52 protein-coding genes (2 of these 52 running past the window's edge) are annotated in these 56,477 nt (G+C 64.6%); 30 read left to right on the top strand and 22 right to left on the bottom strand.

All coding sequences use genetic code 11. From position 1 onward, the window contains the following. Both AC07PQ_RS15065 and aptA read right to left on the bottom strand, forming a co-directional pair. Positions 1-63 carry the start of a CoA-acylating methylmalonate-semialdehyde dehydrogenase gene (locus AC07PQ_RS15065; RefSeq protein ID WP_493185797.1) on the bottom strand. It extends 1,431 nt beyond the left edge of the window, so the window shows 63 of its 1,494 coding nt (coding positions 1-63); its start codon is at positions 61-63; the stop codon falls past the left edge of the window. A gap of 140 nt (positions 64-203) precedes the next feature. Beyond that, positions 204-1,553 (bottom strand): omega-aminotransferase AptA, encoded by a 1,350-nt coding sequence (gene aptA, locus AC07PQ_RS15060; protein WP_053259531.1) that lies wholly within the window; start codon positions 1,551-1,553, stop codon positions 204-206. 126 nt (positions 1,554-1,679) lie between these two features. On the opposite strand from aptA, the gene AC07PQ_RS15055 reads away from it, so the two are divergent. The 7 genes from AC07PQ_RS15055 to AC07PQ_RS15025 all read left to right on the top strand — a co-directional run bounded on the left by AC07PQ_RS15055 (position 1,680) and on the right by AC07PQ_RS15025 (position 9,637). Then, the gene (locus AC07PQ_RS15055) at positions 1,680-2,600 is read left to right on the top strand and encodes a LysR family transcriptional regulator (RefSeq protein WP_007930700.1); all 921 of its coding nucleotides are present in this window, start codon (positions 1,680-1,682) and stop codon (positions 2,598-2,600) included. 132 nt (positions 2,601-2,732) lie between these two features. After that, a complete protein-coding gene (locus tag AC07PQ_RS15050; protein WP_102680508.1) occupies positions 2,733-4,127 on the top strand; it encodes a uracil-xanthine permease family protein in 1,395 nt (464 codons plus the stop codon). An 88-nt stretch (positions 4,128-4,215) separates the two neighbouring features. After that, the gene (locus AC07PQ_RS15045) at positions 4,216-4,878 is read left to right on the top strand and encodes a TetR/AcrR family transcriptional regulator (protein ID WP_007930696.1); all 663 of its coding nucleotides are present in this window, start codon (positions 4,216-4,218) and stop codon (positions 4,876-4,878) included. A gap of 12 nt (positions 4,879-4,890) precedes the next feature. After that, complete coding sequence (locus AC07PQ_RS15040; RefSeq protein ID WP_493185796.1) at positions 4,891-5,472, top strand: IMPACT family protein; 582 nt, start codon at positions 4,891-4,893, stop codon at positions 5,470-5,472. A 551-nt stretch (positions 5,473-6,023) separates the two neighbouring features. Continuing rightward, positions 6,024-7,589, top strand: coding sequence for an ABC transporter ATP-binding protein (locus tag AC07PQ_RS15035; protein WP_493185795.1), 1,566 nt, complete (start codon positions 6,024-6,026; stop codon positions 7,587-7,589). A 15-nt stretch (positions 7,590-7,604) separates the two neighbouring features. Next, positions 7,605-8,711, top strand: a complete 1,107-nt coding sequence (locus AC07PQ_RS15030; RefSeq protein WP_493185794.1) for an ABC transporter permease — start codon at positions 7,605-7,607, stop codon at positions 8,709-8,711. Then, on the top strand, positions 8,711-9,637 hold the full coding sequence (locus AC07PQ_RS15025) for an ABC transporter permease (RefSeq protein ID WP_007930689.1): 927 nt from the start codon (positions 8,711-8,713) through the stop codon (positions 9,635-9,637). The genes AC07PQ_RS15030 and AC07PQ_RS15025 overlap by 1 nt, the downstream gene beginning before the upstream one ends. A gap of 40 nt (positions 9,638-9,677) precedes the next feature. Here AC07PQ_RS15025 and AC07PQ_RS15020 read toward each other — a convergent pair whose 3' ends face one another. Beyond that, positions 9,678-10,109 carry a hypothetical protein gene (locus tag AC07PQ_RS15020; RefSeq protein WP_493185793.1) on the bottom strand — a complete coding sequence of 144 codons (432 nt, stop codon included), beginning with the start codon at positions 10,107-10,109 and terminating at the stop codon, positions 9,678-9,680. An 83-nt stretch (positions 10,110-10,192) separates the two neighbouring features. On the opposite strand from AC07PQ_RS15020, the gene AC07PQ_RS15015 reads away from it, so the two are divergent. The 3 genes from AC07PQ_RS15015 (at position 10,193) to AC07PQ_RS15005 (ending at position 12,854) form a co-directional block, all read left to right on the top strand. Then, complete coding sequence (locus AC07PQ_RS15015; RefSeq protein ID WP_493185792.1) at positions 10,193-10,543, top strand: MerR family transcriptional regulator; 351 nt, start codon at positions 10,193-10,195, stop codon at positions 10,541-10,543. Positions 10,544-10,568: 25 nt separating this feature from the next. After that, positions 10,569-11,252: an SDR family oxidoreductase gene (locus tag AC07PQ_RS15010; RefSeq protein WP_053259522.1), complete on the top strand. Its 684-nt coding sequence runs from the start codon at positions 10,569-10,571 to the stop codon at positions 11,250-11,252. 243 nt (positions 11,253-11,495) lie between these two features. Next, positions 11,496-12,854, top strand: coding sequence for an 8-oxoguanine deaminase (locus AC07PQ_RS15005; protein ID WP_493185791.1), 1,359 nt, complete (start codon positions 11,496-11,498; stop codon positions 12,852-12,854). 103 nt (positions 12,855-12,957) lie between these two features. On the opposite strand, the gene AC07PQ_RS15000 is transcribed toward AC07PQ_RS15005, so the two are convergent. Then, a complete protein-coding gene (locus tag AC07PQ_RS15000; protein WP_007930681.1) occupies positions 12,958-14,049 on the bottom strand; it encodes a calcium:cation antiporter in 1,092 nt (363 codons plus the stop codon). Positions 14,050-14,398: 349 nt separating this feature from the next. Here AC07PQ_RS15000 and AC07PQ_RS14995 point away from each other — a divergent pair, with 349 nt between their 5' ends. The 3 genes from AC07PQ_RS14995 (at position 14,399) to AC07PQ_RS14985 (ending at position 17,764) form a co-directional block, all read left to right on the top strand. Beyond that, complete coding sequence (locus AC07PQ_RS14995) at positions 14,399-15,481, top strand: BMP family ABC transporter substrate-binding protein (RefSeq protein ID WP_493185790.1); 1,083 nt, start codon at positions 14,399-14,401, stop codon at positions 15,479-15,481. Between the two features lie 150 nt (positions 15,482-15,631). Next, positions 15,632-16,597, top strand: a complete 966-nt coding sequence (locus AC07PQ_RS14990) for a 2-oxoglutarate and iron-dependent oxygenase domain-containing protein (RefSeq protein ID WP_493185789.1) — start codon at positions 15,632-15,634, stop codon at positions 16,595-16,597. 213 nt (positions 16,598-16,810) lie between these two features. Beyond that, positions 16,811-17,764: an adenosine deaminase gene (locus AC07PQ_RS14985; RefSeq protein ID WP_007923280.1), complete on the top strand. Its 954-nt coding sequence runs from the start codon at positions 16,811-16,813 to the stop codon at positions 17,762-17,764. A gap of 182 nt (positions 17,765-17,946) precedes the next feature. On the opposite strand, the gene AC07PQ_RS14980 is transcribed toward AC07PQ_RS14985, so the two are convergent. Together AC07PQ_RS14980 and vimR are read right to left on the bottom strand one after the other, a co-directional pair. Then, entirely contained in the window at positions 17,947-19,323 is a 1,377-nt protein-coding gene (locus AC07PQ_RS14980; protein WP_007923281.1) for an MFS transporter, read from the bottom strand. 109 nt (positions 19,324-19,432) lie between these two features. Then, a complete protein-coding gene (gene vimR, locus AC07PQ_RS14975) occupies positions 19,433-20,362 on the bottom strand; it encodes a transcription regulator VimR (RefSeq protein ID WP_087092583.1) in 930 nt (309 codons plus the stop codon). Between the two features lie 134 nt (positions 20,363-20,496). On the opposite strand from vimR, the gene AC07PQ_RS14970 reads away from it, so the two are divergent. The 3 genes from AC07PQ_RS14970 (at position 20,497) to AC07PQ_RS14960 (ending at position 22,157) form a co-directional block, all read left to right on the top strand. After that, the gene (locus AC07PQ_RS14970) at positions 20,497-20,787 is read left to right on the top strand and encodes a putative quinol monooxygenase (protein WP_007923283.1); all 291 of its coding nucleotides are present in this window, start codon (positions 20,497-20,499) and stop codon (positions 20,785-20,787) included. Between the two features lie 32 nt (positions 20,788-20,819). Further along, a complete protein-coding gene (locus AC07PQ_RS14965) occupies positions 20,820-21,833 on the top strand; it encodes a zinc-binding alcohol dehydrogenase family protein (RefSeq protein ID WP_493185788.1) in 1,014 nt (337 codons plus the stop codon). Positions 21,834-21,977: 144 nt separating this feature from the next. Next, complete coding sequence (locus tag AC07PQ_RS14960) at positions 21,978-22,157, top strand: hypothetical protein (RefSeq protein ID WP_007923286.1); 180 nt, start codon at positions 21,978-21,980, stop codon at positions 22,155-22,157. Here AC07PQ_RS14960 and AC07PQ_RS14955 read toward each other — a convergent pair whose 3' ends face one another. Together AC07PQ_RS14955 and AC07PQ_RS14950 are read right to left on the bottom strand one after the other, a co-directional pair. Then, the gene (locus tag AC07PQ_RS14955; RefSeq protein WP_007923287.1) at positions 22,158-23,354 is read right to left on the bottom strand and encodes a multidrug effflux MFS transporter; all 1,197 of its coding nucleotides are present in this window, start codon (positions 23,352-23,354) and stop codon (positions 22,158-22,160) included. Positions 23,355-23,461: 107 nt separating this feature from the next. Beyond that, positions 23,462-23,659 (bottom strand): heavy-metal-associated domain-containing protein, encoded by a 198-nt coding sequence (locus AC07PQ_RS14950; RefSeq protein ID WP_007923288.1) that lies wholly within the window; start codon positions 23,657-23,659, stop codon positions 23,462-23,464. 148 nt (positions 23,660-23,807) lie between these two features. Between AC07PQ_RS14950 and AC07PQ_RS14945 the strand changes: the two genes are divergently transcribed. The 3 genes from AC07PQ_RS14945 to cueR all read left to right on the top strand — a co-directional run bounded on the left by AC07PQ_RS14945 (position 23,808) and on the right by cueR (position 27,157). Further along, positions 23,808-24,191: a hypothetical protein gene (locus AC07PQ_RS14945; RefSeq protein WP_007923289.1), complete on the top strand. Its 384-nt coding sequence runs from the start codon at positions 23,808-23,810 to the stop codon at positions 24,189-24,191. A gap of 165 nt (positions 24,192-24,356) precedes the next feature. Further along, positions 24,357-26,753, top strand: a complete 2,397-nt coding sequence (locus tag AC07PQ_RS14940; protein ID WP_493185787.1) for a heavy metal translocating P-type ATPase — start codon at positions 24,357-24,359, stop codon at positions 26,751-26,753. After that, positions 26,750-27,157, top strand: coding sequence for a Cu(I)-responsive transcriptional regulator (gene cueR / locus AC07PQ_RS14935; protein WP_053259511.1), 408 nt, complete (start codon positions 26,750-26,752; stop codon positions 27,155-27,157). The genes AC07PQ_RS14940 and cueR overlap by 4 nt, the downstream gene beginning before the upstream one ends. Positions 27,158-27,316: 159 nt before the next feature. Here the strand turns inward: cueR and AC07PQ_RS14930 are convergent, their stop codons facing one another. Both AC07PQ_RS14930 and AC07PQ_RS14925 read right to left on the bottom strand, forming a co-directional pair. Continuing rightward, the gene (locus AC07PQ_RS14930; RefSeq protein WP_053259510.1) at positions 27,317-28,213 is read right to left on the bottom strand and encodes a PA4780 family RIO1-like protein kinase; all 897 of its coding nucleotides are present in this window, start codon (positions 28,211-28,213) and stop codon (positions 27,317-27,319) included. Positions 28,214-28,506: 293 nt separating this feature from the next. Continuing rightward, positions 28,507-29,784, bottom strand: coding sequence for an acetyl-CoA C-acetyltransferase (locus AC07PQ_RS14925; protein WP_007928733.1), 1,278 nt, complete (start codon positions 29,782-29,784; stop codon positions 28,507-28,509). Between the two features lie 174 nt (positions 29,785-29,958). Between AC07PQ_RS14925 and AC07PQ_RS14920 the strand changes: the two genes are divergently transcribed. Further along, positions 29,959-31,311 carry a 3-oxoacyl-ACP reductase gene (locus AC07PQ_RS14920; RefSeq protein WP_493185786.1) on the top strand — a complete coding sequence of 451 codons (1,353 nt, stop codon included), beginning with the start codon at positions 29,959-29,961 and terminating at the stop codon, positions 31,309-31,311. Between the two features lie 2 nt (positions 31,312-31,313). Further along, complete coding sequence (locus tag AC07PQ_RS14915; protein ID WP_085533735.1) at positions 31,314-32,168, top strand: MaoC family dehydratase; 855 nt, start codon at positions 31,314-31,316, stop codon at positions 32,166-32,168. Between the two features lie 7 nt (positions 32,169-32,175). On the opposite strand, the gene AC07PQ_RS14910 is transcribed toward AC07PQ_RS14915, so the two are convergent. Continuing rightward, a complete protein-coding gene (locus AC07PQ_RS14910; RefSeq protein WP_007928728.1) occupies positions 32,176-32,625 on the bottom strand; it encodes a DMT family transporter in 450 nt (149 codons plus the stop codon). A gap of 374 nt (positions 32,626-32,999) precedes the next feature. Between AC07PQ_RS14910 and AC07PQ_RS14905 the strand changes: the two genes are divergently transcribed. Continuing rightward, the gene (locus tag AC07PQ_RS14905; RefSeq protein WP_007928719.1) at positions 33,000-34,610 is read left to right on the top strand and encodes a collagen-like triple helix repeat-containing protein; all 1,611 of its coding nucleotides are present in this window, start codon (positions 33,000-33,002) and stop codon (positions 34,608-34,610) included. Positions 34,611-34,808: 198 nt separating this feature from the next. Beyond that, positions 34,809-36,479: a ShlB/FhaC/HecB family hemolysin secretion/activation protein gene (locus AC07PQ_RS14900; protein WP_493185785.1), complete on the top strand. Its 1,671-nt coding sequence runs from the start codon at positions 34,809-34,811 to the stop codon at positions 36,477-36,479. 63 nt (positions 36,480-36,542) lie between these two features. On the opposite strand, the gene AC07PQ_RS14895 is transcribed toward AC07PQ_RS14900, so the two are convergent. The 3 genes from AC07PQ_RS14895 to AC07PQ_RS14885 all read right to left on the bottom strand — a co-directional run bounded on the left by AC07PQ_RS14895 (position 36,543) and on the right by AC07PQ_RS14885 (position 39,855). Then, positions 36,543-38,948 carry an autotransporter family protein gene (locus AC07PQ_RS14895; RefSeq protein ID WP_493185784.1) on the bottom strand — a complete coding sequence of 802 codons (2,406 nt, stop codon included), beginning with the start codon at positions 38,946-38,948 and terminating at the stop codon, positions 36,543-36,545. 191 nt (positions 38,949-39,139) lie between these two features. Then, a complete protein-coding gene (locus AC07PQ_RS14890) occupies positions 39,140-39,553 on the bottom strand; it encodes a response regulator (protein WP_007928714.1) in 414 nt (137 codons plus the stop codon). Positions 39,554-39,621: 68 nt separating this feature from the next. Further along, positions 39,622-39,855 (bottom strand): Flp family type IVb pilin, encoded by a 234-nt coding sequence (locus AC07PQ_RS14885; RefSeq protein WP_101336736.1) that lies wholly within the window; start codon positions 39,853-39,855, stop codon positions 39,622-39,624. Positions 39,856-40,177: 322 nt separating this feature from the next. On the opposite strand from AC07PQ_RS14885, the gene cpaB reads away from it, so the two are divergent. From cpaB to AC07PQ_RS14860, 5 genes are all read left to right on the top strand, one after another. Continuing rightward, entirely contained in the window at positions 40,178-41,116 is a 939-nt protein-coding gene (gene cpaB / locus AC07PQ_RS14880) for a Flp pilus assembly protein CpaB (RefSeq protein WP_493185783.1), read from the top strand. A 175-nt stretch (positions 41,117-41,291) separates the two neighbouring features. After that, positions 41,292-42,482: a CpaE/TadZ family protein gene (locus tag AC07PQ_RS14875; protein ID WP_087092537.1), complete on the top strand. Its 1,191-nt coding sequence runs from the start codon at positions 41,292-41,294 to the stop codon at positions 42,480-42,482. Beyond that, on the top strand, positions 42,479-43,753 hold the full coding sequence (locus AC07PQ_RS14870) for a TadA family conjugal transfer-associated ATPase (protein WP_101336733.1): 1,275 nt from the start codon (positions 42,479-42,481) through the stop codon (positions 43,751-43,753). The genes AC07PQ_RS14875 and AC07PQ_RS14870 overlap by 4 nt, the downstream gene beginning before the upstream one ends. A gap of 18 nt (positions 43,754-43,771) precedes the next feature. Beyond that, complete coding sequence (locus tag AC07PQ_RS14865; protein ID WP_007928699.1) at positions 43,772-44,656, top strand: type II secretion system F family protein; 885 nt, start codon at positions 43,772-43,774, stop codon at positions 44,654-44,656. 1 nt (position 44,657) lies between these two features. Next, positions 44,658-45,548 carry a type II secretion system F family protein gene (locus AC07PQ_RS14860; protein ID WP_007928696.1) on the top strand — a complete coding sequence of 297 codons (891 nt, stop codon included), beginning with the start codon at positions 44,658-44,660 and terminating at the stop codon, positions 45,546-45,548. A gap of 69 nt (positions 45,549-45,617) precedes the next feature. On the opposite strand, the gene AC07PQ_RS14855 is transcribed toward AC07PQ_RS14860, so the two are convergent. Both AC07PQ_RS14855 and AC07PQ_RS14850 read right to left on the bottom strand, forming a co-directional pair. Beyond that, positions 45,618-46,406 (bottom strand): response regulator transcription factor, encoded by a 789-nt coding sequence (locus AC07PQ_RS14855; RefSeq protein ID WP_493185782.1) that lies wholly within the window; start codon positions 46,404-46,406, stop codon positions 45,618-45,620. 121 nt (positions 46,407-46,527) lie between these two features. Then, complete coding sequence (locus AC07PQ_RS14850; protein WP_007928692.1) at positions 46,528-46,998, bottom strand: prepilin peptidase; 471 nt, start codon at positions 46,996-46,998, stop codon at positions 46,528-46,530. A 75-nt stretch (positions 46,999-47,073) separates the two neighbouring features. Between AC07PQ_RS14850 and AC07PQ_RS14845 the strand changes: the two genes are divergently transcribed. Next, on the top strand, positions 47,074-47,520 hold the full coding sequence (locus tag AC07PQ_RS14845; RefSeq protein WP_493185781.1) for a TadE/TadG family type IV pilus assembly protein: 447 nt from the start codon (positions 47,074-47,076) through the stop codon (positions 47,518-47,520). Further along, positions 47,517-50,285 (top strand): ATP-binding protein, encoded by a 2,769-nt coding sequence (locus AC07PQ_RS14840; RefSeq protein WP_493185780.1) that lies wholly within the window; start codon positions 47,517-47,519, stop codon positions 50,283-50,285. Before AC07PQ_RS14845 ends, AC07PQ_RS14840 begins: the two co-directional genes overlap by 4 nt. Here the strand turns inward: AC07PQ_RS14840 and AC07PQ_RS14835 are convergent. The 6 genes from AC07PQ_RS14835 to pbpC form a co-directional block, all read right to left on the bottom strand. Then, positions 50,270-52,195, bottom strand: a complete 1,926-nt coding sequence (locus AC07PQ_RS14835; protein WP_493185779.1) for a TadG family pilus assembly protein — start codon at positions 52,193-52,195, stop codon at positions 50,270-50,272. The two genes, AC07PQ_RS14840 and AC07PQ_RS14835, sit on opposite strands and share 16 nt — an antisense overlap. Before the next feature lie 157 nt (positions 52,196-52,352). Next, positions 52,353-52,910, bottom strand: a complete 558-nt coding sequence (locus AC07PQ_RS14830) for a DUF4136 domain-containing protein (protein ID WP_007928685.1) — start codon at positions 52,908-52,910, stop codon at positions 52,353-52,355. Positions 52,911-53,032: 122 nt separating this feature from the next. Beyond that, complete coding sequence (locus AC07PQ_RS14825; RefSeq protein WP_492571439.1) at positions 53,033-53,644, bottom strand: DUF4136 domain-containing protein; 612 nt, start codon at positions 53,642-53,644, stop codon at positions 53,033-53,035. Positions 53,645-53,656: 12 nt separating this feature from the next. Beyond that, positions 53,657-54,406 (bottom strand): methyltransferase, encoded by a 750-nt coding sequence (locus AC07PQ_RS14820; protein ID WP_493185778.1) that lies wholly within the window; start codon positions 54,404-54,406, stop codon positions 53,657-53,659. Then, on the bottom strand, positions 54,406-54,708 hold the full coding sequence (locus AC07PQ_RS14815) for a MazG-like family protein (RefSeq protein WP_016703781.1): 303 nt from the start codon (positions 54,706-54,708) through the stop codon (positions 54,406-54,408). Before AC07PQ_RS14815 ends, AC07PQ_RS14820 begins: the two co-directional genes overlap by 1 nt. A 66-nt stretch (positions 54,709-54,774) precedes the next feature. Continuing rightward, positions 54,775-56,477: the 3' portion of a peptidoglycan glycosyltransferase PbpC gene (pbpC, locus tag AC07PQ_RS14810; RefSeq protein ID WP_493185803.1), read on the bottom strand. 610 nt of this gene lie beyond the right edge of the window; only the last 1,703 of its 2,313 coding nucleotides appear in the window; the start codon falls outside the window, past its right edge; it ends in the stop codon at positions 54,775-54,777.

Here is a 56,477-nt window from a genome sequence, read left to right as displayed (position 1 = left end):
ATCGACCGCGCGACCGCTCTCGGTCACCAGTTCACCATTGATCAAATGCGGGATAACGCTCATCGGGGAACTCCTGAAGTTGTCCACAGGCGCCCGCCAAGGGGCGCCTGCTTTATAAAGATGACTTTGAATATGAACCGAACCACGATGGCGCCCATGAGTACGCCATCGCGAGCAAGCTCGGCTCCTACAGTTTTTGGAAATCAGTCGAGCTTGTTCAGCACTTCGCCGACGGCATCGAACAGACGGTCCAGATCCTGCGGCTTGCTGTTGAAGGTCGGCCCGAACTGCAGGGTGTCGCCGCCGAAGCGTACGTAGAAACCGGCTTTCCACAGGGCCATGCCCGCTTCGAACGGACGCACGATGGCATCGCCATCGCGCGGGGCAATCTGGATGGCACCGGCCAGGCCGTAGTTACGGATGTCGATGACATTCTTCGTACCCTTGATGCCGTGCAGTGCCTTCTCGAAATGCGGTGCCACGTCAGCGACGCTCTGCACCAGGTTTTCTTTCTGCAACAGATCCAGTGCCGCCAGACCGGCCGCGCAAGCCACTGGGTGCGCCGAGTAGGTATAGCCGTGGGGGAATTCCACCGCATACTCGGGGGTCGGCTGGTTCATGAAGGTCTGGTAGATCTCGGAGCTGGCAATCACCGCGCCCATCGGAATCGCGCCGTTGGTGACTTGCTTGGCGATGCACATCAGGTCCGGAGTCACGCCAAAGCTGTCGGCACCAAACATCTTGCCGGTACGGCCGAAACCGGTGATCACTTCGTCGAACACCAGCAGGATATTGTGCTGGTCGCAGATTTCCCGCAGGCGCTTGAGGTAACCCTGTGGCGGCACCAGCACGCCAGCGGAACCGGCCAGAGGCTCGACGAACACCGCGGCGATGTTGGAGGCGTCATGCAGTTCGATCAGCTTGAGCAGTTCGTCGGCCAGCGCGATACCGCCCTGCTCCGGAATGCCACGGGAGAACGCGTTGCTTGCCAGCAGGGTGTGCGGCAGGTGGTCGACATCCATCATCGCCTGGCCGAACAGTTTACGGTTGCCGTTGACCCCGCCGAGGCTGGTACCGGCAATGTTCACGCCGTGATAGCCACGGGCACGGCCGATCATCTTGGTCTTGGTCGACTGGCCTTTCAGGCGCCAGTAGGCGCGCACCATTTTCACCGCGGTATCGGCGCATTCGGAACCGGAGTCGGTGAAGAACACATGGTTCAGATTGCCCGGGGTCAGCGCGGTGATTTTCTCGGCCAGCTGGAACGACAGCGGGTGACCGTACTGGAAGCCTGGCGAGTAATCGAGGGTGCCCAGTTGCTTGGCCACCGCTTCCTGGATTTCCTTGCGGGTGTGGCCGGCGCCACAGGTCCACAGGCCGGACAGCGAGTCATAGACCTTGCGCCCCTTGTCGTCGACCAGCCAGCTGCCTTCGGCGGCGACGATCAGGCGCGGATCGCGCTGGAAGTTGCGGTTGGCGGTGTAGGGCATCCAGTGAGCATCGAGCTTGAGCTGGCTGGCCAGGGAAGCTGGAGCGTTTTCATGCATGTTCATGGGGCAAAACCTCGCAGGGCAATAAGCGGCGCAGGGATCGGAAAGCGTTGTTGCAGCTAAGTTGCCACGGCTATAAAGTCGGTGAAATCCAACTTTTATAACCTTCAGTCAGTGGCCCACTAAACTATGAGCAGCCGTCGCGCCGACCCGCTGGCGCAAGTCAGCGACTTTGATATCCGCCTGCTGCGGATCTTTCGCAGCGTGGTCGAGTGCGGTGGCTTCTCCGCCGCGGAAACTGTGCTCGGCATCGGTCGCTCAGCCATCAGCCAGCAGATGAGCGACCTCGAGCAGCGTCTCGGCCTGCGCCTGTGCCAACGCGGACGCGCCGGTTTCTCGCTGACCGAAGAGGGTCGCGAGGTATATCAATCGGCCCTGCAACTGTTGAGCGCCCTGGAAAGCTTTCGTACCGAGGTCAACGGCCTGCACCGGCACCTGCGTGGCGAACTGATCATCGGCCTGACCGACAACCTGGTCACCCTGCCCCACATGCGCATCACCCATGCACTGGCGCAACTGAAGGAGCGCGGGCCGGACGTGCAGATCCAGATCCGCATGATCGCCCCCAACGAAGTCGAACAAGGCGTGCTCGACGGGCGCCTGCATGTCGGCGTAGTGCCCCAGGCCAGTGCCTTGTCCGGGCTGGAATACCAACCGCTGTACAGCGAACGCTCGCTGCTTTATTGCGCCGTCGGCCACCCGCTGTTTTATGTCGACGACAAGCAACTGGACGATAGGCGCCTCAACGAGCAGGACGCCATCGCCCCGACCTTCCGCCTGCCCGCCGAGATCCAGGCTCATTACCAGGCGCTCAATTGCACCGCCAGCGCTTCGGACCGCGAAGGCATGGCGTTCCTGATTCTCACCGGACGCTACATTGGCTACCTGCCGGACCACTACGCCAGCCTCTGGGTCCAGCAGGGACGACTGCGCGCGCTCAAACCCGGTTCACGTTTTTATGACCTGAGCCTGGCATCGGTCACACGCAAGGGCCGTCGCCCCCATTTGGTGCTGGAAAGCTTCCTGGACAGCCTGGCGGCCACCCGTTGAAAAAACCTACGACACTATAAATGCCCCGCCCCCATTGCCCCATAACGGCAAACACAGGCAATAACCTGAGCACTTGGACAGCTTTTTGCAGGACACGATGACCTTGAACCATCAGCCCTGAGTTCCCCGTCCATGCAGCCAGACACCTTGCGCCAAAGCGACCTGATCTACGGTCTCGACGATCGCCCGAAACCACTCGCCGCGATCCTCGCCGCCCTGCAGCATGTGCTGGCGAGTTTCGTCGGCATCATCACCCCGCCGCTGGTGATCGGCTCGACCCTGGGCCTGGGCGCCCACCTGCCCTACCTGATCAGCATGGCGCTGATGGTTTCCGGCGTCGGCACCTTCATTCAGGCGCGTCGGCCGTTCGGAATCGGCGCGGGGATGATCTGCCTGCAAGGCACCAGCTTTGCCTTCCTCGGCGCGGTGCTGTCCGCGGGTTTTCTGGTCAAGCAACGGGGCGGCAGCCCGGAAGACATCCTGGCGATGATTTTTGGCGTGTGCTTTTTTGGCGCGGCGGTGCAGATCGTCCTGAGCCGCTTCATCGGCCAATTGCGCCGGGTCATCACGCCGCTGGTCACCGGCATCGTGATTACCCTGATCGGTGTCAGCCTGATCAAGGTCGGCATCACCGACCTGGGCGGCGGCTTCAATGCCGCGGATTTCGGCGCGCCGGGCAACCTGGCGCTGGGCCTGTTGGTGCTATTGACCATCATCCTGCTGAACCGCTCGAACACGCCCTGGGTACGACTGTCGGCGATCATCATCGGCCTGGCCCTGGGCAGCCTCGCCGCCTGGTTCAGCGGCAAGCTGGTGCCCCAGGCGTTGCCCGACCTGCCGCTGATCAGCCTGCCGACACCCTTCCGCTTCGGTTTCAGCTTCGACTGGACGGCGTTCCTGCCCGTGGCGCTGATCTACCTGATCAGCACCCTCGAAACCGTCGGCGACCTGACCGCCAACTGCATGCTCGCCCGCCAGCCCATCAGCGGCCCTTCTTATATAAGCCGGCTCAAGGGCGGCATTCTCGGCGACGGCGTCAGCTGCATGATCGCCGCGACCTTCAGCGCCTTCCCCAACACCACCTTCGCCCAGAACAACGGGGTGATTCAGCTGACCGGCGTGGCCAGCCGCCATGTCGGGCTGTACATCGGCCTGTTGCTGTTTTGCCTGGGCCTGTTTCCACTGATCGGCGCGGTGCTGCAGCAAATCCCCAAGCCAGTGCTCGGCGGCGCCACCCTGGTGATGTTCGGCAGCGTCGCTGCGGCCGGTGTGCGCATCCTCGCCCAGGCACCGCTGGACCGGCGCAGCATGCTGATCATCGCCACCTCCTTCGGCGTCGGCCTGGGGATCGCGGCGCAACCGAACCTGCTGCACCTGTTGCCCAAGGTGGTGCAGAACCTGTTCGATTCGGCGATCACCAGCGGCGGCCTGACCGCAATCCTCATGTGCCTGTTGCTGCCGGAAGACCGGGCCGCGCTGCGTGACGCAAATCCGGCCGGTGAAAGCGACACCCTGGAACCGCTTTAAGGGTTTTCTGCCCATTAAGGCTTGTCTGAGGCCTGTGGGTGCGCTATCAACGCACTGGTTGCACCCACAGAACAGCTCGGAAACGCCTATGACCCTTGAAGTCCCAGCCCACGCCGGCCCTCAAACCGCCAAGCCCGCCAGCCGTATTCGTCAGAAAAACGAAGAAGCGATCATCAAGGCCGCCGAAGACGAGTTCGCCCGTCACGGTTTCAAAGGCACCAGCATGAACACCATCGCGCAGAATGCCGGCCTGCCCAAGGCCAACCTGCATTACTACTTCACCAACAAGCTTGGTTTGTATGTCGCGGTGCTGAGCAACATCCTCGAGCTGTGGGACAGCACCTTCAACACCCTGACCGCCGAGGACGACCCGGCCGAAGCGCTGACCCGCTACATCCGCGCCAAGATGGAGTTCTCCCGGCGCCAGCCGCAGGCCTCGCGAATCTTCGCCATGGAGATCATCAGCGGCGGCGAATGCCTCAGCGAATATTTCAGCCAGGACTACCGCGCCTGGTTCCAGGGGCGCGCCGCGGTATTCCAGGCCTGGATCGACGCCGGCAAGATGGACCCCGTGGACCCGGTGCACCTGATCTTCCTGCTGTGGGGCAGCACCCAGCATTACGCCGACTTCGCCACTCAGATCTGCCGCGTCACCGGTCGCAGCAAGCTGACCAAGCAGGACATGGAAGACGCCGGCAACAACCTGATCCGCATCATCCTCAAGGGGTGCGGCCTCAAGCCTGCCTTATAAAGAACACAACGCATGCCCTTTACCCTCGCCGGCCTTTGCGAATACCGCGAAGAGATTCGCAAAAGCCGCTTTATCGCCCTTGCCGCGCCAATCACCAGCGCGACCGAGGCCCAAGCCTTTATCGAACGGCACAGCGATCCCGACGCCTCCCATAACTGCTGGGCCTGGAAACTCGCCGAGCAATACCGCAGCAGCGACGACGGCGAGCCCGGCGGCACAGCCGGCCGCCCGATCCTCGCGGCCATCGAAGCCCAGGACTGCGATCAGGTCGCGGTGCTGGTGATTCGCTGGTACGGCGGCATTCAGCTGGGCACCGGCGGCCTGGCCCGCGCCTATGGCGGCAGCGCCAACAAATGCCTGCAAGGCGCCGAACGCATCGAACTGATCAGCCGCGTAGCCCTGCGTTGCGCCTGCAACTTCAGCGAGCTGGCACTGGTCAAGCTGCGGGTCGCCGAACTCGGCGGGCTGCTGGTCGAGGAACACTTCACGGCCAACGGCGTAGAACTGCAACTGGCCCTGGGCGAAAGCCAGATCGCCACCTTGCAAAGCCAGCTGGCCGACCTGAGTCGTGGGCGCATCCTCTTGCAGCGCTGAGCGCACCAATACGCACCAACGCCTCGAAATCATCCTGTGCACAACGGCCCGGGGGATAGCCGACTTGCCCACACCTGCTGTGCACCCGACTGTGGATAACCTGAGCACACTTGCCTGTAACCCTTCTGTCACGTGGCTTTGCAGCGATTGCTCACTTTTCAGCCAATCACCCGCCAAAAACATATTTTTCAAACTAAAACAGTAAGTTAGCGTTGTTTATCGCTTTTAGAAGAAAGCCACACAGTGCTTATGCCCGGCCTTCGGGCTTGCGCACAAATACTGTGGAACAAGCTGTGGATAACCCGTGCAAGGCTGCGCCAGCCGCATAGAGCGCAAGGCTTGCAGGCACCTGATCATTTTTCGACCAGACCGTTCGGGCAAAACCGCCGCCGTTTCAAGCACCTTGCCCTGAACTGGTGCCGAACAGCGGTGCAGGTAACGAGCAAAGGGGGCACGAGGCCGCAGTTCATCGGGGTCTCGGCAGTTTCCTGACTCACTGGCCAGGAAATTGCTTTATCCACCGGCATAACGTTCAGCAACCCGAGTCCGTCATGCCCAACCCTGTTCCCATCCCCGCTGCAACACCCCGCCTGCAACTGCGCGGAATCACCAAGCGTTATCCCGGTTGCCTGGCCAACGACGGGATCGACCTGAGTATCCAGCCGGGGGAAATCCACGCCCTGCTCGGTGAAAACGGCGCCGGCAAAAGCACCCTGATGAAAATCATCTACGGGGTGACCCAGGCCGACTCGGGCGAGGTGATCTGGCAGGGACAGCATCAGCTCATGCGCAATCCGGCCCAGGCGCGCAGCCTGGGGATCGGCATGGTGTTCCAGCATTTCTCGCTGTTCGAGACCCTGACCGTGGCGCAGAACATCGCCCTGGCCATGGGCGCCGCGGCCGGTACGCCGAAGCAGCTGGAGCCGAAGATCCGCCAGGTCTCGCAGCGCTACGGCATCGCCCTGGAGCCGGAACGCCTGGTGCACAGCCTGTCCATCGGCGAACGCCAGCGGGTGGAGATCATTCGCTGCCTGATGCAGGACATCCGCCTGCTGATCCTCGACGAGCCGACCTCGGTGCTGACGCCCCAGGAAGCCGACGAACTGTTCGTCACCCTGCGCCGCCTGGCCAGCGAGGGCTGCAGCATTCTGTTCATCAGCCACAAGCTCGGCGAAGTCCGCGCCCTGTGCCACAGCGCCACGGTGCTGCGCGGTGGACGGGTGGCCGGGCACTGCATACCCGCCGAATGCTCGGACCAGGAATTGGCGCGGCTGATGGTCGGCGAAGCCGCGAGCCTGATCACCGATTACCCGAAGGCCAAGGGCGGCGAGGCCTTCCTGCAGGTACAGAAACTGTCCTGGCCCAATCCGGCCCCGTTCGGCTGCTCGCTCCAGAACATCGACCTGGACGTGCGCAGCGGTGAAATCGTCGGCATCGCCGGGGTCGCCGGCAATGGCCAGGACGAACTGCTGGCCCTGCTCAGCGGCGAACAGCGTCTTGGCCGTGCCGCCGCTTCCACCCTGCGCTTCGCCGGCCAGTACGTTGCCCATTTGCATCCCGATGCCCGCCGCCGACTGGGCCTGGCGTTCGTCCCGGCCGAGCGCCTGGGCCATGGCGCCGTGCCGGAACTGAGCCTGGCGGACAACACCCTGCTGACCGCCTTCCAGCAAGGGCTGGTGAGCAACGGCCTGATTCAGCGCGGCAAGGTGCTGGCCCTGGCCGAGGACATCATTCGCCGCTTCGCGGTGAAAACGCCGGACAGCCAGACCGCCGCCCGCAGCCTGTCCGGCGGCAATCTGCAGAAATTCATCCTCGGCCGGGAAATCCTCCAGCACCCCAGGCTGCTGATCGCCGCGCACCCGACCTGGGGCGTCGACGTCGGCGCCGCCGCGACTATCCACCGGGCCCTGGTGGCCCTGCGCGATGCGGGTGCGGCGATCCTGGTGATCTCCGAAGACCTCGATGAACTGTTCCAGATCAGCGATCGCCTGGCGGCCCTGTGCAGCGGTCGCCTGTCGGCCCTCAAGGCCACCGCGGACACCAGCCTGGTCGAAGTCGGCGGCTGGATGGCCGGCCAGTTCGATACCCCCGTCCACTTATCCGCTCAGCCAGCGTAACGGAGCTGTTTATTTATGCTGCTTTCTCTCGAACCCCGCGGCCAGCAATCGCGCCTGATGCTCTGGTGCTCGCCGCTGTTGGCCGCGGCCCTGACCCTGGGCTGTGGCTCGTTGCTGTTCATCACCCTGGGCCACGACCCGCTGGAAACCCTGCACACCTTGCTGATCGCCCCGATCAGCGACCTGTATGGCGTCTCCGAACTGCTGGTCAAGGCCCTGCCGATCCTGCTCTGCGCCCTCGGCCTGGCCGTGGCGTATCAGGCGCGGATCTGGAACATCGGCGCCGAAGGCCAACTTCTACTCGGCGCCCTGGCCGGCAGCGCCCTGGCGGTGAACATCATCGACCTGCAAAGCCGCTGGGCGCTGGTGCTGATCCTGCTCACCGGCACCCTGGCCGGCGCCGCCTGGGCCGGCCTCACCGCCTGGTTGCGCACGCACTTCAACGCCAATGAAATCCTCACCAGCATCATGCTCAACTACATCGCCCTGAACCTGCTGCTGTACTGCGTGCATGGGCCGCTGAAAAACCCGGCCGGGTTCAACTTCCCCGAGTCGGCGATGTTCGGCGATGCCAGCCGCCTGCCGCTGCTCCTGGAAGACGGCCGGGTGCATGCCGGGGTGTATTTCGCCCTACTGGCCCTGGTGGCGGTGTGGGTGCTGCTGCAAAAAAGCTTCGTCGGGTTCCAGATCAAGGTGCTGGGGCTGGACAAGCGCGCCGCCGGCTTCGTCGGTTTTCGCGAGAAGCGCCTGATCTGGCTGGCGCTGCTGATCAGCGGTGGGCTGGCCGGCCTGGCCGGGGTGTGCGAAGTCACCGGCCCCATCGGCCAGCTGGTGCCCCAGGTATCGCCCGGCTATGGCTATGCGGCGATCACCGTGGCCTTTCTCGGCCGCCTGCACCCCATCGGCATTCTGTTCTCCAGCCTGCTGATGGCGCTGCTGTACATCGGCGGCGAGAACGCGCAGATGAGCCTCAACCTGCCGCAAGCCATCACCCAGTTGTTCCAGGGCATGATGCTGTTCTTCCTGCTGGCCAGTGACGTGCTGATTCTCTATCGGCCGCGCCTGAACCTGCGCTGGGCACGTCGCGCCGCCAACCCTTGCGTGCAGGCAGGAGCGCTGTGATGGATATCGATCTGTTGAGCAATATTTTCTACGCCATGATCCGCTGCGGTACACCACTGCTGCTGGTGGCCCTGGGCGAACTGATCTGCGAGAAGAGCGGCGTCCTCAACCTCGGCCAGGAAGGCATGATGCTGTTTGGCGCGGTGATCGGTTTTATCGTCGCCCTGAACAGCGGCAACCTGTGGCTCGGCGTACTGCTGGCGATGCTCGCCGGCATGCTGCTGTCATCGCTGTTCGCCCTGGTGGCACTGGTGTTCAACGCCAATCAGGTGGCCACCGGCCTGGCCCTGACCATCTTTGGGGTCGGGCTGTCGAGCTTCGTTGGCGCCAGTTGGGTCGGCAAACCGCTGGCCGGGTTTGAACCCATGGCGATTCCGCTGCTGAGCGAAATCCCCTTGATCGGGCGCATGCTGTTTGCCCAGGACCTGCTGGTCTACCTGTCCTTCGCCCTGTTCGCCCTGGTGGCCTGGGTGATCCTGAAAAGCCGGGTCGGCCTGATCATCCAGGCGGTCGGCGAAAACCCCGACGCGGCCAGCGCCATGGGCCTGCCGGTGCTGCGGGTACGCACCCTGGCGGTGCTGTTCGGCGGCGCCATGGCCGGCCTGGCCGGGGCATACCTGTCCCTGGCCTACACACCGATGTGGGCGGAAAACATGAGCGCCGGGCGCGGCTGGATCGCCCTGGCGCTGGTGGTGTTCGCCAGCTGGCGGGTGTGGCGCCTGCTGCTCGGCGCCTACCTGTTCGGTCTCGCCAGCATCCTGCATCTGGTGGCGCAAGGCCTGGGCCTGGCGGTCCCTTCGAACCTGCTGGCGATGCTGCCGTATGCCGCGACCATCCTGGTGCTGGTGCTGCTGTCCCGGGATGCGCTGCGCACCCGCCTGTATGCGCCAGTGTCGCTGGGGCAGCCGTGGCAGGCGGGGCGATAGGTAGCGTTCGGGCGGGCGTTATCGCGGGCAAGCCTCGCTCCTACGGAATCCCTGGCAAGGGCTCGAGGCGTCTGTCCCGCTCGCGAACCGGCCACAACTGCGCCACCGCCCAGGCCAGCTCGAAAAACAGGATCACGCCGATCAAGGCCGTGCCACCCTGGGCCAGGGCGTAGATCTGCCAGGTGGCGAACAGCAGCCGGCCGGCGGCGTCGTAGCGTCCGAAGGCCAGTTGCGGATCGCGGATGCGCAGCACCGACCACACGCAGACGATCGAGCCCATCAGGTTGACCATCAGCATGTGCATGGGCTCGAACGGCGGCAGTGCGCCGGGCAGGTCGAGGGCCCGGCTCCACTGCTGCATCAGGCCGTGCAGGGCGAGAAAGCTCCAGGGGGTGACAAAGGCGGCGGTGACGATCAGGTCGTACCAACCGCTGGCCCGCACCAATTGACGGTATTGCGTTGTGCTCCACATAAAGGATCGCTCCGGATATTCAAGGAGCACACAAGCTAAAGCCTGGAGTATGCTCCAGGGTCAAGCCCTTCCGAGACTCCAGCATGCGCATCGGTGAACTTGCCCAGGCCTGCGCCGTCAGCCGCGATACCCTGCGCTTCTACGAGCAGCGCGGGTTGATCGCGGCGCAACGCAGCGCCAACGGCTATCGTGAATACCCCAGCGACACGGTGCAGCTGGTGCTCTACATCAAGACCGCGCAGCGCCTGGGCTTCAGCCTCGGCGAAATCGGCAGCAGCGTTGCCGCGATCTGGCATGCCAGCGATCCGGACAGCGCCGTGACGCAACTGCTGCAAGACAAACTGACCCTGATCGAGACCCGCATCAGCGAACTGGGCGAGTTGCGCCAGGAGCTGCGACAACGGCTCGGCCAGCGTTGCCCATTAAATCCATGATCTTCACTCATCAAGGAATCCCCGCATGTCTACGCCAAAAACCGCACTGATCATCGGCGCCTCCAGAGGCCTGGGCCTGGGCCTGGTGCAACGTCTGCTGGACGCTGGCTGGCAGGTCACCGCCACCGTGCGCAACCCGCAAAAAGCCGAGGCGCTCAAGGCCCTGGGCCCGGTCCGTATCGAGCAACTGGACATGGACGACCAGCAGGCGGTGATCGCCCTGAACCAGAAGCTCAAAGGCGAAGTGTTCGACCTGCTGTTCGTCAACGCCGGGGTCAAGGGGCCGGACGACCAGACGCCAGGCAAGGCGACCCTCGCGGAAGTCGGCCAATTGTTTTTCACCAACGCCGTGGCGCCGATCAACCTGGCCCAGCGTTTCCTCCCACAGATCCGTCCGGACAGCGGCGTGCTGGCGTTCATGAGTTCGGTACTGGGCAGCGTGACCATGCCCGACGCGCCGGAGCTGGCGCTGTACAAGGCCAGCAAGGCGGCACTGAACTCCATGACCAACAGCTTCGTCACCCAGCTCGAGCAGAAGCTCACCGTGCTGTCGCTGCACCCGGGCTGGGTGAAGACCGACATGGGCGGCGAGGGCGCGGACATCGACGTCGAGACCAGCACCCGTGGCCTGATCGAGCAGATCAATGCCTATACCGGCAAGGGCGGGCACCATTTCGTCAACTACAAGGGCGAGACCATTCCCTGGTAAGCCTGCACCTGTAGCCGCGGCCGACATCGCAGCGCCCAGTTCGTGGTCGAGCGCCGGACGCCATCGCGGGCAAGCCTCGCTCCTACAGTCACCGCCGTGTGTAGGAGCGAGGCTTGCCCGCGATAGACCGCGCAGCGGTCTCCCCGTAAACTGCGCACCTCGCCCCCGTGGCGACCCTGGATCAGCAGACAGGGCAACACTGAGCTGGCTAACCTGAACCCACTTTCAGAGGAGCCGGCCACCATGCCTGCGACCCGTACCTGGTTAAAGAATCCCCTCGCCATTTTCACCGGCAATGCCCTCGACGCCCGTGGCGGCCTGGTGCTGCAAGACGGCCTGATCGTCGAAGTGCTCGGCGCCGGCCAGCAACCCGCCCAGCCCTGTGGACAGGTCTTCGATGCCCGCGAGCATGTGCTGCTGCCGGGGCTGATCAACACCCATCACCACTTCTATCAGACCCTGACCCGCGCCTGGGCGCCAGTGGTCAACCAGCCGCTGTTCCCCTGGCTGAAAACCCTGTACCCGGTCTGGGCCCGGCTGACCCCGGAGAAACTCGCCCTGGCCAGTAAAGTGGCGCTGGCCGAACTGCTGCTGTCGGGCTGCACCACCGCCGCCGACCACCACTACCTGTTCCCCGAAGGCCTGGAAAACGCCATCGACGTGCAGGTGGCCAGCGTGCGCGAACTGGGCATGCGCGCCATGCTCACCCGCGGCTCCATGAGCCTCGGCGAAGCGGATGGCGGCCTGCCGCCGCAACAGACCGTGCAACAGGGCGAGGTGATTCTCGCCGACAGCCAGCGGCTGATCGCCGAGTACCACGAACGCGGCGCCGGCGCGCAGATCCAGATCGCCCTGGCGCCCTGCTCGCCGTTCTCGGTGACCCCAGAGATCATGGCGGCCAGCGCCGAGCTGGCGGCAAAACTCGACGTGCGCCTGCACACCCACCTGGCGGAAACCCTCGACGAGGAAGACTTCTGCCTGCAACGTTTCGACCTGCGCACCGTGGACTACCTGGACAGCGTCGGCTGGCTCGGCCCGCGGACCTGGCTGGCCCACGGCATCCATTTCAACCCGGATGAAATCGCCCGCCTCGGGGCCGCCGGGACCGGCATCTGCCATTGCCCGAGCTCCAACATGCGCCTGGCCTCGGGCATCTGCCCGACCCTGGAACTGACCGACGCCGGCGCACCCGTCGGCCTAGGGGTGGATGGCTCGGCCTCGAACGACGCCTCGAACATGATTCTCGAAACCCGTCAGGCCCTGTACCTGCAGCGCCTGCGCTACGGCGCCGAAAAGATCACCCCGGAGTTGGTGCTGGGCTGGGCCACCCAGGGTTCGGCACGGCTGCTGGGGCGCAGCGATATCGGCGAGCTGGCCGTGGGCAAGCAGGCCGACCTGGCGCTGTTCAAGCTCGATGAGCTGCGTTTCTCCGGCAGCCATGATCCGTTGTCGGCGTTGCTGCTGTGCGGCGCGGACCGGGCGGACCGGGTGATGGTCGGCGGCCAGTGGCGGGTGATCGACGGGCAGGTCGAGGGCCTGGATGTGCGGGGCCTGATTGCCGATCACCGGCAAGCGGCGCGGGAGTTGATCGGCGGCGTCTGATCCGGCGTTATCGCGAGCAAGCTCGCTCCTACAGGGAACCGGTTCCGATCATTTCCAGAATGAATCACGCCGGATGTAGGAGCGAGGCTTGCCCGCGAAGCTTTTACAGCCCCAACAACGACAACATGATGAAGGTCGCGAACAGCACGAAGTGAGTCATGCCTTCGATGGCATTGGTCTCACCATCATTGAGGTTGATCGCGCTGACGATCAGGGTGATGAAGATCATCACCGTCTGCACCGGGGTCATCGCCATCTGGAACGGCTGGCCGGTGTAGAGCGCCATCGCCTCCATCACCGGCACCGTCAGGATCACCGTCGACAACGACGCGCCCAACGCAATGTTGACCACCGACTGCATGCGATTGGCTAACGCCGCGCGCAGGGCCGTGAGGATTTCCGGCGCCGCGGAAATCGCCGCCACCAGGATCGCCGTGATCACCGGCGGCGCGCCCGTGCCTTCCAGCCCCAGGTCGAGGGTCTTGGACATCACCTCCGCCAACGCGCCGATCAGTACCACGCCGAACACCAGGGTGGCGATGGAAAACGCTAGGCTGACAGGCGCCGGCTGATCTTCTGTCGGTTCTTTCTTGCGGCGTTTTTCCGGGTAGCTGTAGCTGAAGAAGTAGCTGTGGGCGCCGACCTGCATGCGCAGGAACAGGGTGTACAAGAGCACCATGGCGCCAATGGTGAAGGCCGAGTAGAGCTTCCACTTCGACTCGGGAATGAACTCCGGCACCACCATCGACACGCCCATGGCGGTGAGGATCATCACACTGTAGGAACGCGCCGAGTCGTCGTTGTAGGCCTGCTCGCCATGCTTGATCCCGCCCATCAGCGCGGCCAGGCCGAGGATGCCGTTGATGTCGAGCATCACCGCCGAATAGATGGTGTCGCGCACCAGGGTCGGCGAGGCCTCGTTGCTCATCATGATCGCCAGGATCACCACCTCCACCAGGACCGCGGCCAGGGTCAGGATCATGGTGCCGTAGGGGTCGCCGACCTTCTCCGCCAACAGCTCGGCATGATGGGCGACGCGCATCGAGGCCGCGACGATAAAACCGATCAGCACCAACCCGGAGATCAGCGCCACGCCCTGGCCGCTGTTGAGCAGCGCATGCTCCAGCGGATAGGCAACCAGCGCCGCGAGCAGCGCCAGCAACAGAAAACTTTCTTGCTTGAGTGAAGTGAACATTGCAGTCCTTTGACCGGATAAATCGAGCAGAAAGAGATGAGCTAAAGACTGCCTGAAGTCACTAACGTTTCGTTACACCTTAGTGCACCAGGGATTGGCATGGAGTGGGCGTGGCGCACCGGGTTAGCTCTTGGGCGGCCTTGAGATTGATCGCGGGCAAGCCTCGCTCCTACAGGTTTTACGCCATGCCGGATCCCATGATCGCCGCGACTCTGTAGGCGCGAGGCTTGCCCGCGAAGGCTTCACCCTGGTGCCGAAGATTTTGTTGTCCTGTTGGTCAGCTATTTGCATTGAGCCATTCAAACCTTAGGGCCCAGCCACGCCCCACAACAAAATGGAGTCCGGATTCATGCATAAACGTGCGTTGCAAAAACTGCTGTGCGCCCTCACCGCGGCCATCGGCCTGAGCGTCTCGCTGGGCGCCAGCGCCGCCGATCCGTTGAAGGTCGGCTTCGTCTATATCGGCCCGATCGGCGACCACGGCTGGACCTATCAGCATGAACAGGGGCGCCTGGCGCTGGTGGAGAGGTTCGGCGAGCAGATCAAGACCAACTACGTGGAGAACGTTGCCGAAGGCGCCGACGCCGAACGGGTGATCCGCAACATGGCCAAGGATAAGTACGACCTGATTTTCACCACCTCCTTCGGCTACATGAACCCGACCCTGAAAGTCGCCAGGCAGTTTCCCAAGACCACCTTCGAACACGCCACCGGCTACAAGCAGGACAAGAACCTTGGCACCTACCTGGCCCGCACCTATGAAGGTCGCTACGTCGGCGGTTTCCTCGCGGCGAAGATGACCAAGAGCAAGAAGGTCGGCTACATCGCCTCCTTCCCGATCCCGGAAGTGATCCGCGACATCAACGCCATCCAGCTGGCCCTGAACAAATACAACCCGGGCACCGAGATCAAGGTGGTGTGGGTCAACTCCTGGTTCGACCCGGGCAAGGAAGCCGACGCCGCCAACGCCCTGATCGACCAGGGCGCCGACGTGATCTTCCAGCACACCGACAGCCCGGCGCCGATCCAGGCCGCCGAACGCCGTGGCGTGTACGCCGTGGGCTACGCCTCGGACATGGCCCACTTCGGACCGAAAGCGGTGCTGACCTCCATCGTCAACAACTGGGGCCCGCACTACATCCAGGCCACCCAGGGCGTGCTCGACCACAGCTGGAAATCCCAGGACTACTGGGGCGGCCTGAAGGAAGGCACGGTCCAATTGCCGATCAGCGACCTGGTACCGGCCGACGTCAAGCGTGAGGCCGAGCAGATCATCGCCGACATCAAGAGCGGCGCCTTCCACCCGTTCACCGGGCCGATCAAGGACCAGGCCGGCGTGGAAAAACTCGCCGCCGGGGTCAGCGCCAGCAATGCAGAGCTCGCGTCGATGAACTATTACGTGGAAGGCATGAAGGCCGACATTCCGAAATGACTCGCCTGTAGCCGCTGCCGCGGGTTGCACCAAGTTCCGAAGGTCCTTTGCTCGATACCCAGAGCACGCCCCCTTCGTCGGAGTGCCGCCCAGATCGATCGCAGCCTGCGGCAGCGGCTACAGGGCAGTGAGTACCTTGAGAGCATTTATATGAACCAGCTGCCAATCATCGACATCAGCCCGCTCTACGGCGACGACGCCCAAGGCTGGAACAGCGTCGCCCAGCAGATCGACCGTGCCTGCCGCGAGTGGGGGTTCTTCTATATCAAGGGCCACCCGATCACCTCCGGGCGCATCGGTCAGTTGCTCGACGCCGCCCGGTATTTCTTCGCCCTGCCGGCCGCCGAGAAACTCAAGATCGATATCACCCAGACCCGCCACCATCGCGGCTATGGCGCGATCGCCACCGAGCAACTGGACCCGGACAAGCCAAGCGACCTCAAGGAAACCTTCGACATGGGCCTGCACCTGCCGGCCGACCATCCCGAGGTGCTCGCGGAAAAACCGTTGCGCGGCAGCAACCGGCACCCGGATATCGCCGGCTGGGAAACCCTGATGGAGCAGCACTACCTGGACATGCAGGCCCTGGCCCAGACCCTGCTGCGGGCCATGACCCTGGCCCTGGGCATCGAGCGCGATTTTTTCGACAGCCGCTTCAAGGAGCCAGTCAGCGTCTTGCGCCTGATCCATTACCCGCCGCGGCATACCGACAGCAGCGACGAACAGCAAGGCGCCGGCGCCCACACCGACTACGGCTGCATCACCCTGCTCTACCAGGACAGCGCCGGCGGCCTGCAGGTGCGCAACGTCCAGGGCCAGTGGATCGACGCCCCACCCATCGAGGGCACCTTCGTGGTCAACCTCGGCGACATGATGGCGCGCTGGAGCAACGACCGTTACCGGTCGACGCCGCACCGGGTGATCAGCCCGCTGGGGGTGGACCGCTACTCGATGCCGTTCTTCGCCGAACCCCATCCGGATACCCGCATCGAATGCCTGCCCGGCTGCCAGGATGCCGGGCATCCGCCGAAGTACCCGGTCACCACCTGCGCCGAATTCCTCTTGTCGCGGTTCGCCGATACCTATGCCTATCGCCGGGAACCGCAAGCGTCCTGATCGCCCGGCGGGTCAGGTTTTGCCGAATAGTCCGCGTGCGCCTGTAGAATGCCTGCCCTTATGGGCGCGATTGGAACCTGACGCGCCCGCGCAGCCCTGGGAAAACCCGGGGCCGGCGCCTGTCATCGAACCTTGCGGTGGGCTTTTCGCCGCAGGATGATGGAGCGCAATACGTTCACGCAGCGCTCGACTGCACCTGATGAGATCACACCCATGTACGACTGGCTGAACGCCTTGCCCAAGGCCGAACTGCACCTGCACCTCGAAGGATCCCTGGAGCCCGAGCTGCTGTTCGCCCTGGCCGAACGCAACAAGATCGCCCTGCCCTGGAGCGATGTGGAAACCCTGCGCAAGGCTTATGCCTTCAACAACCTGCAAGAGTTCCTCGACCTGTACTACCAGGGCGCGGACGTACTGCGCACCTCCCAGGATTTCTATGACCTGACCTGGGCCTACCTGCTGCGCTGCAAAGAGCAGAACGTCATCCACACCGAACCCTTCTTCGATCCGCAGACCCACACCGATCGCGGCATTCCCTTCGAAGTGGTGCTCAACGGCATCGCCAGCGCGCTCAAGGATGGCGAGCAGCAACTGGGCATCACCAGCGGCCTGATCCTCAGTTTCCTGCGCCATCTGAGCGAAGATGAAGCGCAGAAAACCCTCGACCAGGCGCTGCCGTTCCGCGAAGCCTTTGTCGCGGTCGGCCTGGACAGTTCGGAAATGGGTCACCCGCCGAGCAAGTTCCAGCGGGTGTTCGACCGGGCCCGCAGCGAAGGTTTCCTCACTGTCGCCCACGCCGGTGAAGAAGGCCCGCCCGAGTACATCTGGGAAGCCCTCGACCTGCTGAAGATCCAGCGCATCGACCATGGCGTGCGCGCCTTCGAGGACGAGCGACTGATGCAGCGCATCATCGACGAGCAGATCCCGCTGACCGTCTGCCCGCTGTCGAACACCAAGCTCTGCGTGTTCGATCACATGTCGCAGCACAACATCCTCGAGATGCTCGAGCGTGGGGTGAAGGTCACCGTGAACTCCGATGACCCGGCCTACTTCGGCGGCTACGTCACCGAGAACTTCCACGCCCTGTACACCCACCTGGGCATGACCCAGGACCAGGCCAAACGCCTGGCGCAGAACAGCCTGGATGCGCGGCTGGTCAAGCCGTAAACCGCCATCGCGGGCAACCTGCCCGCGATCCCCCTGTAGCCGCTGTCGAACCACCCGACCACGCCGCGACCGCACTATGTAGCCGCTGCCGAAGGCTGCGATCGACCGCGAAGCGGGCGCCGCTCTTGAGGGCCTCGGAAGGTTCTTCGAACCTTATCGCAGCCTGCGGCAGCGGCTACAGATCAAACGCCGACTTCGCTCAACTCCTCCAGCGTCTTGCCCCGGGTCTCCATCCCGAACAGCCAGACCACCGCCGCGGCGACCGCGAAACACAGCGCGCCCAGGGCGAACACCCCACCCTGCCCGGTCATCGGGAATACCACGCCGGTCACCAACGGCCCGAGCAGCGACCCGATGCGCCCCACCGCCGAGGCGAACCCGGAGCCGGTAGCCCGCGCCGAGGTGGGATATAACTCGGGCGTGTAGGTGTAGAGCACCGCCCACATGCCGAACAGGAAGAACTGCATCAACAGGCCGGAGCTGATCAGCAGCGCCACGTTGCCGCCGAACACCGCGCTCTGCCCGTAGAAGAACGCCATGACTCCACCGCCCAGCAAGGTGATCACGCACACCGGCTTGCGCCCCCAGCGCTCCACCAGCCAGGCGGCCATGAGGAAGCCGGGAATCCCGCCGAGGGAAATCAGCACCGTGTAGTACACCGACTGAGTCACGGCGAAACCCGATTGCTGCAACAAGGCACTGAGCCACGAGGTCAGGCCATAAAAACCCAGCAGGGCAAAGAACCACACACTCCAGATCATCATCGTGCGCTGGCGATAGAGCGGCGACCAGATCTCGCGCAAGGCCGAAAAGAAGTGCCCCGGCACGCTCTCCACCCGCGGCAGGCGCACCGGCTCGGGCAGATCCGCGCGCTGCAGCGAGGCGCGGACCTTATCCTCGATCCGCCGCAGCACCTGGTCGGCATCGGCGTGCCGCCCGGCCTGCTCCAGCCAGCGCGGCGACTCGGGGATGAAGAAACGGATCGCCAGCACGAACACCGCCGGGATCGCCAGGACCAGGAAGATGTCGCGCCAGCCGATCAGTGGCAGCAGGAAGTACGAGAGCACGCCCGCCGCGACGAAACCCAGCGGCCAGAAGCCATCCATCAAGGCGATATAGCGCCCGCGCCGCTTGGCGGGGATCATCTCCGAGAGCATCGACTGGGCGATGGGAAACTCCATGCCCATGCCGATCCCCAGCAGCACCCGGAACAGGGTCAGGCTGTCCACCGTCTGCGCCGTGGAGCACAGGTAACTGGCGATGCCCCAGAGCACGATGCTCCACTGGAACACCGGCTTGCGCCCGAAGCGGTCGGCGAGCATGCCCGACAGCGACGCGCCGACCACCATGCCGAAGAAGCTCGAACTGGCCAGCAGGCCGGCCTGGGCCGTGCTCAGGCCGAACTCGGCTTTGATCGAGCCGAGCAGGAACGTCATCATCGCCAGGTCCATGGAGTCGAAGAAAAACGCCAGGGCGATGATGATGAAAATGACCCGGTGATAACCGCTGATGGGCAAGCGTTCCAGACGCTCTGCCGCACTGTACCCCTGACTTGCCATGCCCCGTCCCCCCGATTGAATGGTCTGCAATCGAGTGTGCAAGATCGACGCCGCCGCTCAGTGCTGGATGCGACCTGCCCGCACCCGGCAACGACGCCGCCGGCCTGGGTCAGTGATCGGCATGGGTTGGCTTGGGGTAATGCGCGGAAACTTCAGCGCAGCGCGCCTGCAACATGTCCCGCAGCAGCTTCACCGGTTTGCTCAGTTGCGCCCGATGCGCGCACAACAGGTTCAGCGGTGCCCGTTCGCAGCGCAGCTCCGGCAGCAGCACCTTGAGCCGCCCGGCCAGCACATCGGCCGCCACGTCGAGCCAGGACTTGTAGGCGATGCCCCGCCCCGCCACCGCCCACAGGCGCACCACATCGGCGTCGTCGCTGAAGCGATCACCGCTGACCGTCAGGCCGACCTCGCGCTTGCCGTCATGGAAACTCCAATGGTCATGCACCCGGCTGCCAAGCATGTAGAGCAGGCAATTGTGCTGGGCCAGTTGCTCCAGCTGACGCGGCTCGCCGTGGCGGGCCAGGTACTCGGGGGCGGCCACCAGCACCCGGCGGTTCTGCGGCGCGACAGGCAAGGCCACCAGGCTGGAATCTTCCGGTTCGCCGTAACGCAGGGCAATGTCCACCGGCTGGCGAAACAGGTCGGCGATACGGTCGCCCAGCAGCAGGCGCAGCGTGAGCTTGGGGTGCTCCAGCTGGAACTGGTCGAGCCAGGGCAGCAACAGATTGCGGCCGAAATCCGAGGGCGCGGACAGCTGGAGAACGCCGCTGACCTGATCCTGCCCGCTGGCCAGCAGGCGCCGGCCTTCCTCCAGGTTGCTCAGGGCCGCGCGGGCATATTCGAGAAACCCTTCGCCCTCGGCGGTCAGGCGCAGGCTGCGGGTCGAACGCGCCAGCAGCCGGGCGCCGAGCTGCTGCTCGATACGCTTGAGCGCAGCGCTGGCCACCGCCGCCGACAGGTCCATGACCCGCGCCGCGGCGGACAGGCTGCCGAGGTCGGCGGCGCGCACGAACAATTGCAGGTCATCGAATCGCAACATCTGGCTCACCGGGCATTATCAAAAAAATGTTGAAAGAGACTGCTGTTTTAGCCGGTTTTATCTTCAGGGGAAATGGCCAATGATCGGCCTACCGTCATATCAGCTCGTCACGCCAGCCTTTGAAGGAACTCCCTATGTCGCAAGCTTTTACCGCCATCGCCACCCTTGTCGCCAAGAGCGGCCAGCAGGCCGTGCTCAAGCGCGAACTCAGCGCCCTGGTGCAACCGAGCCGTGAAGAAGCCGGCTGCCAGTTTTACAACCTGCATCAGGACGCCGAAGCCCCAGGCACCTTTTATGTACTGGAGCGCTGGGACGACGAGGCGGCCCTGGAATTTCACAACGCCACGGCGCACTTCCAGCATTTTCTCAGCCAGACCCGCGAGGCGATCGAGCATTTCGAGCTCAAGCGCCTGCTGCTCCTCTGACCCAACCTTCATCTTCATCAGGAAAACCCACCATGAAAGCCATCGCCTACTACGCCTCCCTGCCGATCGACGATCCGCTATCCCTGCAAGACATCGAACTGCCGGAGCCGCTCGCCGGCCCCCGCGACCTGCTGGTGGAAGTCAAAGCCATCTCGGTCAACCCGGTGGACACCAAGGTCCGCCAGAACGTCCAGCCTGAAGGTGGCGCCGCCAAGGTGCTGGGCTGGGACGTGGCCGGGGTGGTCAAGGCGGTGGGCAGCGACGTCAGCCTGTTCAAGGTCGGCGACAAGGTGTTCTACGCTGGCTCGATCGCCCGCGCCGGTGGCAACAGCGAATTGCACGTGGTCGACGAACGCATCGTCGGCCATATGCCCAAGAGCCTGGGCTTCGCCGAAGCCGCCGCCCTGCCGCTGACCGCGATCACCGCCTGGGAACTATTGTTCGAACGCCTGCAGATTGCCGAAGGCCAGGCCGATCGGCAGCAGAGCCTGTTGATCGTCGGCGCGGCCGGCGGCGTCGGTTCGATCCTCACCCAACTGGCCAGCCAGCTCACCGGGCTCAAGGTCATCGGCAGCGCCTCGCGCGCCGAAACCCAGGGCTGGGTACGCGAGCTGGGCGCCGACCTGGTGATCGACCATAGCCAGCCGTTGAGCCAGGAACTGAAAAAAGCCGGCCAGGCCAACGTCACCCATGTCGCCAGCCTGACCCAGACCGATACGCACCTGGACGAGTTGGTCGAGGCCCTCGCGCCCCAGGGCCGGCTGGCGCTGATCGACGATCCGAAAACCCTCGATGTGACCAAGCTCAAGCGCAAGAGCCTGTCGCTGCACTGGGAGTTCATGTACACCCGCTCGCTGTTCGAAACCGCGGACATGCAGGAGCAGCACAAGCTGCTCAATCGCGTCGCCGAGCTGATCGACGCCGGCACCTTGAAGACCACCCTGGGCGAGCACTTCGGCACGATCAACGCGGCCAACCTGCGGCGCGCTCACGCGTTGCTGGAAAGCGGCAAGGCCAAGGGCAAGATCGTGCTCGAAGGCTTCTGAGGCCGGAGCGGACGGCGTCCTGCCTGCGCTAAAAAGGGGCAGGATGCCGTCAGTCCGACAGTTGATCCTTGTCATACTTGTGACCGTATTCGGGTCTACACTGGGGGCCTTTGCAATGCAGTCTTTTACGCTAGGAGGTCAGCAATGAAGATCCTGATAAAAGAATTGGCAAAATCCAAAGGCACCCAATGGCAGGTTCAACTCGACCAGCATGCGGTGACTTTCCGCAGCGAGGCCGAAGCCCGAGCCTTCGCCAATACGCTGGAAACGCGTCTGCAAGCCCCCCACCGATTCCCCGAAAGCCAACAGCGCGCCGCCGGCTGATTACAGCTGGGCGGCTTGCAGCGCCCTGGCGTTCTGCAATTTGCGGGTGACCATCGCCAGCGTCACCACCAGAATCCCACACAGGCTGATGACCGTTGCCATCGGCACGGCGCTGCCATCGTGCAGCACGCCCACCAACGCCGCGGCGCCGGCCGCCACACTGAACTGCAGGCAGCCGAGCATCGCCGAGGCACTGCCGGCCCGCGCGCCCTGACCGTTCATGGCGCAGGCCGAGGCATTGGGAAGGATGCAGCCCAGGCTGGCGATACAAATGAACAGCGGCGCCAGCAGTGGCCAGAGTTGTGCCGGGTGCAGCGAACTGACGGCGAGCAAGGCCAGGCCACCCAACAGGTAGATCCACACTGTGCGTGCCAGCAGGAACGCCGGGCCACGCTTGGCCAGCAACCGCGCATTGATCTGCGCCACCAGGATGAAGCCGCCGGCGTTGATCCCGAAGAACCAGCCGAAATGCTCGGCCGGCACGCCATAGAGCTTGATGAAGACAAAAGGCGAACCGGCGATGTAGGCGAACATCCCGGCGATGGCGATGCCCCCGGTCAGGGCATGGCCGAGGAACACCCGGTCAGCCAGCAACCGACCGTATTGGCGCAAGGCCCCGGACAACGGCTGGCGCGGCACATGGGCCGGCAGGCTTTCCGGCAAGCCCAGTGCTACCGCCAGGCCGGCCAGGGCGCTGAACAGGGTCAGCATGATGAAGATCGACTGCCAGCCGTAGAGATTCACCAGCAGGCCGCCGAGCATCGGCGCCAGGATCGGCGCCAGGCCCATGACCAGCATCAGCTGGGAAAACACCTTGGCCGACCCCACCGCGTCGCACTTGTCGCTGACCACCGCCCGGGAAATCACCATGCCCGCGCAGCCGCCCAGGGCCTGGACGAACCGCGCGCCGATCAGCCATTCCAGGTTCGGCGCGTAGGCACAGGCCAGGGACGCCAGGGTGAACAGCCCCACCCCGACCAGCAACGGGATGCGCCGGCCGAAGCGGTCGGCCACCGGGCCGTAGGCCAGCTGGCCGATGGACAGGCCGAGGAAGTAGGCCGCCAGGGTCAGCTGAACGTGTTTTTCATCGGTGCCAAAGGCCAGCGCCATCGCCGGGAACGCCGGCAGATAGAAATCGATGGCCAGAGGACCGAAGGCGCTCAGGGCGCCGAGAATCAGGATTGTGCGAAGGTTCATCAGGCATCCAGGTGCGGGTCGGTCGGCAGCCCGACAGTTTATCCGCGCTTGGAGGCCTTGAACATTCCGATAGGTCGCTAACTATTAAAAAGACCGGCTAAATCCACTCAGGCCAGCTTGACCGCATAGCCTTCTTCGCTGATCAGGCTGATCACCTCGTCGGCGGACAAGCGACTTTCCACACCCACTTCCCTGGCCCCGAGATCGACCTTGACGCTGGCCGCCGGATCCTTGCTCTGCACTGCCTGGGTGATGGCCCGGACGCAGTGACCGCAGGACATTCCTTCGACATTGAACACTTGCATGACGCTTCTCCTGTAGTGAGGGTTGTCGCCAGTCTCGACCTTGCCATCATGGCAAGGTCAAGTTCCGGATGCATCTGCCGGGCTGGCAATCGGCGACGCGCTCGGCCAAGCTTCACCCCTCAACGACACGACACTAGGAGATTCAGCCATGCGCTGGTCGGTTATCAGCCTGTTCAGCCTCCTCGGCCTGATCGCGGCATCCCCTTCGGTCAACGCCGCCGGCGAGGACTACGGCGTCCTGATCATTTCCCGGGAACGCCTGGAAGTCGCCACGTCCTGCGAAATTGGCCTGTACATCGAGGACCAGTTGGCGGGCCGGCTGTTCCAGGAACAGGCCACGTCCTTCAACCTGCCGCCGGGCAAAGTCTCGCTGCGCCTGAAACTGCTGCCGGGGCAGATGCCGGGCTGCAACCCGGGCATGCTCGCGCCAGGCTCCCAGGACATCAGCCTCAAGGCCGGCGACGTACTGAAGTTCCGCATCGCCATGAGCCCGTCGGGCCTGCTCCTCCAGCGCACCGGCCTGGGATACTGAGGCCGCGGGTCGTTGCCTGTGCCCTGTCCCTCCCCGGAACCGGCACGGGCGACGATCCGGGCGCTACCCCCCGAGACAGATTGAAGCACCCCGCACCATGGCGCTTGACCTTGCCAGCATGGCAAGGTTGATCCTGTAGACCACCGTTTACAGGGAGTGTCAGTGATGTCCGAATCAACCACTTTTGACCTGCCGATTGCCGGCATGACCTGCGCCAGCTGCGCCGGGCGCGTGGAACGCGCCTTGAGCAAGGTCGCGGGCGCCGCGGCCGTCAGCGTCAACCTCGCCACCGAACAGGCCCGTGTCCAGGCGCCCAGCGACAGCCTGCCGGCGTTGATGGCCGCGGTGCAGGATGCCGGCTACAGCGTGCCGGCCCACAGCCTGGAGCTGAACATCGGCGGCATGACCTGCGCCTCCTGCGTCGGTCGCGTGGAACGCGCGCTGGCCAAGGTGGCCGGGGTCACCCGGGTCAGCGTCAACCTGGCCAACGAACGCGCGCACATCGATCTGCTGGGCCAGGTCGATAGCTCCGACTTGATCGCCGCCGTCAGCAAGGCCGGCTACTCCGCCACCCTGTGGCAGGCCGAACACCCCGAGCGCGACGATCAGGAACAACGCCTGCGGCACGAACGCTGGTCCCTGGTGCTGGCGATCCTGCTGGCCCTGCCGCTGGTACTGCCCATGGTGGTGCAACCCTTTGGCCTGCACTGGATGCTCCCGGCCTGGGCGCAGTTCGTCCTGGCCACGCCGGTGCAATTCATCTTCGGTGCGCGTTTTTATGTCGCCGCCTGGAAAGCCGTGCGCGCCGGCGCCGGCAACATGGACCTGCTGGTGGCCCTGGGCACCAGCGCCGGTTACGGCTTGAGCCTCTACCAATGGGCCATCACCCCCGCCGGCGGCATGCCGCACCTGTACTTCGAGGCCTCGGCCGTGGTCATCGCCCTGGTGCTGCTGGGCAAGTACCTGGAAAGCCGCGCCAAGCGCCAGACCGCCAGCGCCATCCGCGCCCTCGAAGCCTTGCGCCCGGAACGGGCGATCCAGGTCGTCGATGGCCGTGAGCAGGAAGTGGCGATCAGCGCCCTGCGCCTGAACGACCTGGTGCTGGTCAAGCCCGGCGAGCGCTTCCCGGTGGACGGCGAAGTGGTCGAAGGCCAGAGCCATGCCGACGAAGCCCTGATCAGCGGTGAAAGCCTGCCGGTGCCGAAACAGCCCGGCGACCCGGTCACCGGCGGCGCCATCAACGGCGAAGGCCGGCTGCTGGTGCGGACCCTGGCCCTCGGCGCGGAAACCGTGCTGGCGCGCATCATCCGCCTGGTGGAGGACGCCCAGGCCGGCAAGGCACCGATCCAGAAACTGGTGGACCGGGTCAGCCAGGTGTTCGTGCCGGCGGTGCTGGTGCTGGCCCTGGCGACGCTGGTCGGCTGGTGGCTGTATGGCGCGCCGCTGGAAACCGCGCTGATCAATGCGGTCGCGGTGCTGGTCATCGCCTGCCCCTGCGCGCTGGGGCTGGCCACGCCGACCGCGATCATGGCCGGCACCGGCGTCGCCGCCCGCCACGGAATCCTGATCAAGGACGCCGAAGCCCTGGAGCGCGCCCATGAAGTCAGCACGGTGGTCTTCGACAAGACCGGCACCCTGACCTCCGGCACGCCACGCATCGCCCACCTGGACGCGGTCGACGGCGACGGAGACCGCCTGCTGCAACTGGCCGGCGCCCTGCAACGCGGCAGCGAACACCCGCTGGCCAAGGCGGTTCTCGACCTGTGCGCCGAACGCCAGCTGGCGGTGGCCGACGTCAGCGCCAGCCAGTCCCTGACCGGCCGCGGCATCGCCGGCACCCTGGACGGCCGCCAACTGGCCCTGGGCAACCGGCGCCTGCTGGAAGAAAGCGGCCTGCAGGCCGGCGACCTGGCGGCCTCGGCCCGGGCCTGGGAAACCGAAGGCCGCACCCTGTCCTGGCTGATCGAACAACAGCCGCAATCTCGGGTGCTGGGCCTGTTCGCCTTTGGCGACACCCTCAAGCCCGGCGCCCTGCAAGCGGTGCAGCAACTGAGTGCACGTCATATCGGCAGCCACCTGCTGACCGGCGACAACCGCGGCAGCGCCAAGGTGGTCGCCGAGGCCCTGGGCATTGCCGACGTACACGCCGAAGTGCTGCCCGCCGACAAGGCCGCCACGGTCGCCGAACTGAAAAAGACCGGCGTGGTGGCGATGGTCGGCGACGGCATCAACGACGCTCCGGCCCTGGCCGCCGCCGATATCGGCATCGCCATGGGCGGCGGTACCGATGTGGCGATGCACGCGGCGGGGATCACCCTGATGCGCGGCGACCCGCGCCTGGTGCCGGCGGCCCTGGAGATCAGCCGCAAGACCTACGCGAAGATCCGCCAGAACCTGTTCTGGGCCTTCGTCTACAACCTGATCGGCATTCCGTTGGCGGCGTTCGGCCTGCTCAACCCGGTGCTGGCCGGGGCGGCCATGGCGCTGTCCAGCGTCAGCGTGGTGAGCAATGCGCTACTGTTGAAAACCTGGAAACCCAACGACCCGGAGGACGCCCGATGAACATCGGCCAAGCAGCCCGCAAGAGCGGCCTGAGCGCCAAGATGATCCGCTACTACGAGTCCATCGGCCTGCTCCGGCCGGCCCATCGCAGCGACAGCGGCTACCGCCTGTACGGTGACGACGACCTGCACAGCCTGGCCTTTATCAAGCGCTCGCGGGACCTGGGGTTTTCCCTGGAGGAAGTGGGCAAGCTGCTGACCCTGTGGCAGGACCGCCAGCGCGCCAGCGCCGATGTCAAAGCCCTGGCCCGCCAGCACATCGACGAGCTCAACCGGAAAATCGCTGAGCTGGCCGGGTTGCGCGACACCCTGCAGGACCTGGTGCAGCACTGCCACGGCGACCACCGCCCGGACTGCCCGATTCTCAAGGACCTGGCCTCCGGCGGATGCTGCACGCCCCCATGACCTGTAGCCGCTGCCGCAGGCTGCGACAAGGGCCGAAGGCCCTTCTGGCGGTTTCAAGAGCAGCGCCTGCTTCGCAGTCGATCGCAGCCTATCGGCAGCGGCTACGTGATTCACGGGCACAAAAAATCCGGCTATTGCCGGATTTTTTGTGCCCGTGAATCACTGCATCCAGGGCGGAGGCGGTGGTTCCTCGGACTTGGCCGGTGGCGCGTCGTCGGCCATGCGCATGGCCTGGCGCCGTTCCTCGTCCAGGCGCGCCGCCTCGATCTCCCGCAGCACGCCGCCGACATCCGCCAGTTCTTGCGGATCGTCGAACTCGCCGGTCAGGACGCTGGCCGGGTGCAGGGTGCCGGCTTCGTACAGGGCCCACATCTCCTTGGCGTAGCGGGTGCGTTTGAGCTCCGGGGCGAAACGCCCGAAGTAGGACGCCATGTTGCCGACATCCCGCTCCAGCATGCTGAAGGCGTGGTTGTTGCCCGCCGCATCCACCGCCTGGGGCAGGTCGATGATCACCGGGCCGTCAGGGGTCAGCAGCACGTTGAACTCGGACAGGTCACCGTGCACCAGGCCGGTACACAGCATCAGCACGATCTGGGAAATCAGGAAGGCGTGATATTCGCGGGCCTGATCCGGCTCCAGCACCACGTCGTTCAGGCGTGGCGCGGCATCGCCGTATTCATCCGCCACCAGCTCCATCAGCAGCACGCCTTCGAGGAAGTCGAACGGCTTGGGCACCCGCACCCCGGCGTTGGCCAGGCGGAACAGGGCCGCCACTTCGGCGTTCTGCCAGGCGTCCTCGGTCTCCTTGCGCCCGAACTTGGACCCCTTGGCCATCGCGCGAGCCTGACGGCTGTTGCGCACCTTGCGGCCTTCCTGATACTCGGCCGCCTGACGAAAACTTCGTTTGTTCGCCTCCTTGTAAACCTTGGCGCAACGTAATTCGTTGCCGCAGCGCACCACATAAACAGCTGCTTCTTTACCACTCATGAGTGGGCGCAGCACCTCGTCGACCAGACCGTCCTCGATCAGGGGTTCAATGCGTTTTGGAGTCTTCATCAGCTTTTATCAGGGGTCCTTTATTACCAAACACGCGAATGTCACTCGTTATACGGCAATCCTCGCACCACGGGGAGAGGTTACCGACCTACGACAGTGCCGATGCACTCAATGTGCCAGGTCAACCCGTCATGTCGACAGGCTCGACCGACCAGGATCATAGCCCAGTGCTCGGCGGCTGCCCGTTACTAAAGGCCGGGGTATAGGTGACAGAAGCTGGCGAGCGCTTCGCGCTCGATCGCGAGCAAGCTCGCTCCTACAGAGGGGCCGCCACTGCGCAAACACCTGGCCCCTCAGCGCTCGACAATCGCCGTCACGCCCTGGCCACCGGCGGCGCAGATCGAAATCAGGCCACGCCCCTGCCCCGCCACCTCCAGCAGCTTCGCCAGGTTGGCGACAATGCGCCCGCCGGTGGCGGCGAACGGATGCCCGGCGGCCAGCGAGCTGCCTTTGACATTCAGCCGGCTGCGGTCGATGGAACCCAAGGGCGCGTCCAGCCCCAGGCGGGTCTTGCAGTAGTCCGCGTCCTCCCAGGCCTTGAGCGTGCACAGCACCTGCGCGGCGAAGGCCTCATGGATTTCGTAGTAATCGAAGTCCTGCAGCCTCAGGCCATTACGGGCCAGCAAGCGCGGCACCGCATAGACCGGTGCCATCAGCAGCCCTTCCGCGCCGTGGACGAAATCCACCGCCGCCGCTTCGCCGTCGCGCAGATAGGCGAGGATCGGCAAGCCACGCTCCTTCGCCCATTCCTCACTGCCCAGCAGCACCAGGGACGCGCCATCAGTCAACGGCGTGGAGTTGCCCGCGGTCAGGGTGCCTTTGTCGCTGCGTTCGAACACGGGTTTCAACGACGCCAGCTTTTCCAGGGTCAGGTCCGGGCGCAGGTTGTTGTCGCGGGTCAGACCGAGGAAGGGGGTCATCAGGTCGTCGTGCCAACCCTCGGCATAGGCGGCGGCCATTTTCTGATGGCTCTCCAGCGCCAACTGATCCTGCTCGTCGCGGGGAATGTTCCAGGTTTGCGCCATCCGCTCGCAGTGCTGGCCCATGGACAAGCCGGTCCGCGGTTCGCCATTGCGCGGCAGTTCCGGCTTGAGGTGCCGGGGGCGCAGTTGCAGGAAGGTCAGGAGCTTGTCGCCCAGGGTCTTGCCGCGGTTGGCTTGCAGCAGGATCTTGCGCAGCCCCTCGTTGACCCCGATCGGCGCGTCCGAGGTGGTATCGACGCCGCCGGCGATGCCGCATTCGATCTGCCCCAGGGCGATCTTGTTGGCCACCAGCAACGCCGCTTCCAGACCGGTGCCGCAGGCTTGCTGGATATCGTAGGCCGGGGTGGTCGGCGACAGCCGCGAGCCGAGCACGCATTCGCGGGTCAGGTTGAAATCCCGGGAATGCTTGAGCACCGCGCCAGCGGCCACTTCGCCCAGGCGCAGGCCGTGCAGGCGGTAGCGCTCGATCAGGCCTTCCAGGGCCGCGGTAAGCATGGCCTGGTTGCTCGCGGTGGCGTAAGGCCCGTTGGAACGGGCAAAGGGGATGCGGTTGCCGCCGATAATCGCAACACGACGCAGCTGAGTCATGGAAAGCTCCCTATTCTGTGAGTGGCACAACCGACAAGCGTAGGTTCTGTAAGAAAAGTCGCCGAGCGGCGATCAGGCCGTTCATATGCAGAACCCAGCTTGTATCTCATGGACCGAACGACCAAAGGCCCCTCGTGGTCCACACTTTGAACCTCAGTTCCTGGAGCGTGTTCCATGTCAGATCGTTACATCGACTTCGCCAACTCGTCCATCGGCCACCGCCTGGTCGGGGCCCTTGGCCTGCCGTCGCCGGTACGTCTGGAGCGCTGGCAGGCCGGCCGCATGCGCCCGGTCGAGGGGGCGCTGCTGATCGGCGGCGGCCCGCTGACCCAGCAGATCGGCGCCATCGCCCCGCGGCTGACCGAGAGCATCTACAGCTACGGCACCGATCCGACCCTCGCCACCGCCTGGATTCCCGGCCACGGCCCCAAGCTCAAGGCCGTGGTGTTCGACGCCAGCGACCTCCTGCAGACCGACCCGCTCAAGCAGTTGCGCGAATTTTTCCAGCCGCTGATGAAGAACCTCGAACCCAGCGCGCACCTGGTGATTCTCGGCCGCGCCCCGGAAACCCTCGGCGATCCGTTCGCCGCCAGCGCCCAACGCGCCCTGGAGGGTTTCAGCCGCTCGCTGGCCAAGGAACTGCGCAGCGGTGCCACCCTGCAATTGCTCTATGTCGGTGAGGGTGCCGAAAGCCAGCTGGAAGGCGCGCTGCGCTTCTTCCTCTCACCGAAAAGCGCTTACATCTCCGGCCAGGCGATCCGCCTGACCCCCTGCGCCACCCAGGTCCAGGACTGGACCCGGCCCTTGGCCGGCGCACGGGCCCTGGTCACCGGCGCGGCGCGCGGCATCGGCGCCTCGATCGCCGAGACCCTGGCCCGGGATGGCGCCCAGGTGGTGCTGCTGGACGTGCCCGCCGCCAAGACCGACCTCGAAGCCCTGGCCGCGCGCCTGGGCGGCCACGCGATCACCCTGGATATCTGCGCCGAAGACGCCGCGACCCAGCTGGTGGAACAGTTGCCAGACGGCATCGACATCGTGGTGCACAACGCCGGCATCACCCGCGACAAGACCCTGGCCAACATGACCCCGGAATTCTGGGACGCGGTGCTGGCGGTCAACCTCAACGCGCCGCAGATGCTGACCAAGGCCCTGCTGGACAGCGGCTGCCTGCACGACAATGGTCGGCTGATCCTGCTGGCGTCCATCAGCGGTATCGCCGGCAATCGCGGGCAGACCAACTATGCGGCGAGCAAGGCCGGGCTGATCGGCCTGGCCCAGTCCTGGGCCCCGCTGTTGCAAGAGCGCGGCATCAGCATCAACGCCGTGGCCCCGGGCTTTATCGAAACCCAGATGACCGCGCACATTCCGTTCGCCCTGCGCGAGGCCGGGCGGCGCATGAGTTCGCTGGGGCAAGGCGGCCTGCCGCAGGACGTCGCCGAAGCCGTGGCCTGGCTCGCCCAGCCGGGCAGTGGCGCGGTCAGCGGGCAAGCGCTGCGAGTCTGTGGGCAAAGCGTATTGGGAGCGTGAACATGAGCCTTCAATGGCATGAGCTGGATACTCCGCCGAACCTGCCCGAGCTGTACTGGAAGGCCGCGATCCGCCGCAAGATCACCGGCACCGAGCTGCCTGAATATGGCCTGCGCCGCCAGGTGAGCGTGCAACCGGCGAAGCTTGCGGCCTATCGCCAGGTCTGCGGCTTTACCGAGAACGGCCTGCTGCCGCCGACCTACCCCCATGTGCTGGCGTTCGCCCTGCAGATGCAATTACTGACCGCCAGGGACTTCCCCTTTCCACTGCTGGGGCTGATCCATCTGGCCAACCGCATTCGCGTGCTACGACCCATGGGTGGGGTCGGCAACTTGAGCATCGGGGTGCGTGCGGACAACGTGCAGCCCCATGCCAAAGGCGCGGTTTTCGATCTGTTGACCTACGTCGACGACGCCCTGGGACCGCTGTGGGAAGCACAAAGCCGGATGCTCTGTCGGGGTGTGCAACTGCCGGGCGAAGCACCGGCCGAAGAGCCGTCGGCCGAGGCCAGCCTCAGCGAGCTGACGCGCTGGCAAGCCCCCGCCGACATCGGCCGGCGTTACGCCCGGGTGTCCGGCGACTACAACCCGATTCACCTGAGCGCCATCAGCGCCCGAATGTTCGGCTTCCCCCAGGCCATCGCCCACGGCCTGTGGAACAAGGCGCGGACCCTGGCGGCGTTGAGCGAGCATTTGCCGGCGGCCCCTATCGAGATTGCCGTGGACTTCCGAAAGCCGGTGCGCCTGCCCAGCGAGGTGTGCCTGCTGGCAAGCGCCGCGGGCTCGAGCGGTGACCTGCGCCTGACCGGCGCGGGCGACCTGGAACATATGAGCGGGCACTGGCAGCCGCTGGCCTGAGCCCGCCTCAACCGCGACGAATCAGGAACACTCCCGCCAGGATCAGCACCAGCCCGGCAATCTTGCCGAGGCTGATGGGTGCCTCGCGAAACCCCGCCCAGCCGAAATGGTCCAGCGCCAGGGCCATGCCCAACTGCCCGGCCAGCACCAGGGCCATGAACAGCATGGCGCCGATCCGTGGCCCGGCGAAGGCCGCGGTGGCAATGAAAAACGCCCCCAGCAGACCGCCGCACCAGTGCCACCAAGTCAGGCTTTTCAAGGCCGTCAGGCCGGGCACTTCGCGCTGGGCCATGGCCAGGACCAGCAAGGCCACGGTGCCGACAAAAAACGAGATCAGCGCCGCCGCCAGCACGCTGGAAACCTGCTTGGCCAATTGGCCGTTGATTCCCGCTTGCAGGGGTAAAAAAGCACCGGCAATCACCGGCAGGCAAAGCAGCCACCAGACAGGGGCAGGCATAAAGTTTCTCCAGAAAAAAAGCCAGGCCGCGGATTATAAGGCAAGTTGACGCCAAATCCGTGGCGGGGTCGACAGGCAATTAATTGTATATATATAACTTTCGTTAAAGCACCCTGATAATTTTCAATTAAAAATCACAAAATACTGATTAATAACATCTTTTAAAAAATAAATTCGTTTGCCACACCTTTGGCATTAGTCCCTCCGCAGGAGCAAAAACGGCCGATATATAAGTTGTTAATACCAAGTTGAGAATGGTGAAAAAAAGCACTTGGACCTTTTATAGCGACTACGGACGAAAACATCTCCAGCAACAGAACTGGGGAGTTATCGAAAACAACAAAACGTTGTAACAGGTGCAAGGAATCTCACTCATGAAAACTCAAGTCTGGTTGAAAACAAGCACAGCACTGGCCCTGATCCTGGCCCTCGGCCTGACCGGTTGCAGCAGCGGCGGTGGCGGCCACAAGAGCAGCTCCGGCAGCTCCTCGCCCGACAGCGCGGCAGGTACCGACAGTGGCTCTGGCGGCTCCGGCGATGGTTCGGGCGGTGCCGGCGGCACCGGTGGCGGCACCGCAGGTACAGGCGGTACCGGCGGAATCGATGGCGGCACTGATGGTACAGGCGGAATCGGCGGCGGCACTGCAGGGACGGGAGGTACTGGCGGGACCGGAGGTACTGGTGGCGGGACCGGTGGCGGCACCGATCCAACCAACCCAACGGATCCGACCGACCCGACAACCCCCACCACTACCCCGTTGGTCACCTCGACCCTGGTGTCCGACCTCGGCAGCACCATCAGCGGCGTCGGCGACGGTGTCAGCACCCTCAGCAGCGCGCTGGCTCCGCTTCCGGTAGTCGGCGGGGTACTGCAAAGCGCGGTAAACACCTCCGGTAATGTGGTCGACACCGTAGGCGATGGCCTGACCAATGGCCTCGGCCAACTGGGCAGCGACCCACAGGCCTTGAGCAAGACCACGGCCATAGTCGGCAACGTGGTGTCGGACGTCGGCGATGGCGTCTCGGACATCAGCGGCAAGCTGGCCACCAGCACCAGCAGCATTCCCCTGGTGGGCGGCGTGGTCACCCGAGTGGCACCGGTACTCGACGGCGTCGGCGACAAGGTCAGCATGCTCGGCGACACACTCACCACCGTGACCAGTAGCGGCCCCCTGGGGACAGTGACAGACAAGGTGGGCAACAACCTGCTGGTGCCGGTCGTCACCCTGGCAGAAGGCCTGACCGGCAAGGTGGTCAGCTCCACGGGCCTGAGCGCTCCGGTCGGCGGCCTGATCGACAAGGTGGCAACGACCGTCGACGGCCTGGGCGACAAAGTCACCGCCACGGGCAGTGGCAACACGCTGACCAATACCCTGGGCGGCACCCTGAACAATGTCGCCACCACCATCGGCAACACCAGCAACCTGACGACCGCCCCGAGCACCGGCGGGGGAACCATTGGCGGCGCCGGCCTGCTGGAAACCGTCGGCGGTGCGGTGGTCAACCTGGGTACCGGCTTGAATGCCGGCAACACCAACACCCTGGTCAGCGCCACAGGGGTAAGCACAGCCTCGGTCGGCAACGTCGTAGCCTCGGTGGGCGGAGCCCTGGGCGGCACGGGTGTGGCCAATGTCGGCGCCACTGCGCCACTGGCCGGTGTCGGCGCCACGGTCGGCGCAGCGTTGAACCCGGTCACCACGACCGTCACCGGCCTGACCCAGCAAGTGGGCGCCACGACCGGCACCGGCACCCCCATCGCCGGCCTGCTCACCCAGGTAGGAGGCGCCGTCAGCACGGTAGGCACCACCCTCACCGCCAGCGCCCCCAACCCTGTGGTGAGCACCGTCGGCCAGACCGTGAACACCCTGGGGGCCACGGTCACCTCGGTCGGGACCCTGGTCGACGGTGGCACCACCGGCGGCACCACGGGCAGCCTCGGTGGCGTGCTCGGCGGGCTGACCGGAACCTTGAGCGGCACCCGATAAGCGTTTTGCACCTGGCCGATTCGACGGCCCTACCTACAGCGCCTACGCTTGGTTGGAGACGAGGGATTCGATTGAGTCTCTCGTCTTTTTCTTGCCTGGAGCATGACGGTTGCAGTCCTTGATCAAGGCCAAGACCCTGACAAGCGCCGCCGACTGAAGTACCTCTCGCGTTGCTGCGACTTGACCATGGAGTGTCCTATGCGCGCTTTGGCTCCCTTGCTGTTAGTCTCGCTTTGCTCATACGTCCACGCCGAAAACCTTCCCAGCTTTCTCAATAGCAACGAAACCATCCGCAACCTGCCGGTGCCCAACCTGCCGGCCGACGCCTACCGCCCCACGACCCCGGCGCCCAAACTGGCGCCCCCCACTGAACCCCAGGCCCAGCCCCTGATGATGGGCACCACAGTCAACGTCAGCACCGTGCAGATCGAGGGCGGCACCCTCTATCCGCTGAGCGAGCTGGCAGAGATCTACAAGCCGCTGATCGGCCATGCAAGCACCCTGGGGCAACTGATCGAAGCCACCCGGGAAATCACCCGCCGCTACCAGCAGGACGGCTATCTGTTGTCCTATGCGTTCCTGCCGCAACAGAGCTTCGACCAGGGCACCGTGCGCGTAGTCCTGGTGGAGGGCTACATCAAGGACTACCAACTGCAGGGCGATATCGGCCCGGTCTCGGCCTACCTCGACAAACTGGTGGCAAAACTCAAGGCCGAACGGCCGCTGACCCGCAAGACCTTCGAGCACTACACCACCCTGATGAGCCGCATTCCCGGGGTCACCCTGCAAGCCCAGGTGCCGCCACCGGGAACCACCGACGGCGCGGCCTACCTGATTGCCCAGGCCAGCCGCAAACCGTTCACCAGCAGCCTCAGCACCACCGACGACAACCGCAATGGCCTGCAAGCCCTGCTGGCGGTCAGCAGCAACTCGCAGACCTCCATGGGCGAGCAGGTAACCCTCAGCGGTCTGTTCCCGCCGGGGGACGATCACGAGCACTACTACCGCCTGGACTACAACCAGTTTCTCAATGACGAAGGCACCCAGCTGAGCCTGTACGGCACGCGCTACCGCGCCGACCCGGGGACCAATGTTCGGCTCGACAACGGCCTCGAACTCAAACCCCATCGGGAGAACGATCGCTACTCCATAGGCTTGAGCCACCCGGTCATCGCCGCGCCCAACGAGCTGCTGATCCTGGGTTCGCGCCTGTATGCGGTCAACGACAAGACCCGCTATCAAGTGGTGGGTTATCCGCAGAGCGTCGAACTGAAAACCGACATTCGCGCCCTGGCCTTCGAGGGCGACTGGCGCAAGGCCAATGCACGCCAACTAAGGATTCTCAGTGCCGGGGTGTACCAGGGGCTGGACGCCCTGGGCGCGAAGACCAACGACAACCTGTACGACCTGGACTTCTTCCGCGTGCGCCTGTCCGGCGTGCAGAGCGACAAGTTCTTCGACAACTGGCAAGGAGTGCTGTCGGCGGCCCTGTACTGGAGCCGCGACAACCTGCCCGACAGCGAGCGCGCGGTGTTCGGCGGGCAGAACTTCGGCCGTGGCTACCCCGACGACCAGGCGTCTGGCGACAAGGGCTGGGGCGCGGCCTACGAGGTGAACTACAGCTTCAATCGCGAAGACCGCTGGCTGCGAATCCTCCAGCCGTACGTGGTGCTGGATCGCTCGCGGACCTGGTTCAACGAACTGCCGGTCAAGGGCAACGACCTGTCATCGGCCGCCGTCGGCCTGCGCTTTGGCGACGCCAAGTACTACAACATCTCCCTCGAAGCGGCCAAGCCGATGTCCGATGAAGCCCTGGACACCCACAACCGGCGCCCGCGCTACACCCTGAGTTTCAGCTACCAGCTGTAAAAAGCCCCTCAAGCCAAACGAAAACGACCCGCTCCAAGGCGGGTCGTTGTGTTCAGGCGAGCATCAGAAGTCGTAGCGCACCTTGGCGGTGAAGGTGTCAGCAGAGAAGTCGGTCTTGGTCAGGTAGTTGTACGAACCGCCCAGGCTCCAGGCACCGACGCGATAGGTCGCGCCCAGACTCGTTTCATAACTGTCGCGTACCGGCGATGCGCCGCTGGTGGTGAATGGCGTGCCCCCCAGGACAAAGGTCGAGGTGGTGTTGGCCTTGTCAGCGATGAAGTCGTGCCAGGCCATGACCCTGGCTTCCGGCTCCAGGCTGCCCCGGCCCAGATCGAACGCGGCGGCCAGGCGCGCGCCAATGCCCAGCTCGCCCACTTCATAACGCTGGCTGGCGACATTCAAGGCCGCCGAGCTGCCTTTTTCGCGGTACGAATCGATCATCACGTTGGCGTAACGGGCACCGACCTGCGGTTCGAGCAGCAGGTGCCGGTCAAGGCGCAGGCTGTAGCCGGCCAGGGCATTGACGCCGAAGATTTCACTGTCGTAATCGCCTTTGGCGCGGGTGCCGGCGACGTAGCGTTTGGACTCGTTGTCGTTCCAGCCGTACATCAACGAAGCGTCGACGAAGAAGTTGTCGTGGGTCCAGTCGCCATACAGGGTCAGGGCATGGCCGGTGACATCGGTCTTGTTGCCAGAGGAAGACTTCACGTCGCTGTCCAGGTAGCTGTAGGCCAGGCCCAGTGTGGTATCGGCGTTGAGCTGGCCGTCGGCACCCACGGCAATCCCGTGGCTGTTGGCGTCATAACCCTCGACACCCTTGCGGCTGTCCTGGTCGGCGTCACTGGACAGCGCCTGGAGCCACACGCCCTTCTCGGCCAACACGTCGCCCGAAGACAAACCATTGCGAGCGCTGCTGGAGCGGTTGGTGATCACGTTGCTGACCAGATTCTGGCCGCTGGTGGCGGCATGAATCACGCCACGGCTGACGTCCGGGCCCAGGGTCTCGGAGAGCCTGGCCAGTTCGGCATCCGAGGAGGCGCTGGCAAAGGCGCGAAACACCGGATCGTTTTCATCGAGCCGTGTCATCAGGCTGTTCGACAACGGCTTGATGGCGTTCGCGGCGTTTTGCGAGCCGTCCGCCTGGATGATGTTCTCCTCGACCACCGCAGGGTTCTTGGTGGTGACCAGCGCCTTCAGGTCATTGCCTTCGATGCCGAAGCTTTTGACTTCCAGTAACGCGGACGACGACACCACATTGGCGTTCTGCGGCTCTTCCCAAGTGCCGGTGTTGATCAGGGTGTAGCGTGTGCCATCGGCTCCGGTGCGAAAATTGCTGGAGCGCGCCGCCAGTTCAATGCGGCTGCCTTCGCCGAAAGAAGTAGAGCCCGTGACCTTCAGGATCGGCGTCGTCGGGTTGGTATCGTTGTCCAGCAACAAGCGCAAGATGGCGGTCGAAGAGTCCAGGTCGAGCCCACCATCGATGGTGGTTTGCGGGCGCAGCAGGGTCAGGCGGCCGTCATCGATGTCCACATAACCGGCGCGAATGGTCGAGCCGTCGAAGCTCACCTCACCGCTGGCCAACACACCGGAAAGCCCAAGCAGATCACCCTTGACCTGCCCTCCCTGCCAGTAGAAATAAGTGTTTGGCTGATCGGCCCGGATCGCCGCGATGCCCCCTTCGATCAGGCCCTCGGTCTGGCTGATGGAAAACAGCACAGAAGGGTTGGCAAAGCTGACCACGTGTACGCCGATACCATCGGCGGCAATCGTGCCGCTGTTGACGATACCGTTGCTGACCCCGCCGTTGGAAACGGCATTTTCGATTTCGATGCCCTTGGCGCTCCGTCCACGAGCGGTGATGGTGCCGCGATTGTCGATGGTCGTTGCGCTGATGGCGCTGTCGCTGCCGATGCCGGTGGAGGTAGAGAACATCAACACGCCGTAGGCGCCCTCCCCCGTGACCGCAATCGTTCCGGTGTTGAGCACCTGGCCGGCGATGGTCGCCTGGTAGATATCCAGGCCGACGGCCCCCTCGGCCGCCACCGAAATATTGCCTTCGTTGATCAAGTCACCACCGATCTGGCTGCCGGAATGCAGGATACCGCTCGGCAAGGCAGACGCATCAAGGCCGTCGATCCGGACCGAACCGCGGTTGATGAAGTCGCCGGTAAAGGTCGAAGCGGTCGACGCCTGAGAAGCGAAGAACAACCCGGCCTGGGTCGAGCCGCTGCTGAAATTGACCGCCCCGTCATTGATAAAACCGCCCTGGACCGTCAACCCCCTGAAATCGGCGCCAGTGTTCTGCGACGTCCCGCTCAACCGCACATTGTCGAAGGTCTGCAGCGTGCTGTTCAAGGCACCGCCACCGAGGTCGTAGTTCAGGTCCGCCGCCATCGACGATGGCGCATGGGGCACGGCGGCGGCCACAGACAGCGCCAGCAGCGAGCGGCGCAGGAATGAAGTATTCAATGGGGATATCCCTTCCAGAAACGCGGACGACAGGTTTCAGCAGGCGCGCCGGTGTCTTTCAGGCATCCCTACCGGCTTGTCGGCAAACGCCCGGACAAGCGGCGGCAAATGTACAGGAGCCATCATTATGACACCATCGAAAAATCACACCGACGGCGACGAAAACCGGGCATCGGGAGGAGCGCGAAGGTTCAGGGATTGACCAGATGGATACGTGGCAGCGGGAACAGCGTGTTCAGGGTTTCCAGCAGGCGCACGTGATAGATGGGTTTGCGGAACAGGTCCAGCACTTGCAGGCGCAGCAGGTCGCTGACGTCATCCATGTCGGCATGCCCCGAGGTGACGATCACCGGCAGGTGCTGGCGGGAGGTGTGATCGCGCAGGCGCCTGATCAGCGACAGGCCACTCTCCTCCGGCATGCGCAGGTCGGTGATGACCAGCGCGATGTCCGGGTGTTGAGTGAGATGGGCCAGGGCGAGCTTGACCGAGGTCGCGGTGAAGCAGCAGAAGCCTTCACCTTCGAGCAATTCGGCGAGCTCGAGCAGAGCGTCCTCTTCATCGTCCACGAGAAGAAGCTGCTGGCGTGGAAACGAAGAGGAGCTCATGGGCAATACCTGAAAGTGACTGAATACCGATGGGTATCGACGCCTCGATAAAGCCTTGAGGACCGGTGTTACGGGGTACTAGGAGCAGCAGCGCTAGTGTCGCCCTCCAATGCCCCTTGCAGAGTCGTGAAGGTGGTGGTGATAGCGCTTGAAATGTCAGGTACGAATGCCGCGATGGCCACGGCCACCATACCGGCGATAAGCGCGTACTCGATCCCTGACGCGCCCTCGTTATTCTTGAGGAAACGCAGGAGCCGGGAGGCCAGAAGGGTGATCCATTGGGTAGCGAGAATGAAGAACATCTAGTTTCTCCTCAATGCATCGGGTGTTGCAGCGTTGCAACATGATTCCCCTGTGCCACCACAGCATTGTCAACAAACTTCCAGCCAACAACTGTAAGAACGAATTAATCATTAAGTATTAGCTCGTCTCTTTGACGTCAAAAAAAACGCGACATCGGACAGGGCACGGATGAGCCAAGTTATTTTCTCGACAGTAATGGCGTTTTGTTGCAGCTGTTCTACCTTCAAATAGCGAAATAGTTGCTTGTTCATAGCTGCCTGATTGCGAAATTGACTCATTGGATGTGCGAGTCGGTAATGCAGCGGGAAAGGGAGAGCCGTCATGAACAGTCGTATCACTATGGGGTTGGCTGGGGTGTTTCTGGTGGGGGCTCTCATTGCCGGTTACTGGGGTCTGGCATTGAGTCGCCGGCCCGCAGCGCAACCTGTAGCGCAGCCTTCCCCCGACGCCGTGCAAACCGTCACTGCTTCCGCCGAAGATGCGACTCGCCAGCCCGTCGCGGTGCTGGTACGCGACATACCTCCGTTCGTTCCCATCAAGGCCGGCGATGTCACGCTGGAGCGGCTGCGCACCGCGCCCGCCGGCAGCCTCAAAAGCCTCGATCAAGTCATCGGACGCACGCCATGGCGGGCGTTGCCGGCGGGGACCTGGCTGAGCGAGGAAAGCTTCGAAGCCGGGGGCAGCGTGGCCCGCATGATCCGTGCCGACGAGCGCGCCCTGGCCGTCGCGGTAGACGAAGTCATCGGCGCCAGCGGGCAACTGAGCCCTGGCGACTACGTCGATGTGCTGCTGTTCCTGCGCCAGGACAGCAACAACCTGCTGCCCTCGGCCCAGGTCGTGGTGCCGGCCCTGCGGGTGCTGGGCATTGGCGAGCAACTGGGCCTGACCAACGATGGCAAGCCGGGCTCGCCGCCCGCCAGTGCCGAGGAAAAACTCAAACAGGATCAGCGTCGCCTGAACGCGCGCAGCGTGTTGCTGGCCGTCCCGGAACCCTTGCTGAGCCGCTTGATGCTCGCGGCTCAAGCCGGCGTTCTGCGCCTGGCGGTACGCAGCGCCGACGAGAAGCGCCTGGCACATTACTGGGCCGGCGAAAAAAGCGCGTCGAAGCATCTGCAAAACGCCGACAGATCCTTGATCCAGTTCAACCAGTTGGCCCTGTCCACCCCCTCCCCCTCCACCACCAGAACGTTCGACGCCACATCGCGTCGCGCCCAGATAGAAGTCATACGCGGCATCGAAGCGAGCCAACAAACACCCTGATCATGCAAGGACACCTCTTCATGTCCAATGATTCCCAGCCCCTGTTCAAAGGCCTGATCCGACCCCTGATGTCGAGCGGTGTACCTGCCGGGGGCGACGCCCCGCTGCGTACGCACGACCCGAACGGGTACTCCCTGGAAAACCGCAACTTCAATCAACGCAGTGGGCTATCGCAATGAGTCAGAACCTGAGCCAGACCTTCCTCGCGATCACCCGCAACGGCACCGACCTGGAATGGCTGCAAGGCGCCCTGGCGCCACTCGGGCAGGTGGTCAGCGCTGGCAGCGGCAGCCTCGACGAATTGCTGGCGCTGGTGGATGTGACATTCGCCAGCCTGGTCTTCGTCGGCCTCGATCGCGAGCATGTAGTCACCCAGTCGGCGTTGATCGAGGGCGCGCTGGAGGCCAAGCCGATGCTGGCCATCGTCGCCCTGGGCGACGGCATGGACAACCAACTGGTACTCAACGCCATGCGCGCCGGGGCCCGCGACTTCGTGGCCTACGGCTCGCGCTCCAGTGAAGTGGCCGGCCTGGTACGGCGCCTGAGCAAACGCCTGCCCCAGGTCACGCCGAGCACCCAGCTCGGCGGCCTGACCGTGCTCTACGGCACCCAGAGCGATGCCGATGGCGCCTTGCTCGCCAGCCATCTGGCGCTGGTGGTGCAGAAGAGCGGCCAGCAGACCCTGTTGCTCGACCTCGGCCTGCCGCGCGGCGACAGCCTGGCGCTGCTGGGGCTGGAAAGCTCGTTCCACTTCGGCGATGCCTTGCGCCATCTGCGGCGCCTGGATGCGACCCTGATCGACAGTGCCTTCACCAGCACTGAAGCCGGGCTGCGGATCCTGGCCTATGCCGGCCATGACGAGCCGCTGGAGCGCACCAGCGCCGCCGAGTTGTACATGCTGCTCAGCGCCCTGCGCCAGCACTTCCAGCACATCGTGGTGAACCTCACCGGACAACCGGACAGCGAAGCCCTGCGCACCTTCGTCGGCCATTGCGACAAATTGCTCTGGTACACCGACCAGAGCGTGCTCGACTGCCGCCGCAACCTAGCGGTGCTCAACCTCTGGCGCGAAAAAGGCATGAAGCTGGAACACGCCCGCCTGCTGGTCGACCGCTACCTGCGCGGGGTCGCTCCGGATGCGGAAACCCTGGGCAAGACCTTTGCCCTGGAAGTGATCGCGGTCCTGGCCTATAGCCCCGAGGTACGCCTCAACGCGAAAAACCAGGGCGTCACGCTGTTCGAACTGGCCCCCCGCGAAGGCCTGACCCAAGCCCTGAAGACCCTCGGCGAGCGCCTGGCCAGACGCTCCCAAGGGCTGCCCACGGCGAAGCCCGGCTGGTTCGAGCGCCTCAGGGGAAGTCGATGAGCAGAGAAAAACTTTTCGGCGCCCAGTCCCACAGCCCGGTCGGCAACACCGATCACGAGGGTTTGAAACTGGTGCTGCATCGCTATGTCATCGACGCCATCGAAGAGTCGGGGAAAAACCTGTTGGAAGGTTCGCGCCAGGCTCTGGCGCACTTCATTACCGACAAGGTGGCCGAATACATCTCGCGCCTGCACCTGGCGATCTCCCGCTATGAAATGGAGCGCCTGGCCGAAGAACTGGTGGACGAGCTCACCGGTTTCGGCCCACTGGAAGTCTTGCTGCGCGATCCGGCGGTGACCGAGATCCTGGTCAACGGCCCGCACCGGGTGTTCGTCGAGCGCGATGGCGTGCTGCACCAGAGCGACCTGCGTTTCATCGACGCGCACCATGTGGAGCGGGTCATGCAACGCATCCTCGCGCCCCTGGGCCGACGCCTCGACGAGTCCTCGCCCATGGTCGATGCACGGATGCCCGACGGCAGCCGGGTCAACGCGATCATCCCGCCGATCGCCCTCGATGGCCCTTGCCTGTCGATCCGCAAATTCCGCAAGGACATGCTCAAGAGCAGCGACCTGATGGCCATGCAGACTATCGACCAGGCGATCTTCGAATTCGTCCAGGAAGCCGTGGGCAAGCGTTGCAACATCCTGATCAGCGGCGGCACCGGCACCGGCAAGACCACCCTGCTGAATATCCTCAGCCAGTTGATCAACCCTCACGAACGGCTGGTGACCATCGAGGACGTGGCCGAACTGCAACTGGGCCATCCCCATGTGGTGCGCCTGGAAACCCGTCCGCCGAACGCCGAAGGCCATGGCGAGGTCAAGGCCAGCGACCTGATCCGCAACGCCCTGCGCATGCGCCCGGACCGGATCATCCTCGGCGAGATCCGTGGCGTCGAAGTGCTCGATGTGCTGACGGCGATGAACACCGGCCACGACGGTTCCATGAGCACCGTGCACGCCAACAATGCCCAGGATGCCCTGCTGCGCCTGGAAACCCTGGTGGGCCTGACCGGGCGCCAGGTGGCCGAACGCACCCTGCGGCAGATGATCTGCGCGGCCCTGGACGTGGTGATTCAGCTGACGCGCCTGCCCGATGGCCGGCGCTGCGTCAGCGAAGTGGTGGAAGTGGTCGGCGTACGCGAAAACATCTACGTCACCAACACCCTGTTCCGTCTGAACCGACGTAGCGGTTTCGGCTTTCTGCGCGAAGCGGCCAACCCCGCTGGCGACAAGCTGCGACGCGACGCCGACTTGCCCGTCAACTGAGCCAGGGAGCGCCACCGCATGTTAGGTCCCGTGCTGCTTGCCCTCCTGTGCCTGACCCTGCTGGGGCTGTCGGGCTGGATGTTCTACAGCGGCCTGCGCCAGGCCCGCACCGCCCGGGTGCTCGACCGCCTGGCCCAGGGGCAACCGCAACCAAGCGAGGAAAAGACCTCGTGGAACCGGCTCGAAAGGGCCTTTCTGCGTGCGGGCCTCGGTCGTCCCACCGAACGCCTGGGGCTATGGCTGGTGGTCTGGGCCCTGGGCTGCATGCTCGGGTATGGGCTGGGCAAGTGGCCGGGGCTGCTCGCCCTGCTCGTCGCACCGCCTGTGCTGCTGCGCCTGTATATCAGCTGGCTGTACCGGCGGCGCCTCAAGCGCATGATCGAACAGCTGCCGCCATTGCTCGACCATGCCGTGCGCAGCCTCAAGTCGGGACGCACCCTGGCCGACGCGGTGCTGGGCGGCATCGAGGCCGCCGACAATCCGTTGCAGCACGCCATGGGCCGGGTCCAGCGCAATGTGCAGCTGGGGGTCAACCTGCCGGATGCGGTGGCGGACTTCGCCGAACTGTACGAGCGCGATGAACTGCGCCTGTTCGCCCTGGGGCTCAAGGTCAACCACCGCTATGGCGGCAATGCCAGCGAGCTGCTGGAAAACCTGATCAAGCTGATCCGCGAACGCGACCAGGCCGCCCGGCAACTGCGCGCGATGACCGGCGAAACCCGTATCACGGCGATGGTCCTCGCGGCCCTGCCGGTGTCATTGGCCGGCTATTTCCTGATAGCCAACCCGACCTACCTGATGAGCATGTGGAACCAGAGCGGCGGCCGGATGATGCTGCTGGCCGCCTTCGGTTTGCAGGTCATCGGCTGCGCGCTGCTGTGGCGCATGCTGCGGAGTGTTTGACATGACGGCCTTGCTGATCAGTGCACTGTTGTTTCTCGCGGCCATGCTGCTGGTGCTGGGCAGCTTGCTGGAACAGCGTCGGCGAACGCGCCAGGTGACCGAGCGCCTGCAGGGGCACCTGGCGCGCGACAACACTCTCGGCAACTGGCTGCACGTGCTGGGCGACAGCAAGGTCGGCCAGCACGCGGTCAGGCTCGACAATGAAACCCAGTTGCTGCTCAACCGCCTGGGCTGGCGCAGCGCGCGGCAACGCTCGCTGTTCGCCGCCTGCCAGATCGGCGCACCGATTCTCGCCCTGGGCCTGACCCTGGTGATCCAGGCAGTGTTTTTCCCGGCGGCGAAAAACCACTGGGTCGCCCCGCTGTTCGCCCTGAGCCTCGGTTACCTGTTGCCCAAGCGTCTGTTGGCCATGGCCGCCAGCAGGCGGCAGAAACAACTGGCGGTCGATATCTCCACCTTCATTCCCCTGGTGCGCATCCTGTTCGAGTCAGGCATGGCGGTGGAACAGGCCCTGCGGGTGTTGAGCAAGGACGCGCAGAAACTGCTGCCGGCCCTGACCCAGGAATTGCGCATGGTGCTGGCCCGGGTGGATTCCGGCCTGGAACTGGGGGACGAACTGAACAAGTCCGCGCGGCTGCTGGCCGTCGATGAGTTCACCGACACCTGCGTGATCCTGCAACAGCTGATTTACCAGGGCGGTGGGGCGATGAAGTCGTTGCAGTCGCTCAAGCTGCTGCTCGATGAGCGGCGCCTGACGCGCCTGCAGGAATACATCTCGAAGATGTCGGCGAAAATGTCCGTCGTGATGATGCTGTTTCTCTTTCCGGCGTTACTGATCGTCCTGGCCGGCCCTGGCGTCAGCGCCATTGCCCGGGCTTTCGCCCACCAATAGAAGGATGCAGCGGCCTGCATGCGCAGCACACCCTCGCGACCGTCGGGGGGTGCTGCACATGGGGAGTAATCAGTGGGCGGTCACGCGCTGGCGCAACCCCGAGTTGCTCGGTGCCAGCGCCAATGCCAGTTGGGTACGGTTGTGCATATGGGTCAGGCGCAGCACCTGGGACACGTAGAGCTTCACGGTGTTTTCCGTGATCCCCAGTTCACAGGCGATCTGGTAGTTGGTCTGCCCCTTGCCTACCAGGCGGGCCACATCCAGTTGCCGGGGCGACAGCTGATTGAAGATCGCCGGGATTTCGATCTGCTCCGCCTCGCCGCCCTGGTCCGACGCCTGCGTCGTCTGTGGCGCGAGTGGCGCGCGACGTACTTTGTCCAGATCCTGGTAAAGATCGTCAATGGATTCGGAAAGGAACTGCAGCTTCTGGTTCAGGTGCCCCAGCTGCAGGTTTTTCTGCCGCTCCTGCAACGCTTCCTCCTGGCGTTGCAGACCGGCCAGCAGCTCATCGAGGTCGATCGGTTTCTGGTAGTAATCGGCGATGCCGGCGCGCAAGGCCTTGATCACATCCTGCTTGTCGGCCTGGCCGGTGAGCATGATGGCCTCGAAGACCCGATGCTTGCCGGCGAGACGCTGCAGCTCCTGCACCAACTGGATGCCATCGAGATCGGGCATGTGCAGGTCGCACAGTACCAGGCCGATTTCGGCATCTTCATTGAACTGCTGGATCGCCTGGCGGCTGGACTCACAAGGGACGCAGCGATAACCGCTGCCTTCAAGAAACTCGCAAAGCTCTTCGACTATCAACGGCTGGTCGTCGACCACGAGTACTTTGATGCGGGATATAAGCTTGTTCACGCGCAACTCCATGCCTGGCAAGCCCAAGACGAATGTTCCTGCCCTGCCGCGTCTACTTCGGGCAGGTACAGAATAAACGTAGACTACTTTCCGACTATGTACATAGAGATAGGCGGCACGACTAGTGGGCCCACAGCAGGGTCAGGGCCATGCCGACCAGGACGAAAGGGGCAAAGGCGTACTTTTGCCCCTGCCGCGGATCGAGGTATCGCAAGGACCTTGCCAGCGGTTGGTCGGCCGCGGGCAACAGCCTGGGCGCGAGCAACCACCATAGGCCGCTGGCCAACGCGGCACCGATGAAGGTACCCAGCAGGTGCAGGGGGTCGGATGCCAGTCCCAGTGCCGCCAGGAGCTTCACGTCGCCGCCGCCCATCCGGCCCAGCACATAGCCCGGCACGGTCAGCAGCAACGCCAGCAACAGCGCCTTGCCCCCCTGCACCGCGTCGGCGCCCAGCCAGGTGTTGCCGGCCCACAGCAAGTACCCCAGCGCCAGCAGCGCGCCCCCCAGGGTCAAGCCGTTGGCGAGATGACGCTGGCGGATATCCTGCACCGCGCACAGCCCCAGCCAAGCCAATAGAATCCAATGCTGCATCGGTTAAAAAACATCCCTTCTGGCTGAATGATTCTATGCTGACATGACCTACTAGCAGTCAGGGTAGACGCCGCCGTGAAAGTCGACCTGCCAGAAAAACAAAAAGGTGCCGTGGCCATCGAGTTCGCCATGGTCTTCATCATTTTTTTCGCCGTGTTTTATGCCCTGGTCAGCTACAGCGTGCCGCTTCTGATGGTGCAGTCCTTCAATAAGGCCACTGCCGAAGCGGTGCGGCGCAGCGTCGCCCTGGACCCCGCCACGCCCGGCTATGACGCCGCCCTGATAGCACGCGCGAAGAACACCTTGCGCGAGCAACTGACCTGGATTCCACAGGCCTTCAACTTCAATGCCAACAACGCCAGCGATGCCACCGTGACTTATGCGGGTGGCCTGCTCACGGTCCGTGTCCACTACTCCACCGACAAGCTCAGACAGGTCATCCCCTTCCTGGTGCTGCCGGGCCTGGGCAGCGTGCCCGCACTGCCCGTGAACCTCAGCGCCCAGTCGAGTCTGCAATTTTGAGCTCGGGCGACAAACTCCTCGGGCGCTTTCTCGGCCGGACGACGCCCCAGGCGCTTCCTCCCGCGCCGCCCCTGGCCACGCCCGGGGTCGGCCTGCTGGTGCACCTGGACCACAACGCCCAGGTGCTGCAAATGACCGGCCCGCTGCGCCACGCCCTGGCCCAGCCGCCGGCCGCCGAAGGGCCGGCGCCGCTGCTGGGCTACCTGCTGGCGCACAGCGCGCTGAGTGTCGAAGGCAGCCCTGGCGACTGGCAAGGACAGGTGCTCGACCTGGACTTCCATGGCGCCGGCGGGCAAACCCTGCACCTGCGCGGCTGGGTGCAACCGTCCACCCAAGGCTGGCTCCTGCACCTGCTGGACATCGGCGACCTGTTGCTGGAACGCCAGCAGGCGCAGCAACGCCAGGACTGCCAGCAGTTCGCCGCGCAGATCAGCGAACAGCTGCGCCTGTGCAGCCTCTTTCGCCTGCCCGAGGTGCTGCATGAGCAACTCCATGCCCTGGCCCAGCACTGGCATATCCCCTGCCTCGCCCTGGCGCTGCTCGACGACCTGGAACAGGGCTGGTACATCCATGGCCTGTATCAGGCCGCCGATGCACCGCAGCTGTGGCACAAGGGCCAGGTCCTGGGCACCGGGCTGGACAGCCTGAACGGCAATGCCCCGCAGTCGCTGATCTTCACTCAAGGCCTTGGCGAGCATCCGCGCCTGCAACGTGCGTTCGGCAGCAGCGAGGGCTTTGTCGTGCCCTTTCGCGACGATCACGGTGTCGCGGCCTGGCTGCTCTGCGGCTTCTACCCGGTACGCCAGCAGGCACCGCAGTTGAGCGAACGGGACTGGCTGCAATTGAGTGCCGCCCTGGCCGGGCCCTTGCTCGGACGCTTGCGCGAACAGCAGCACCATCACCAGCTGGAGCGCCTGGAGGCCTTGCAAGGTTTGCTCGGCACCGGTTGGTGGGAGTTGTTCGCGCAGGACAACGAGATCCAGCTGGCACCGCAGCTGGCCCTCAACCTGCTGCTGGAACCCCAGACCCGGCGCTTGTCGCTGCAGGCCTGGCTGGCCCTGATCCACCCCGCCGATCGCCAGGAACTGAGCAGCCGCCTGCAAGAGTTGCGACAGGGCAAACCGCTGCTGCTCTGCGTACGGTTGCAGCGGGCCGACCCGCAGTTGCCGGCCATCTGGTACCGCCTGCAGGGGCAAGCCCTGGGCATTGGCCAGAACCAGCGCTTCGTCGGTTTCATGCTGGACATCAGCGACATCAAGAATCAGGAGCAGCAGGCGGCCGCGGCCCACGCCCGGCTGGACAACCTGATCGCCCATTCGCCAGCAGTGATCTATGTCCAGCGCTATGTCGAGGGTGCGCTGCAGCCGACGTTTTTCAGCGACAGCCTGCAGCCGTTGCTCGGCTGGACCCTGAACGACTGCAACGACGGCGCCCTGGCGGAACGGGTGCATGCCGACGACCGCGACCGCTACTTCGAGCGCAACCGGCAATTGCTGCGCGAAGGCGCGGTGCGCAGCCGCTACCGCCTGCTAGACAGCCGTGGCGAATACCACTGGGTGCTCGACGAGGCCAGGCTGCTGCGCGACGACCTGGGCATGCCGGTCGAAGCCGTCGGCCTGTGGCTGGACGTCACCGACGCCACCCTGGCCGCCGAGCAGATACGACTCAGCGAGGAGCGCTACCGGATCCTGGTGGAAGACTCCCCGGCGATGATCTGCCGCTACCTGCCCGACCTGACCCTGACCTTCGGCAACCGGCCCCTGGCGACCTACCTGGAATGCCCGCCCGAACAACTGGCCGGAGCCAACCTCGCTGACTGGCTGTCCGCCGAACAACACGCCGCCTTCGTGCAACGCATCCGCCAGCTGACCCCGGAATTTCCGGTCAGCACCGCGGAAATCAACCTGCAACTGCCGGGGCGCGAACATGCCTGGTGGGTCTGGTCCGACCGCGGGGTGTTCGACGAGCAAGGACGCCTGCGGGAGATCCAGGCCGTCGGCCGCGACAACACCGAAGTCCGGCGCTCCCAGCTGCAACTCATGCAAAGCGCGAAGATGGCCACCCTGGGCGAAATGGCCACCGGGCTGGCCCATGAAATCAACCAGCCGCTGAATGTGATGCGCATGGCCATCGTCAACGTGCTCAAGCGCCTGAACAACGGCGACGTGCAACTCGACTACCTGCAGGACAAGCTCAAGCGCATCGATGCCCAGGTCCAGCGGGCCGGTCGGGTGGTGGACCATATGCGGGTGTTTGGCCGCAGCTCGGAGATCGAGCAACAACCTTTCGATCCGGCCCAGGCCGTGGAAGGCTGCCTGTCGCTGCTGGCCGACGGCATGCGCGGCAAAGGCGTTGAATTGCGTGTCACGCCAATCGACTTCAACGTGCAGGTGCGGGGCCATGTCGATCAGCTTGAGCAAGTCTTGATCAACCTGCTGGTCAATGCCCGGGATGCGCTGCTCGGCCGGCGCGAGCAGGATCCGGACTTGCGGCCCTGGATCGCCATACGCGCCGAATATGACCCGCAGCGGGTGCGGCTGCTGGTCGAAGACAATGCCGGCGGCATCGACCCGCGCCTGCTGGGGCGCATCTTCGAGCCGTTCTTTACCACCAAGCCGGTCGGCGTGGGCACCGGCCTGGGGCTCTCGGTGAGCTACGGCATAGTCGAGAACATGGGCGGGCGCCTGAGCATGAGCAATACCGGCGAAGGCGCCTGCTTCTGCATCGACCTGCCGTTGGTACAGACCGATCAGATCACCAGATAGGCCCGGCCGGTTTGGCCGCAGGTGAGGTTGGCGCCCACCTCGACCTTGCTCAGATCGATGCCCAACACCGCCAGGACATTGTTCAGCAATGGGTCCAGCAACGGGCCGAGCAAGGCGCCGATAGCGGTGGCCAGCAGGCCGACTACGGTGTTCAACGCCGACAGCAAGGTATTGAGCACCACCCCGAGCAGGCTGCCGATGCTGGGCGGATGCTGAATCAGAGTGATGCCGGTCAGCGACGCGCGCAGGCTGCTGACCACATTGGAGGCGGTCACGCTGTGCCAATCGTCGTCCGCCAGTTCCTGCTTCATTTTCGGCGGATTGACGAAGGTGAAATTCGGCTCGTGGGTGCCGGCAATCGAGGTGTCAATCATCAACTCGCTGCCGCCGCCGGCAAACGAGACGCGCGCGCCACAGGGGCCAAGCAGCCCCTGGCAGGTCCTCGCGCCGATATCCACCAGCGGCAACGGGCTCACGCTGACTTGAGCGGTCGAAGACGCCCAGTTGCTGGCGTCCACTCGACCGACCTTGAGCTTGACCGCGGAGGTGGTGGTGTCGACGGAAAGACTGTTGTCGCTGTCGCTGACGCAGGTATAGCCGGTGACATGACTGTCGCCGGCCGCCACTTCGAGGCTGACATCCAGGTTCGCGCCGTTCGGCAGGATCAGCAGGTCGGTCTTTACGCAGGAGCCGCCGAGCACACAGCTGAGATTGGCGCTGAGGGCTATATTGAGCGTATCCACCAACGGCTTCAGCAGAGCATTCACCGCCTGCAGCACACTGTTGATCAGCGAGAGATCCACCGTCAGCAACGCCCGCACCTGAGCGGTACGTACATAGATGCGATTGGGTCCCAGCGGGTCGACGGCGGCCAGTTCCGGGTTGCCGATGGCGAACTCGGGAGGTGAAACGATCTTGACCCGGGTGGTGACGCCCGCCAGCCCCAACACACTCACCGGCAGCTCGACGGCCGCGGCGCTCTGGCTGCTGGCCAGTTGCAGGAACGCCTCGACCAGGCTCAGCAATTGGACGCTGGCATCCAGCCCGGAGTCCGCGGTGCCGGTCTGCAACTTCAACAGGTCACCCAGTTTCACCGGGGCCGTATTGATGGCTGCAGCCTTGATGCTGCCCAGGGCCGTCAGGACCTCGGCGGTGGCGCCGTTCTTCTGGGCCACGCTGATGCTGGTCTGGAGCAGTTGGGTGACGTCGGTATCGACGTCGAGCAGTTCGCTGTAGTTTCCGGCGCTCACATTCAGGTCGACGGCCAACTGCTTCAGGTAACCGAGCAGGCTGATGTCGGTATCGACCAGGCCCTGCCAACCGAGCAGGCTGACATTGATCGCGCTACCCGCGAGGCCGCTGAGGGCGCCGTTCAACAGATTGAGGTCGACCAGCGTGCTGCGAATCGTCAATTGCGCCAGCGGTGGCTTGGGTTGAGCCGCTACCGCCGTGGCACTTAACGAGGTCGTGGTGCTGACGGGATTGTCGGAAAACAGATTGGTTACGCCGAGGGCGATGCTGGTGGGCACCGCTTCACTGACCACCACTCGGATGGCGCTGGCCTGGCTGGCGTTGGGGCTGAAGGTGCGCAGGTTGTCGGCACCGGTCTGCAGCAAGCCACAGGTGGCTGTCAGCGGTCTGTCGTCTCCCACCGCAAAGCCGTTGCGCGCCGCGCTTTCTCTTGCAAATACCGCCGCGCTGCCCCCCGCCAGGCAATTGCCACCCCGCGCCACCGCCTCCAGCGCGGCGTTATCGGCCACCCGCTGCAACTCACGCTGATCCAGGTACAGGCGCCCGCTGTCGACCACCACCAGGGTGCACAACACCGCCGTGCTCAGCGCCAGCGCCCCTATCAGACCAATAGCGCCACGCTGCCGAGCCGGTCCGGAAAACTGCGTGCGGGAAAACATGGAGCACTCCTTTGCCGGCGCACCGCCGGGCGCAACCTCCGCTGGGTGAAAGGAGTGTAGTCAAGGCTGGAATACAACGCTGGCGACTTGCCAGCGCTGTGTTTGGGCATGGGGCAAGGGCCCGTGCAGCCCTCGCCCCGTGGTGGAATGCAGCAACTTACCTGGGCGGATAGTTCGCCAGGATCCGGCCGACGGTCTCCCTGATCGCCGTGCTGCGATCGGCGGGGTTCGGCGTGCTGCTGAGTATCTGCTCGTCGCTGCCGCGCCACACCAGCTTGCCGTCCTTGCCATCGAGCAGGTCGATCTGGATGGTGGCGACCTTGTAGGTGATGTTGCGGGTTTCGTTGTACATCGGCGCGCCCCAGTAGCCATTCCACGGGCCACCCCAGCCGCCGCCGTAATTGGTGGTGACCTGTTGCTGGCGGTTCTCGACGATCAGGTAGGTCTGGACGTTGAGATCGGCCTTTTTGCCCGCCGCGGCTGGACGCAGGCCGCGCTGGTCGAGCTGATCGCTGACGGCCTGGCGGATGCGCTGCTCGGTGAGGTCGCTCTTGATCCGCGGATCGTCTGGGCGGTATTGCAGGGCGGGTTCCTTGAAGCTCCAGCTGCGATAGGCCGCGAAGTCGCGGCTGGCGTCGAAGTCATGGTTGACCTGGTTGGCGGCGCAGGCGCTGAGCAGCGCGGCCAGGGCCAGTAAAGCAAGAGGGCGGAACATGATGTTTCTCCAGAAGAGCAAATGCACCTGAAGGGATGTCGCTAGGGTCTGTACGAAAGTCGGCGAGCGAAGGTCAGGCAAGCCTGCTTTAACCCAGCCCAGCGTGCAGCTTCGTACGGAGCCTAACTAGGAGGATACGCCGCCATGGCCTTTTCCACAGCCTCGCGCAGCGCATCGGCGCGCTCGCTCAGGCTGCCCTGGCTCGAGGTTTCCGCGCTGGCGCTCCACACCGGCTGGCCACTGCTAGCGTCGAACAGGTTGACCCGTACCACCACGACTTCCACCTCGTAGGTACGCACCACCGGCACTGTGTTGTACATGCCGTAGCCGGGGCCGTAGCGGTTGTAGCCATATCCTCCGTAACCGTAACCATAGTCGTCCTGCACCTGGCGCAGGCGTTTTTCCAGGTGCAGGTCGGCGCTGACCCACAGGTCCGCCGGACGGTTGTCGTGCAGCGGGCGCAGGCCGCGCTGGTCGAGAGCGTTGCTGACCGCCTCGACGACCTGCGCCGAATCGGCCCAGGCCGAGCCATTGGGCAGGCGCCCGTTGCGCCAGGCCCAACTGCGATAGCGCCCATAGTCGCGCTGGGGCGCGGGGTAGGCGCTGCGGTCGAAGGTCCCGGCCGCCTGTGGCGGCGCCGGCGGCAGTGGATTGGAACTGGCGACATAGGGGTTGGGGCTCTGGCAGGCCGCCAGCCCCAGGCACAGCACAAGCAAACCAGCGTGGCGTTTCATTTCGAGCTCCGCTCAGACCGGACGACAAATCCAGTGCAGGTAACGCCCAAGCCCGGCAAAGCTTGGGTGACGACGATGGGCCAATTCCATTTCCAACAGGTCCAGCAACTCGGCGCGGGCCTGGAATTCCACCGGCATGTAGTCATGGAAAACCCGCACCCCGCTCTGGGTTTCGACCCGCCACAAGCCGTCGAGTTGCGCCGCCAGTTCCCGCGGATCGAGGGGCTGTTGCGGGGTCAGGCTCTGCTTCTCGCCGGCCATGTCGTTCTTGCGCATCTTGCGAAAGTGGCCCTTGAGCAGGTTGCGATAGATCAGCGCATCGCGGTTATAGAACGCCAGCGACAGCCAGCCGTCCTGGGTGGTCAGTTGATGCAGCACCGGCAGGATCGCGTGGGGCTCGGCCAGCCATTCCAGCACCGCATGGCACAGCACCAGGTCATAGGGTTCGGTGAGCTGGCCCAGCAGGTCCTGCCAGGGCGCCTGGATAAAGGTCGCCTGTTGGCCGGCCTCGGCGAAGCGCTGGCGGGCACCCTCGAGCATCGGTACGGCCGGTTCGGCCAGGGTCACCTGATGGCCACGCTGGGCCAGCCACAGCGACATATGCCCCAGCCCGGCGCCGATATCCAGCACCCGCAGCGGGCGGTCCGGCAAGGCTTCGGCCAGGTCGGCCTGGAGCACCGCCAGGCGGATCGCGCCCTTGGCGCCGCCGTAGATCTTTTCGGCAAAACGGGTCGCCAACTGGTCGAAATGACGGTCGCTCATCAGCTGAACCGCCGTTCGCTGTCGGCCAGCTTGCTGCGCACCACCTGCTCCAGGTCCAGGCCCAGTTCGCTGCACAGCAGCAACAGGTAGAGCACAATGTCACCGACTTCCTGGCCGGCATGGGCCAGCTTGTCGGCCGGCAGTTGCCGCGACTGGTCTTCGCTCAGCCACTGGAAGATTTCCACCAGCTCGGCCATCTCCACACTGGCGGCCATGGCGAGGTTCTTCGGGCTGTGAAATGGCCGCCAGTCATTGCGGTCGCGAATGGCGTGCAGGCGTTGGGTCAGTTCGTCTAGGTTCATCGGGGTCTCCTGAAGGCGTATAGCTTCGGGGGGATGGCGGATGAAGGCAAGGCCCGCACCGCCCCCTCAATCGATAACGCTGAACTCGACCCGCGCCGTCTGCCCGCCTTCGTCCAGCACGCTGAGTTGATATGGCCCCAACCGTTCGAAGCTGGCGTTGATGCTGTCCTGGTTGGCACTCTCGCCCAGCGGCTCGCCGTTGACGAACCACCAGCGCCGGCCGCTGCCGCCCAGGGCCGACAGCTTGAGCCGCAGCAGTTCCTGGCTGGCCGCCGGGCGGCGCAAGCGATCGCCCTCGCGCACGCCGACGATGGACAACGGCGCCGCTGCCGCCAGGGCCGGCCCCGGGCACCCCGAGTCGTTGGCCGGCAGGCGCGCTTCACGCCGTTCGATGCGCGGCAGCCAGGGCTCCAGCGGCGCCGGCCACAGCGCGATATCCCGCACCTCGGCCCCCGGGCACTTGGCGTCGACCCGCAGGCCCTTGGCATTGACCCAGACTTTTTCCAGCAGGCCGACGCCCAAGGGTTGATCCGCCGCCTGCAAGGTCGGCGGCGTGGTGCCGTCCAGGGTCCAGGCGAAACGCTGGCGGCGGCAGTTCGGATCGCTGCGGCTCATGGGCTGGCCCAGCGGCCAACAGATCGCCGCCACCCCGACATTCATCGGCACCGGCTGCACCGGCGCGCTGATGCCGCGCTGGCTGTCGCGGTTGATCAGCACATCGTGCACTTGCAGCATCAACGGCGCTGCCGAAGCCAGGCCGAACTGGCCCGGCACCGGGGTGCCATCCGGGCGGCCGATCCAGATGCCGATCAGGTAGCGCGGCCCGACGCCAATCGCCCAGGCGTCGCGAAAGCCATAACTGGTACCGGTCTTCCAGGCCAGCACCGGGCGCTGTACCAGCTCGGCTCGCGGGTCGCGGTCCGGGCGCGCCTGGCCGCTGAGAATGCGCCGCACGATCCACGCCGAACCGGGTGACAGCAGCGGCCGCTCGCGCGACACATCGTCCGGTTGCAGGCGCAGGCTCGCGCTCTTGCCGCCACGGGCGAAGGCGCTGTAGCCGCTGACCAGATCCTCCAGGCGGCTGCCGGCGCCGCCGAGAATCAGCGCCAGGTTCGGTTCCGCCAGCGCCGGCAGGGTCAGCGGCATGCCGCCGATGCGCATCTCGGCGGCAAACCGTTTCGGCCCGTAGGCTTCCAGCAGCTGCACCGCCGGCAGGTTCAGCGAGGTGGCCAGGGCGGTGCTGGCCGACACCGCGCCGCTGAAGCCCATCGAAAAGTTGCCCGGCCGGTAGTCGCCATACCGCCGTGGCACGTCCTGCAGCAGCGATTCGGAATGGATCAGCCCGGCATCCAGCGCCATGCCATAAAGGAAGGGCTTGAGGGTCGAACCCGGCGAACGCATGGCGCTGATCATGTCCACATGGCCGAAGCGCCGGGCGTCGTTGATATCCACCGAGCCCAGGTAGGCCCGCACCGCCATGGTCTGCGCCTCGACCACCAGGATCGCCGCCGAGGTGTGTTCCGGCAGGCGCGCGCGCCAGCCCAAAAGCAGGTCTTCCAGGCGCCGTTGCAGGTTGGCGTCCAGGGTGGTGCGGATCAGCGGCGGGCTGTCCGGGCGATTCAGCCGGCGCGCCAGCAAGGGCGCCAGGCTCGGCTCCAGCCGCGGCGCCAGCAACAGGGGTTCCTGCAAGGCTTCGTCCACCGCCGATTGCGGCCAGACCTGGAACTGCGCCAGGCGCTGCAGCACCTTGTCCCGGGCCACCTGTGCCC

It is taken from the genome of Pseudomonas sp. GW821-FHT09E12 (genome assembly GCF_059416085.1).
The sequence above is the reverse complement of the archived record's forward strand: the minus strand, read 5'-3'. Positions and strand labels throughout refer to the sequence as shown.

Coding starts and splice junctions, on each gene's coding strand:
- AC07PQ_RS15045 (WP_007930696.1), top strand. CDS start 4,216: ATGACCCTTGAAGTCCCAGCCCACGCCGGCCCTCAAACCGCCAAGCCC.
- AC07PQ_RS14920 (WP_493185786.1), top strand. CDS start 29,959: ATGTCAGATCGTTACATCGACTTCGCCAACTCGTCCATCGGCCACCGC.
- AC07PQ_RS14985 (WP_007923280.1), top strand. CDS start 16,811: ATGTACGACTGGCTGAACGCCTTGCCCAAGGCCGAACTGCACCTGCAC.
- AC07PQ_RS15025 (WP_007930689.1), top strand. CDS start 8,711: ATGGATATCGATCTGTTGAGCAATATTTTCTACGCCATGATCCGCTGC.
- AC07PQ_RS14820 (WP_493185778.1), bottom strand. CDS start 54,406: ATGAGCGACCGTCATTTCGACCAGTTGGCGACCCGTTTTGCCGAAAAG.
- AC07PQ_RS14960 (WP_007923286.1), top strand. CDS start 21,978: ATGAAGATCCTGATAAAAGAATTGGCAAAATCCAAAGGCACCCAATGG.
- AC07PQ_RS15040 (WP_493185796.1), top strand. CDS start 4,891: ATGCCCTTTACCCTCGCCGGCCTTTGCGAATACCGCGAAGAGATTCGC.
- AC07PQ_RS15055 (WP_007930700.1), top strand. CDS start 1,680: ATGAGCAGCCGTCGCGCCGACCCGCTGGCGCAAGTCAGCGACTTTGAT.
- AC07PQ_RS15030 (WP_493185794.1), top strand. CDS start 7,605: ATGCTGCTTTCTCTCGAACCCCGCGGCCAGCAATCGCGCCTGATGCTC.
- cueR (WP_053259511.1), top strand. CDS start 26,750: ATGAACATCGGCCAAGCAGCCCGCAAGAGCGGCCTGAGCGCCAAGATG.
- cpaB (WP_493185783.1), top strand. CDS start 40,178: ATGAACAGTCGTATCACTATGGGGTTGGCTGGGGTGTTTCTGGTGGGG.
- AC07PQ_RS14870 (WP_101336733.1), top strand. CDS start 42,479: ATGAGCAGAGAAAAACTTTTCGGCGCCCAGTCCCACAGCCCGGTCGGC.
- AC07PQ_RS14915 (WP_085533735.1), top strand. CDS start 31,314: ATGAGCCTTCAATGGCATGAGCTGGATACTCCGCCGAACCTGCCCGAG.
- AC07PQ_RS14885 (WP_101336736.1), bottom strand. CDS start 39,855: ATGTTCTTCATTCTCGCTACCCAATGGATCACCCTTCTGGCCTCCCGG.
- AC07PQ_RS14825 (WP_492571439.1), bottom strand. CDS start 53,644: ATGAAACGCCACGCTGGTTTGCTTGTGCTGTGCCTGGGGCTGGCGGCC.
- AC07PQ_RS14950 (WP_007923288.1), bottom strand. CDS start 23,659: ATGCAAGTGTTCAATGTCGAAGGAATGTCCTGCGGTCACTGCGTCCGG.
- AC07PQ_RS14850 (WP_007928692.1), bottom strand. CDS start 46,998: ATGCAGCATTGGATTCTATTGGCTTGGCTGGGGCTGTGCGCGGTGCAG.
- AC07PQ_RS14990 (WP_493185789.1), top strand. CDS start 15,632: ATGAACCAGCTGCCAATCATCGACATCAGCCCGCTCTACGGCGACGAC.
- AC07PQ_RS14965 (WP_493185788.1), top strand. CDS start 20,820: ATGAAAGCCATCGCCTACTACGCCTCCCTGCCGATCGACGATCCGCTA.
- AC07PQ_RS14930 (WP_053259510.1), bottom strand. CDS start 28,213: ATGAAGACTCCAAAACGCATTGAACCCCTGATCGAGGACGGTCTGGTC.
- AC07PQ_RS15035 (WP_493185795.1), top strand. CDS start 6,024: ATGCCCAACCCTGTTCCCATCCCCGCTGCAACACCCCGCCTGCAACTG.
- AC07PQ_RS14945 (WP_007923289.1), top strand. CDS start 23,808: ATGCGCTGGTCGGTTATCAGCCTGTTCAGCCTCCTCGGCCTGATCGCG.
- AC07PQ_RS14980 (WP_007923281.1), bottom strand. CDS start 19,323: ATGGCAAGTCAGGGGTACAGTGCGGCAGAGCGTCTGGAACGCTTGCCC.
- AC07PQ_RS14905 (WP_007928719.1), top strand. CDS start 33,000: ATGAAAACTCAAGTCTGGTTGAAAACAAGCACAGCACTGGCCCTGATC.
- aptA (WP_053259531.1), bottom strand. CDS start 1,553: ATGAACATGCATGAAAACGCTCCAGCTTCCCTGGCCAGCCAGCTCAAG.
- AC07PQ_RS14830 (WP_007928685.1), bottom strand. CDS start 52,910: ATGTTCCGCCCTCTTGCTTTACTGGCCCTGGCCGCGCTGCTCAGCGCC.
- AC07PQ_RS15005 (WP_493185791.1), top strand. CDS start 11,496: ATGCCTGCGACCCGTACCTGGTTAAAGAATCCCCTCGCCATTTTCACC.
- AC07PQ_RS14900 (WP_493185785.1), top strand. CDS start 34,809: ATGCGCGCTTTGGCTCCCTTGCTGTTAGTCTCGCTTTGCTCATACGTC.
- AC07PQ_RS14815 (WP_016703781.1), bottom strand. CDS start 54,708: ATGAACCTAGACGAACTGACCCAACGCCTGCACGCCATTCGCGACCGC.
- AC07PQ_RS14835 (WP_493185779.1), bottom strand. CDS start 52,195: ATGTTTTCCCGCACGCAGTTTTCCGGACCGGCTCGGCAGCGTGGCGCT.
- AC07PQ_RS15015 (WP_493185792.1), top strand. CDS start 10,193: ATGCGCATCGGTGAACTTGCCCAGGCCTGCGCCGTCAGCCGCGATACC.
- AC07PQ_RS15000 (WP_007930681.1), bottom strand. CDS start 14,049: ATGTTCACTTCACTCAAGCAAGAAAGTTTTCTGTTGCTGGCGCTGCTC.
- AC07PQ_RS14890 (WP_007928714.1), bottom strand. CDS start 39,553: ATGAGCTCCTCTTCGTTTCCACGCCAGCAGCTTCTTCTCGTGGACGAT.
- AC07PQ_RS14865 (WP_007928699.1), top strand. CDS start 43,772: ATGTTAGGTCCCGTGCTGCTTGCCCTCCTGTGCCTGACCCTGCTGGGG.
- AC07PQ_RS14875 (WP_087092537.1), top strand. CDS start 41,292: ATGAGTCAGAACCTGAGCCAGACCTTCCTCGCGATCACCCGCAACGGC.
- AC07PQ_RS14860 (WP_007928696.1), top strand. CDS start 44,658: ATGACGGCCTTGCTGATCAGTGCACTGTTGTTTCTCGCGGCCATGCTG.
- AC07PQ_RS14995 (WP_493185790.1), top strand. CDS start 14,399: ATGCATAAACGTGCGTTGCAAAAACTGCTGTGCGCCCTCACCGCGGCC.
- AC07PQ_RS15050 (WP_102680508.1), top strand. CDS start 2,733: ATGCAGCCAGACACCTTGCGCCAAAGCGACCTGATCTACGGTCTCGAC.
- AC07PQ_RS14970 (WP_007923283.1), top strand. CDS start 20,497: ATGTCGCAAGCTTTTACCGCCATCGCCACCCTTGTCGCCAAGAGCGGC.
- AC07PQ_RS14955 (WP_007923287.1), bottom strand. CDS start 23,354: ATGAACCTTCGCACAATCCTGATTCTCGGCGCCCTGAGCGCCTTCGGT.
- AC07PQ_RS14925 (WP_007928733.1), bottom strand. CDS start 29,784: ATGACTCAGCTGCGTCGTGTTGCGATTATCGGCGGCAACCGCATCCCC.
- vimR (WP_087092583.1), bottom strand. CDS start 20,362: ATGTTGCGATTCGATGACCTGCAATTGTTCGTGCGCGCCGCCGACCTC.
- AC07PQ_RS14910 (WP_007928728.1), bottom strand. CDS start 32,625: ATGCCTGCCCCTGTCTGGTGGCTGCTTTGCCTGCCGGTGATTGCCGGT.
- AC07PQ_RS15010 (WP_053259522.1), top strand. CDS start 10,569: ATGTCTACGCCAAAAACCGCACTGATCATCGGCGCCTCCAGAGGCCTG.
- AC07PQ_RS14940 (WP_493185787.1), top strand. CDS start 24,357: ATGTCCGAATCAACCACTTTTGACCTGCCGATTGCCGGCATGACCTGC.
- AC07PQ_RS15020 (WP_493185793.1), bottom strand. CDS start 10,109: ATGTGGAGCACAACGCAATACCGTCAATTGGTGCGGGCCAGCGGTTGG.